At 53.2% G+C, this 52,712-nt stretch carries 74 protein-coding genes and 1 other annotated feature (1 of these 75 cut by a window edge); of the genes, 16 read left to right on the forward strand and 58 right to left on the reverse strand.

The annotated features are described in order from the left end of the window. Positions 1-127: 127 nt before the first annotated feature. Positions 128-673, reverse strand: a sequence feature (16S ribosomal RNA rRNA prediction is too short). A 479-nt stretch (positions 674-1,152) separates the two neighbouring features. Next, entirely contained in the window at positions 1,153-1,707 is a 555-nt protein-coding gene (locus L362_RS06665) for a gamma carbonic anhydrase family protein (RefSeq protein WP_008503472.1), read from the forward strand. On the opposite strand, the gene L362_RS06660 is transcribed toward L362_RS06665, so the two are convergent. The 6 genes from L362_RS06660 to dprA are packed head-to-tail and all read right to left on the reverse strand — an operon-like array spanning position 1,683 to position 5,466. Continuing rightward, a complete protein-coding gene (locus L362_RS06660; RefSeq protein WP_023345007.1) occupies positions 1,683-1,931 on the reverse strand; it encodes a DUF1488 family protein in 249 nt (82 codons plus the stop codon). The two genes, L362_RS06665 and L362_RS06660, sit on opposite strands and share 25 nt — an antisense overlap. Beyond that, positions 1,928-2,746 carry a shikimate dehydrogenase gene (gene aroE, locus L362_RS06655; protein WP_023345008.1) on the reverse strand — a complete coding sequence of 273 codons (819 nt, stop codon included), beginning with the start codon at positions 2,744-2,746 and terminating at the stop codon, positions 1,928-1,930. Before aroE ends, L362_RS06660 begins: the two co-directional genes overlap by 4 nt. A 4-nt stretch (positions 2,747-2,750) precedes the next feature. Next, positions 2,751-3,323, reverse strand: a complete 573-nt coding sequence (tsaC, locus tag L362_RS06650) for an L-threonylcarbamoyladenylate synthase type 1 TsaC (RefSeq protein WP_008503475.1) — start codon at positions 3,321-3,323, stop codon at positions 2,751-2,753. Further along, a complete protein-coding gene (locus L362_RS06645; RefSeq protein ID WP_023345009.1) occupies positions 3,316-3,870 on the reverse strand; it encodes a DNA topoisomerase family protein in 555 nt (184 codons plus the stop codon). Before L362_RS06645 ends, tsaC begins: the two co-directional genes overlap by 8 nt. Before the next feature lie 26 nt (positions 3,871-3,896). Then, positions 3,897-4,370: a DUF494 family protein Smg gene (gene smg / locus L362_RS06640; RefSeq protein WP_008503477.1), complete on the reverse strand. Its 474-nt coding sequence runs from the start codon at positions 4,368-4,370 to the stop codon at positions 3,897-3,899. Then, complete coding sequence (gene dprA, locus L362_RS06635) at positions 4,342-5,466, reverse strand: DNA-protecting protein DprA (protein WP_032638043.1); 1,125 nt, start codon at positions 5,464-5,466, stop codon at positions 4,342-4,344. The genes smg and dprA overlap by 29 nt, the downstream gene beginning before the upstream one ends. Before the next feature lie 127 nt (positions 5,467-5,593). Between dprA and def the strand changes: the two genes are divergently transcribed. From def to mscL, 5 genes are all read left to right on the forward strand, one after another. Continuing rightward, positions 5,594-6,103: a peptide deformylase gene (def, locus tag L362_RS06630; RefSeq protein WP_008503479.1), complete on the forward strand. Its 510-nt coding sequence runs from the start codon at positions 5,594-5,596 to the stop codon at positions 6,101-6,103. A gap of 25 nt (positions 6,104-6,128) precedes the next feature. Then, entirely contained in the window at positions 6,129-7,076 is a 948-nt protein-coding gene (fmt, locus tag L362_RS06625; RefSeq protein ID WP_008503480.1) for a methionyl-tRNA formyltransferase, read from the forward strand. A 52-nt stretch (positions 7,077-7,128) separates the two neighbouring features. Beyond that, complete coding sequence (rsmB, locus tag L362_RS06620; RefSeq protein WP_032638044.1) at positions 7,129-8,415, forward strand: 16S rRNA (cytosine(967)-C(5))-methyltransferase RsmB; 1,287 nt, start codon at positions 7,129-7,131, stop codon at positions 8,413-8,415. A gap of 22 nt (positions 8,416-8,437) precedes the next feature. After that, entirely contained in the window at positions 8,438-9,814 is a 1,377-nt protein-coding gene (gene trkA / locus L362_RS06615; RefSeq protein ID WP_008503482.1) for a Trk system potassium transporter TrkA, read from the forward strand. Between the two features lie 146 nt (positions 9,815-9,960). Further along, complete coding sequence (mscL, locus tag L362_RS06610; protein ID WP_008503483.1) at positions 9,961-10,371, forward strand: large-conductance mechanosensitive channel protein MscL; 411 nt, start codon at positions 9,961-9,963, stop codon at positions 10,369-10,371. On the opposite strand, the gene L362_RS06605 is transcribed toward mscL, so the two are convergent. The 31 genes from L362_RS06605 to rpsJ form a co-directional block, all read right to left on the reverse strand. Further along, a complete protein-coding gene (locus L362_RS06605; protein ID WP_023345012.1) occupies positions 10,372-10,587 on the reverse strand; it encodes an alternative ribosome-rescue factor A in 216 nt (71 codons plus the stop codon). Positions 10,588-10,644: 57 nt separating this feature from the next. Continuing rightward, entirely contained in the window at positions 10,645-11,070 is a 426-nt protein-coding gene (zntR, locus tag L362_RS06600; protein ID WP_021242972.1) for a Zn(2+)-responsive transcriptional regulator, read from the reverse strand. Between the two features lie 2 nt (positions 11,071-11,072). Next, positions 11,073-11,441, reverse strand: a complete 369-nt coding sequence (locus L362_RS06595; protein WP_021242971.1) for a DnaJ family domain-containing protein — start codon at positions 11,439-11,441, stop codon at positions 11,073-11,075. 107 nt (positions 11,442-11,548) lie between these two features. After that, the gene (gene rplQ / locus L362_RS06590) at positions 11,549-11,932 is read right to left on the reverse strand and encodes a 50S ribosomal protein L17 (RefSeq protein WP_001216368.1); all 384 of its coding nucleotides are present in this window, start codon (positions 11,930-11,932) and stop codon (positions 11,549-11,551) included. Between the two features lie 40 nt (positions 11,933-11,972). After that, positions 11,973-12,962 (reverse strand): DNA-directed RNA polymerase subunit alpha, encoded by a 990-nt coding sequence (gene rpoA / locus L362_RS06585; RefSeq protein WP_002919219.1) that lies wholly within the window; start codon positions 12,960-12,962, stop codon positions 11,973-11,975. Positions 12,963-12,987: 25 nt separating this feature from the next. Beyond that, the gene (gene rpsD / locus L362_RS06580; protein ID WP_004868345.1) at positions 12,988-13,608 is read right to left on the reverse strand and encodes a 30S ribosomal protein S4; all 621 of its coding nucleotides are present in this window, start codon (positions 13,606-13,608) and stop codon (positions 12,988-12,990) included. Positions 13,609-13,640: 32 nt separating this feature from the next. After that, on the reverse strand, positions 13,641-14,030 hold the full coding sequence (rpsK, locus tag L362_RS0123140; RefSeq protein ID WP_003863312.1) for a 30S ribosomal protein S11: 390 nt from the start codon (positions 14,028-14,030) through the stop codon (positions 13,641-13,643). Positions 14,031-14,046: 16 nt separating this feature from the next. Then, the gene (rpsM, locus tag L362_RS06575; protein WP_008503488.1) at positions 14,047-14,403 is read right to left on the reverse strand and encodes a 30S ribosomal protein S13; all 357 of its coding nucleotides are present in this window, start codon (positions 14,401-14,403) and stop codon (positions 14,047-14,049) included. 146 nt (positions 14,404-14,549) lie between these two features. Further along, on the reverse strand, positions 14,550-14,666 hold the full coding sequence (rpmJ, locus tag L362_RS0123145; RefSeq protein WP_000868187.1) for a 50S ribosomal protein L36: 117 nt from the start codon (positions 14,664-14,666) through the stop codon (positions 14,550-14,552). A 31-nt stretch (positions 14,667-14,697) separates the two neighbouring features. After that, positions 14,698-16,029: a preprotein translocase subunit SecY gene (gene secY / locus L362_RS06570; protein ID WP_003863305.1), complete on the reverse strand. Its 1,332-nt coding sequence runs from the start codon at positions 16,027-16,029 to the stop codon at positions 14,698-14,700. A gap of 7 nt (positions 16,030-16,036) precedes the next feature. Beyond that, positions 16,037-16,471 (reverse strand): 50S ribosomal protein L15, encoded by a 435-nt coding sequence (gene rplO, locus L362_RS06565; protein ID WP_003863304.1) that lies wholly within the window; start codon positions 16,469-16,471, stop codon positions 16,037-16,039. Positions 16,472-16,474: 3 nt separating this feature from the next. Continuing rightward, positions 16,475-16,654, reverse strand: coding sequence for a 50S ribosomal protein L30 (rpmD, locus tag L362_RS06560; protein ID WP_003863301.1), 180 nt, complete (start codon positions 16,652-16,654; stop codon positions 16,475-16,477). Positions 16,655-16,660: 6 nt separating this feature from the next. Then, the gene (rpsE, locus tag L362_RS06555) at positions 16,661-17,161 is read right to left on the reverse strand and encodes a 30S ribosomal protein S5 (RefSeq protein WP_003863299.1); all 501 of its coding nucleotides are present in this window, start codon (positions 17,159-17,161) and stop codon (positions 16,661-16,663) included. Positions 17,162-17,175: 14 nt separating this feature from the next. Next, the gene (gene rplR / locus L362_RS06550; protein ID WP_003863297.1) at positions 17,176-17,529 is read right to left on the reverse strand and encodes a 50S ribosomal protein L18; all 354 of its coding nucleotides are present in this window, start codon (positions 17,527-17,529) and stop codon (positions 17,176-17,178) included. A gap of 9 nt (positions 17,530-17,538) precedes the next feature. Continuing rightward, complete coding sequence (gene rplF, locus L362_RS06545; protein ID WP_003863296.1) at positions 17,539-18,072, reverse strand: 50S ribosomal protein L6; 534 nt, start codon at positions 18,070-18,072, stop codon at positions 17,539-17,541. 12 nt (positions 18,073-18,084) lie between these two features. Continuing rightward, positions 18,085-18,477 (reverse strand): 30S ribosomal protein S8, encoded by a 393-nt coding sequence (gene rpsH / locus L362_RS06540; RefSeq protein ID WP_006178918.1) that lies wholly within the window; start codon positions 18,475-18,477, stop codon positions 18,085-18,087. Between the two features lie 30 nt (positions 18,478-18,507). After that, the gene (gene rpsN / locus L362_RS06535; RefSeq protein WP_003863291.1) at positions 18,508-18,813 is read right to left on the reverse strand and encodes a 30S ribosomal protein S14; all 306 of its coding nucleotides are present in this window, start codon (positions 18,811-18,813) and stop codon (positions 18,508-18,510) included. Positions 18,814-18,827: 14 nt separating this feature from the next. Then, positions 18,828-19,367 (reverse strand): 50S ribosomal protein L5, encoded by a 540-nt coding sequence (gene rplE / locus L362_RS06530; protein ID WP_001096202.1) that lies wholly within the window; start codon positions 19,365-19,367, stop codon positions 18,828-18,830. A gap of 14 nt (positions 19,368-19,381) precedes the next feature. Continuing rightward, positions 19,382-19,696, reverse strand: coding sequence for a 50S ribosomal protein L24 (rplX, locus tag L362_RS06525; RefSeq protein WP_003863287.1), 315 nt, complete (start codon positions 19,694-19,696; stop codon positions 19,382-19,384). Positions 19,697-19,706: 10 nt separating this feature from the next. Next, a complete protein-coding gene (gene rplN / locus L362_RS06520) occupies positions 19,707-20,078 on the reverse strand; it encodes a 50S ribosomal protein L14 (protein WP_002919748.1) in 372 nt (123 codons plus the stop codon). Positions 20,079-20,244: 166 nt separating this feature from the next. After that, positions 20,245-20,499, reverse strand: coding sequence for a 30S ribosomal protein S17 (gene rpsQ / locus L362_RS06515; protein ID WP_008503489.1), 255 nt, complete (start codon positions 20,497-20,499; stop codon positions 20,245-20,247). Beyond that, the gene (gene rpmC / locus L362_RS06510) at positions 20,499-20,690 is read right to left on the reverse strand and encodes a 50S ribosomal protein L29 (RefSeq protein ID WP_003863282.1); all 192 of its coding nucleotides are present in this window, start codon (positions 20,688-20,690) and stop codon (positions 20,499-20,501) included. The genes rpsQ and rpmC overlap by 1 nt, the downstream gene beginning before the upstream one ends. Then, positions 20,690-21,100, reverse strand: a complete 411-nt coding sequence (rplP, locus tag L362_RS06505; RefSeq protein ID WP_002919759.1) for a 50S ribosomal protein L16 — start codon at positions 21,098-21,100, stop codon at positions 20,690-20,692. The genes rpmC and rplP overlap by 1 nt, the downstream gene beginning before the upstream one ends. 12 nt (positions 21,101-21,112) lie before the next feature. Beyond that, complete coding sequence (gene rpsC / locus L362_RS06500; RefSeq protein WP_000529945.1) at positions 21,113-21,814, reverse strand: 30S ribosomal protein S3; 702 nt, start codon at positions 21,812-21,814, stop codon at positions 21,113-21,115. A 17-nt stretch (positions 21,815-21,831) separates the two neighbouring features. Beyond that, positions 21,832-22,164 carry a 50S ribosomal protein L22 gene (rplV, locus tag L362_RS06495; RefSeq protein WP_002919773.1) on the reverse strand — a complete coding sequence of 111 codons (333 nt, stop codon included), beginning with the start codon at positions 22,162-22,164 and terminating at the stop codon, positions 21,832-21,834. Between the two features lie 14 nt (positions 22,165-22,178). Next, positions 22,179-22,457: a 30S ribosomal protein S19 gene (gene rpsS / locus L362_RS06490; RefSeq protein ID WP_001138117.1), complete on the reverse strand. Its 279-nt coding sequence runs from the start codon at positions 22,455-22,457 to the stop codon at positions 22,179-22,181. Positions 22,458-22,473: 16 nt separating this feature from the next. Next, complete coding sequence (gene rplB / locus L362_RS06485; RefSeq protein WP_008457150.1) at positions 22,474-23,295, reverse strand: 50S ribosomal protein L2; 822 nt, start codon at positions 23,293-23,295, stop codon at positions 22,474-22,476. A gap of 17 nt (positions 23,296-23,312) precedes the next feature. Next, a complete protein-coding gene (rplW, locus tag L362_RS06480) occupies positions 23,313-23,615 on the reverse strand; it encodes a 50S ribosomal protein L23 (protein WP_000617546.1) in 303 nt (100 codons plus the stop codon). After that, complete coding sequence (gene rplD, locus L362_RS06475; RefSeq protein WP_000424395.1) at positions 23,612-24,217, reverse strand: 50S ribosomal protein L4; 606 nt, start codon at positions 24,215-24,217, stop codon at positions 23,612-23,614. Before rplD ends, rplW begins: the two co-directional genes overlap by 4 nt. 10 nt (positions 24,218-24,227) lie before the next feature. Further along, the gene (gene rplC / locus L362_RS06470; RefSeq protein WP_003863274.1) at positions 24,228-24,857 is read right to left on the reverse strand and encodes a 50S ribosomal protein L3; all 630 of its coding nucleotides are present in this window, start codon (positions 24,855-24,857) and stop codon (positions 24,228-24,230) included. A 32-nt stretch (positions 24,858-24,889) separates the two neighbouring features. Then, a complete protein-coding gene (rpsJ, locus tag L362_RS06465; protein ID WP_001181005.1) occupies positions 24,890-25,201 on the reverse strand; it encodes a 30S ribosomal protein S10 in 312 nt (103 codons plus the stop codon). 380 nt (positions 25,202-25,581) lie between these two features. On the opposite strand from rpsJ, the gene L362_RS06460 reads away from it, so the two are divergent. Further along, positions 25,582-26,055, forward strand: a complete 474-nt coding sequence (locus L362_RS06460) for a prepilin peptidase (protein ID WP_021242968.1) — start codon at positions 25,582-25,584, stop codon at positions 26,053-26,055. Here L362_RS06460 and bfr read toward each other — a convergent pair. From bfr to fkpA, 11 genes are all read right to left on the reverse strand, one after another. Then, positions 26,039-26,515, reverse strand: coding sequence for a bacterioferritin (gene bfr, locus L362_RS06455; protein WP_008503492.1), 477 nt, complete (start codon positions 26,513-26,515; stop codon positions 26,039-26,041). The genes L362_RS06460 and bfr overlap by 17 nt on opposite strands. Positions 26,516-26,587: 72 nt before the next feature. Beyond that, positions 26,588-26,782, reverse strand: coding sequence for a bacterioferritin-associated ferredoxin (gene bfd / locus L362_RS06450; protein WP_008503493.1), 195 nt, complete (start codon positions 26,780-26,782; stop codon positions 26,588-26,590). Between the two features lie 179 nt (positions 26,783-26,961). After that, positions 26,962-28,146 carry an elongation factor Tu gene (gene tuf / locus L362_RS06445; protein ID WP_014068448.1) on the reverse strand — a complete coding sequence of 395 codons (1,185 nt, stop codon included), beginning with the start codon at positions 28,144-28,146 and terminating at the stop codon, positions 26,962-26,964. A gap of 69 nt (positions 28,147-28,215) precedes the next feature. Beyond that, complete coding sequence (gene fusA, locus L362_RS06440; protein WP_008503004.1) at positions 28,216-30,330, reverse strand: elongation factor G; 2,115 nt, start codon at positions 30,328-30,330, stop codon at positions 28,216-28,218. 96 nt (positions 30,331-30,426) lie between these two features. Then, a complete protein-coding gene (rpsG, locus tag L362_RS06435; RefSeq protein WP_004106370.1) occupies positions 30,427-30,897 on the reverse strand; it encodes a 30S ribosomal protein S7 in 471 nt (156 codons plus the stop codon). A gap of 96 nt (positions 30,898-30,993) precedes the next feature. Then, the gene (rpsL, locus tag L362_RS06430; protein ID WP_000246815.1) at positions 30,994-31,368 is read right to left on the reverse strand and encodes a 30S ribosomal protein S12; all 375 of its coding nucleotides are present in this window, start codon (positions 31,366-31,368) and stop codon (positions 30,994-30,996) included. Between the two features lie 124 nt (positions 31,369-31,492). Further along, on the reverse strand, positions 31,493-31,780 hold the full coding sequence (gene tusB, locus L362_RS06425) for a sulfurtransferase complex subunit TusB (protein WP_023345013.1): 288 nt from the start codon (positions 31,778-31,780) through the stop codon (positions 31,493-31,495). A 7-nt stretch (positions 31,781-31,787) separates the two neighbouring features. Beyond that, positions 31,788-32,147, reverse strand: coding sequence for a sulfurtransferase complex subunit TusC (tusC, locus tag L362_RS06420; RefSeq protein ID WP_008503006.1), 360 nt, complete (start codon positions 32,145-32,147; stop codon positions 31,788-31,790). After that, positions 32,147-32,533 carry a sulfurtransferase complex subunit TusD gene (tusD, locus tag L362_RS06415; protein WP_023345014.1) on the reverse strand — a complete coding sequence of 129 codons (387 nt, stop codon included), beginning with the start codon at positions 32,531-32,533 and terminating at the stop codon, positions 32,147-32,149. The genes tusC and tusD overlap by 1 nt, the downstream gene beginning before the upstream one ends. Next, positions 32,533-33,255 (reverse strand): helix-turn-helix transcriptional regulator, encoded by a 723-nt coding sequence (locus tag L362_RS06410; RefSeq protein WP_003861697.1) that lies wholly within the window; start codon positions 33,253-33,255, stop codon positions 32,533-32,535. Before L362_RS06410 ends, tusD begins: the two co-directional genes overlap by 1 nt. Positions 33,256-33,421: 166 nt before the next feature. Next, complete coding sequence (gene fkpA / locus L362_RS06405; RefSeq protein ID WP_008503008.1) at positions 33,422-34,240, reverse strand: FKBP-type peptidyl-prolyl cis-trans isomerase; 819 nt, start codon at positions 34,238-34,240, stop codon at positions 33,422-33,424. A gap of 238 nt (positions 34,241-34,478) precedes the next feature. On the opposite strand from fkpA, the gene L362_RS06400 reads away from it, so the two are divergent. After that, on the forward strand, positions 34,479-34,697 hold the full coding sequence (locus L362_RS06400) for a protein SlyX (protein WP_008503009.1): 219 nt from the start codon (positions 34,479-34,481) through the stop codon (positions 34,695-34,697). A 51-nt stretch (positions 34,698-34,748) separates the two neighbouring features. On the opposite strand, the gene slyD is transcribed toward L362_RS06400, so the two are convergent. The 4 genes from slyD to kefG all read right to left on the reverse strand — a co-directional run bounded on the left by slyD (position 34,749) and on the right by kefG (position 38,007). Beyond that, positions 34,749-35,339: a peptidylprolyl isomerase gene (gene slyD / locus L362_RS06395; protein WP_008503010.1), complete on the reverse strand. Its 591-nt coding sequence runs from the start codon at positions 35,337-35,339 to the stop codon at positions 34,749-34,751. A gap of 94 nt (positions 35,340-35,433) precedes the next feature. Further along, complete coding sequence (locus tag L362_RS06390; RefSeq protein WP_008503011.1) at positions 35,434-35,634, reverse strand: YheV family putative zinc ribbon protein; 201 nt, start codon at positions 35,632-35,634, stop codon at positions 35,434-35,436. Between the two features lie 13 nt (positions 35,635-35,647). After that, positions 35,648-37,453, reverse strand: a complete 1,806-nt coding sequence (kefB, locus tag L362_RS06385) for a glutathione-regulated potassium-efflux system protein KefB (protein ID WP_023345015.1) — start codon at positions 37,451-37,453, stop codon at positions 35,648-35,650. Then, on the reverse strand, positions 37,453-38,007 hold the full coding sequence (gene kefG, locus L362_RS06380; RefSeq protein WP_065365756.1) for a glutathione-regulated potassium-efflux system ancillary protein KefG: 555 nt from the start codon (positions 38,005-38,007) through the stop codon (positions 37,453-37,455). Before kefG ends, kefB begins: the two co-directional genes overlap by 1 nt. A 135-nt stretch (positions 38,008-38,142) precedes the next feature. Between kefG and L362_RS06375 the strand changes: the two genes are divergently transcribed. From L362_RS06375 to L362_RS06360, 4 genes are all read left to right on the forward strand, one after another. Continuing rightward, positions 38,143-40,047, forward strand: a complete 1,905-nt coding sequence (locus tag L362_RS06375) for an ABC transporter ATP-binding protein (RefSeq protein WP_023345017.1) — start codon at positions 38,143-38,145, stop codon at positions 40,045-40,047. A gap of 97 nt (positions 40,048-40,144) precedes the next feature. Further along, entirely contained in the window at positions 40,145-41,167 is a 1,023-nt protein-coding gene (locus L362_RS06370) for a hydrolase (RefSeq protein ID WP_023345018.1), read from the forward strand. After that, positions 41,164-41,382: a YheU family protein gene (locus tag L362_RS06365; RefSeq protein WP_008503016.1), complete on the forward strand. Its 219-nt coding sequence runs from the start codon at positions 41,164-41,166 to the stop codon at positions 41,380-41,382. The genes L362_RS06370 and L362_RS06365 overlap by 4 nt, the downstream gene beginning before the upstream one ends. A 30-nt stretch (positions 41,383-41,412) precedes the next feature. Beyond that, positions 41,413-42,282 (forward strand): phosphoribulokinase, encoded by an 870-nt coding sequence (locus tag L362_RS06360; RefSeq protein ID WP_008503017.1) that lies wholly within the window; start codon positions 41,413-41,415, stop codon positions 42,280-42,282. An 84-nt stretch (positions 42,283-42,366) separates the two neighbouring features. On the opposite strand, the gene L362_RS06355 is transcribed toward L362_RS06360, so the two are convergent. After that, positions 42,367-42,771 carry an OsmC family protein gene (locus tag L362_RS06355; protein WP_023345019.1) on the reverse strand — a complete coding sequence of 135 codons (405 nt, stop codon included), beginning with the start codon at positions 42,769-42,771 and terminating at the stop codon, positions 42,367-42,369. Between the two features lie 311 nt (positions 42,772-43,082). Here L362_RS06355 and crp point away from each other — a divergent pair, with 311 nt between their 5' ends. Then, positions 43,083-43,715: a cAMP-activated global transcriptional regulator CRP gene (gene crp, locus L362_RS06350; protein WP_000242758.1), complete on the forward strand. Its 633-nt coding sequence runs from the start codon at positions 43,083-43,085 to the stop codon at positions 43,713-43,715. Positions 43,716-43,772: 57 nt separating this feature from the next. Continuing rightward, positions 43,773-45,860, forward strand: coding sequence for a YccS/YhfK family putative transporter (locus L362_RS06345; protein WP_023345020.1), 2,088 nt, complete (start codon positions 43,773-43,775; stop codon positions 45,858-45,860). Here the strand turns inward: L362_RS06345 and L362_RS06340 are convergent. The 4 genes from L362_RS06340 to ppiA all read right to left on the reverse strand — a co-directional run bounded on the left by L362_RS06340 (position 45,857) and on the right by ppiA (position 49,019). Beyond that, complete coding sequence (locus L362_RS06340) at positions 45,857-47,077, reverse strand: bifunctional acetylornithine/succinyldiaminopimelate transaminase (RefSeq protein WP_023345021.1); 1,221 nt, start codon at positions 47,075-47,077, stop codon at positions 45,857-45,859. The genes L362_RS06345 and L362_RS06340 overlap by 4 nt on opposite strands. 85 nt (positions 47,078-47,162) lie before the next feature. Continuing rightward, the gene (pabA, locus tag L362_RS06335; protein ID WP_008503021.1) at positions 47,163-47,726 is read right to left on the reverse strand and encodes an aminodeoxychorismate synthase component 2; all 564 of its coding nucleotides are present in this window, start codon (positions 47,724-47,726) and stop codon (positions 47,163-47,165) included. A gap of 30 nt (positions 47,727-47,756) precedes the next feature. Next, positions 47,757-48,341 carry a putative adenosine monophosphate-protein transferase Fic gene (locus L362_RS06330; RefSeq protein WP_023345022.1) on the reverse strand — a complete coding sequence of 195 codons (585 nt, stop codon included), beginning with the start codon at positions 48,339-48,341 and terminating at the stop codon, positions 47,757-47,759. A gap of 105 nt (positions 48,342-48,446) precedes the next feature. Beyond that, positions 48,447-49,019, reverse strand: coding sequence for a peptidylprolyl isomerase A (ppiA, locus tag L362_RS06325; protein WP_014885514.1), 573 nt, complete (start codon positions 49,017-49,019; stop codon positions 48,447-48,449). Positions 49,020-49,297: 278 nt separating this feature from the next. Here ppiA and tsgA point away from each other — a divergent pair, with 278 nt between their 5' ends. Beyond that, positions 49,298-50,482: an MFS transporter TsgA gene (tsgA, locus tag L362_RS06320; RefSeq protein WP_023345023.1), complete on the forward strand. Its 1,185-nt coding sequence runs from the start codon at positions 49,298-49,300 to the stop codon at positions 50,480-50,482. Positions 50,483-50,500: 18 nt separating this feature from the next. Here the strand turns inward: tsgA and L362_RS06315 are convergent, their stop codons facing one another. Continuing rightward, positions 50,501-51,802 carry a cytosine deaminase gene (locus L362_RS06315; RefSeq protein ID WP_023345024.1) on the reverse strand — a complete coding sequence of 434 codons (1,302 nt, stop codon included), beginning with the start codon at positions 51,800-51,802 and terminating at the stop codon, positions 50,501-50,503. A gap of 239 nt (positions 51,803-52,041) precedes the next feature. Here L362_RS06315 and nirB point away from each other — a divergent pair, with 239 nt between their 5' ends. Further along, positions 52,042-52,712, forward strand: the 5' end (the start) of a protein-coding gene (gene nirB / locus L362_RS06310) for a nitrite reductase large subunit NirB (protein ID WP_023345025.1). Its footprint extends 1,873 nt past the window's final position; only the first 671 of its 2,544 coding nucleotides appear in the window; its start codon is at positions 52,042-52,044; the stop codon falls past the right edge of the window.

Below are 52,712 nucleotides of genomic sequence, written 5' to 3' on the forward strand. Positions count from 1 at the left end.
CCTGGAATTCTACCCCCCTCTACAAGACTCTAGCCTGCCAGTTTCGAATGCAGTTCCCAGGTTGAGCCCGGGGATTTCACATCCGACTTGACAGACCGCCTGCGTGCGCTTTACGCCCAGTAATTCCGATTAACGCTTGCACCCTCCGTATTACCGCGGCTGCTGGCACGGAGTTAGCCGGTGCTTCTTCTGCGGGTAACGTCAATCGCTGAGGTTATTAACCTCAGCGCCTTCCTCCCCGCTGAAAGTACTTTACAACCCGAAGGCCTTCTTCATACACGCGGCATGGCTGCATCAGGCTTGCGCCCATTGTGCAATATTCCCCACTGCTGCCTCCCGTAGGAGTCTGGACCGTGTCTCAGTTCCAGTGTGGCTGGTCATCCTCTCAGACCAGCTAGGGATCGTCGCCTAGGTGAGCCGTTACCCCACCTACTAGCTAATCCCATCTGGGCACATCTGATGGCAAGAGGCCCGAAGGTCCCCCTCTTTGGTCTTGCGACGTTATGCGGTATTAGCTACCGTTTCCAGTAGTTATCCCCCTCCATCAGGCAGTTTCCCAGACATTACTCACCCGTCCGCCGCTCGTCACCCAGGAGCAAGCTCCCTGTGTTACCGCTCGACTTGCATGTGTTAGGCCTGCCGCCAGCGTTCAATCTGAGCCATGATCAAACTCTTCAATTTAAGTTTGATGCTCGTGAATTAAACTTCGTAATGAATTACGTATGTTCACTCAGAGACTTGGTATTCATTTTTCGTCCGAGGACGTTAAGAATCCATGTCACTTTGAGTGCCCACACAGATTGTCTGATAAATTGTTAAAGAGCAGTGCAACGCGGCTTTCGCTCACCGTTGCGAGGTGGCGTATATTACGCCTTCCTCTTTCAGAGTCAACCCGTTATTTCAGGATTTTTTCTCTTCAACCGACCGTGTTGTCTGTGAAGTGATTCACATCCGCCGTGTCGATGGAGGCGCATTATAGGGATCCCAATTTTTAGCACAAGTATTTTTTAGATCTTTTTTTCCGACTGCTGATTTTCCGCGCTTTTCGCTGAAATCCCGCCCGATCTGCTTAAATATTGACGTATTTTGCCTTGCCTCGATCGACGAATACGATCAAAGTCTTCTGTATAGCGCTCATTCTCAGAGGTAGTTATGTCTGCAGTATTACGTCCTTATAAAGATCTGTTCCCCAAACAAGGCGATCGCGTGATGATCGACGCCAGTAGTGTGGTCATTGGTGATGTCCGACTGGCCGATGACGTTAGTATCTGGCCACTCGTTGCCATCAGGGGAGACGTTAACTATGTGTCTATTGGCGCGCGAACCAATATTCAGGACGGTAGCGTTCTGCACGTCACGCACAAATCGTCCTATAACCCGGAAGGCAATCCCCTCATTATTGGAGAAGATGTTACCGTCGGCCATAAAGTCATGCTTCACGGCTGCACTGTCGGAAATCGCGTACTTGTTGGCATGGGGTCGATTTTACTGGATGGCGTCATAGTAGAAGATGACGTGATGATTGGCGCCGGTAGCCTGGTCCCGCAGAACAAACGGCTGGAGAGCGGCTATCTCTATCTGGGAAGCCCGGTAAAACAGATCCGCCCCCTTAAGGAGGCAGAGATCGAAGGATTAAAATACTCGGCGAACAACTACGTAAAATGGAAGAATGACTATTTGGATCAGGATAGCCAAACCCAGCCCTGATCGTCTTCCTGCTGTTCGCGGATTAAATCGCTGGCTTCCTCTTCCAGATCCCAGCGATTTTCGCAAAATACCGCTAGCGGGTCTGTGCCGCCAAAACGATGCAACAGCGTTTCTCCATGGATGGCACAGGTAAGCTGCATACCCTGCACCAGCACAGGAAAACAGACCGCTTGCTTATGCTCATCCCAGCTCTCTCTGTCCGGGAAATGAATAGCCTGATTCACGCCGAAAGCTCCTGCTTTAGCTTTTCAATGACCGGCTCGACAGCAGGCAACACTCCGTGCCAGAGCAGTACCGCATGCGCAGCCTGCCCCACCAGCATTCCCAGCCCATCGGCTAACTGTTTCGCGCCGTGTTGTTCACACCAATTCAGGAAAGGCGTCTTACCTTTCTGATAGAACATGTCATAGAAGTACATATGCGCACTGACCAGCGAAGCGGGGATCGCCGGGATCTCGCCACTGATGCCGCTGGATGTGGCATTAATGACAAGATCGAACTCACGTTCAGCAAGATCGTCAAGCGCTACCGCGCTCACGCTGCCGGTATGCGCAAACAACGCCGCCAGCGCTTCTGCCCGGGAAAAGGTTCTGTTAGTAATGGTCACTGAACAGTCCAGGGAAAGCAGAGGCAACAGAACGCCCCTCGATGCACCACCCGCGCCAATCAGCAGAACCCGGAATCCGGGTTTGATAAAGGAGAGTCTTTCCAGATCGCTGAGTAGACCAATCCCGTCGGTGTTGTCACCCAGAAGGCGTCCATCCTCAAGCCGTTTTAGAGTATTGACTGCACCTGCAAGTGAAGCGCGCTCGGTCAGCTCATCTGCACGTTCGAATGCTTCTTCTTTAAACGGGACCGTCACATTCGCGCCTTTGCCCCCCGCTGCGAAAAAGGCCTCCAGCGTTGGGATAAAGGCATCCACTGGCGCCAGTACGCGCCCATAGGGATGATCTATCTGCAGCTGCTCCGCGAATTGCTGATGAATCCACGGTGACTTGCTGTGTGCAATCGGATTACCAAAAACAGCATAGGTTTCCATGAGATTACCCCTGGCGAAAACGTTCGCCGGTCAAAGCGTCGCGAATCTCAGACGGATTCAGGCGCCCTCCCGTTTCACCGACAGCGACAGGAAAGTCATTCCCGAACTGCGCCAGCACTTCTTCAGTTGTCCGACAAGGCGGCTGCCCGGTCAGGTTGGCGCTGGTTGAGACCAGTGGTTTACCAAATGCCAGGCACAGCTCCACCACCAGCGGATGGTCAGTGACGCGAACGGCAAGGGAGTCAAAGCGTCCGGTTAACCAGCGCGGCGTTGTAGGCTGAGCCGGGAAGACGAAGGTTACTGGTCCAGGCCATGCGGAGAAGATTGTCTCGCGCTGTGCTGGGGTTAGCATAGAGTCATCAATATAGGGCTTAAGCTGCTCGTAATTCGCAGCGATCAAAATAAGCCCTTTCTCGACGGGTCTTTGTTTCAGAGTAAGCAGACGGCTCACAGCCGTTTCGCTGTCAGGATCGCAACCGACCCCAAAAACAGCTTCAGTTGGATAGGCGATGACTTCTTCATTTTTCAGTACGTCCACTGCATGCGCAATGGAGCCTGATGGCAGGTTATTATTCACTATTTTGATCCGCCGTAACCGGCTTTCCACATTGTTTACTGGCGCAGAAGCGTTTCATGCCTTGCGCGGTTTTCTTCTCTATCAGTAGCGGATAATTGCAATGAGGGCAGATTCCCGCTACCGGCTTAAAATTGATAACGAACTGGCAGTCAGGGTAGCGATCGCACGAATGGAAGGTCTTACCATAACGGGAACGGCGCTGTACCAGCTGACCGCGCTGACACTGAGGACACGCAATCGCCGTTTCATCTGGCTTATCAATTTGTTCCGTATGTTCACATTCCGGGTAGCGGCTACATCCAATAAACATGCCGAAACGCCCCTGGCGTAGCGCGAGTTCGCCACCGCAAAGAGGACAAAGCTGTCCCTCCAGAATTTTAACGATATGTCCATCCGCCTGGCTTTTCAGAGGACGAACATAATCGCATTCCGGATAGTGAGAACAACCGAGAAACGGGCCGTGTTTCCCGGACCGAATAACAAGTTCAGCCCCGCAATGCGGGCAGGGCTCGTTTTTATGCACCGTGAATAGTGCTGATTTGGCCATAACAACTCTTGGTGCTGCACATTGAATTAGTGCAGCATACCTTCATTCACTTCAAAGAGTAATTCTTCCATTTGCTGATAGGCATTTTCACAGCCCGGGATATTAAACAGAACCATCAGGATCACCCATTTGAGATCTTCCAGTTCAAATTCTGCGGTATCCAGCGCCATGACGCGCTCTATCACCATTTCTCTCGTTTCGAGGTTTAGCACCTGAATCTGCTCAAGGAATAAAATGAATCCCCGGCAGCTGGCGTCCAGCCGTTCACACTCTTCAGCGGTATAAATGCGTACTGACAATGGGTCAGAAGCAAGCTGCATCGGTTCGGCAAGGCCTTCCTGATAATCAGCCAGTTTTTCCAGCCACATCAACGCATTGTAGATATCTTCCCGCTCAAATCCCGCATCGGTAAGATCCTGTGTCAACTTGTCCTGATCCACTCGCATTTCTGCTTCGTTATGGATGTAAGTCTCAAACAAATACATCAGTACGTCGAACATGGCATGCCCTCCTTAATCGGACATAGCCGCCGGGTACAGCTGCGATCCACCCTGCTAACTCCAGTTCGAGTAGCTGTGCTACCGTTACTGGCACAGGTTGGCCGGCACGTTCAGCGACAACGTCAACAGGTGTTACCTCATCTCCTACGTTAGCCAGGAGCTTGGGAAATGGCAATGCCACCTTTCCCTGATCTGATGAATATTGTCGCTTTTCGGGATCTTCCTGCAGCCATTGCAGCCCATATTGCAAATTTTCAAGAATGTCCGCGACTTCCGTTACCGGTGTTGCCCCCTGCTTAATCAGCCAGTGCGGTCCCTCGCATCCGGGATTACCTATCGGGCCTGGCAAGGCGAAGACTTCTCGCCCCTGTTCGAGCGCGCACCGTGCCGTGACCAGCGAACCGCTTCGCCGCGCGGCTTCAACGACCAGCACGCCTTTGCTAAGGCCGCTGATGATGCGATTACGACGCGGAAAGTTTGCCGGTCGGGGCTGCGCGGAAAGCGGAAACTCAGACACTATCGCGCCGTCAGACTCAATAAGCCGCATCGCCAATGCCTGATGCCGACGTGGATAAATACTAAAAAGACCGTTTCCCAGCACCGTGACACTTCGTCCTTTTACTGACAGCGCCGCGCTGTGGGCAACGCCATCAATACCACAGGCCAGCCCGCTGGTGATCGTGAAACCACTTTGTGAAAGTTGTTCGCACAGGATTTTCCCCCACCGCTCGCCGTACCATGACGGCGCACGACTGCCTACCACCGCCAGCTGAACGGTATTAAGCGTCTCAGGGTTACCTTTTATGAATAATGCTCCGGGATAATCAGGGATCGTGCGGAGCAAAGGGGGATAAAGGGGATGGTTAGCCGTTAATAAATGATGACCCGGCTGCTCAAGCCATATCAGGCTACGTTCCAGCTCACTCTCATTGAGCGCAACGAACCGTTCAGCCTGCTTTGCTGTCAGCCCAGCATTTCGTAAGACAAGCGTGTCGATGCCTTCCTGCCTCTGCAGTCGTGCAGCCGCTTCCACCATGACATCACCACACAAAGAACCTGTGTGCATGAGCCGTAGCCAAATCTCGGTAGATGTCATCCTTTCCCCTGCCATAAGCGGTCTCCGCAATCATTGCGATTGGTCACTGATGCTGTCAATCGATGGGGGATTTGTCTAGAATAGAGGGAGTATTCTTATCAACTCCTGAACACGACTCTGGAAATTTATGGCAGTTTTGCAAGTATTACATATTCCGGACGAGCGCCTTCGCATCGTCGCTGAACCGGTTAAAGAAGTGAATGCAGAAATCCAGCGTATCGTTGATGATATGTTCGATACCATGTACGCCGAAGAAGGCATTGGCCTGGCGGCAACGCAGGTGGACATTCACAAGCGTATTATCGTGATCGACGTTTCTGAGAATCGCGATGGCCGTCTGGTGCTGATCAACCCAGAGCTGCTTGAAAAGAGTGGCGAAACCGGTATTGAGGAAGGCTGTCTGTCTATTCCAGAACAGCGTGCGTTAGTGCCGCGTGCTGAGAAAGTGAAAATTCGCGCTCTGGATCGTGACGGTAATCCGTTCGAACTGGAGGCAGACGATCTGCTGGCGATTTGTATTCAGCATGAGATGGATCACCTGGTCGGTAAACTGTTTATCGATTATCTCTCGCCGCTGAAACAGCAGCGTATTCGTCAGAAAGTAGAGAAACTGGATCGTTTGCGTTCTCGCGCATAACGTCCCACCGGATACAAGGATCATCGTGTCTAAATCACTACGTATTATCTTCGCGGGAACCCCTGATTTTGCAGCGCGTCATCTTGACGCGCTGTTATCGTCTGGTCACCAGGTTGTTGGCGTCTTTACCCAGCCGGATCGTCCTGCTGGTCGCGGCAAAAAACTGATGCCGAGCCCGGTCAAGGTGCTGGCAGAAGAGCATGGGCTTCCTGTTTTTCAGCCCGCATCGCTGCGCCCGCAGGAAAATCAGCAGCTGGTTGCTGACCTGAATGCCGACGTAATGGTGGTGGTGGCTTACGGTTTAATTCTGCCAAAAGCCGTGCTTGATATGCCGCGTCTGGGTTGCATCAACGTGCATGGGTCCCTGCTCCCACGCTGGCGTGGTGCAGCACCTATCCAGCGCGCGCTGTGGGCGGGTGATGCCGAAACGGGCGTTACCATCATGAAGATGGACGTAGGTTTAGACACCGGCGACATGCTCTATAAACTGGCCTGCCCCATTACGTCAGACGATACCAGCGCCACGCTGTATGACAAACTGGCAGAGCTTGGCCCACAAGGGCTCATCGAGACGCTTCAGCAGCTTGCTGACAATACGGCAAAACCAGAAGTTCAGGACGACGCGCTGGTAACCTACGCCGAAAAGCTGAGCAAAGAAGAAGCGCGGATCGACTGGTCCCTGTCAGCCGCTCAACTTGAACGTTGCATTCGCGCTTTTAATCCGTGGCCGATGAGCTGGTTGGAAATTGATGAGCAGCCAGTAAAAGTCTGGAAAGCCTCCGTCATTAGCGGTGCGACTACGGCGGAACCCGGTACGATTATTGATGCCAGCAAGAACGGCATCCAGGTGGCGACTGCGCAAGGGATTTTGAATCTTGAATCGCTCCAACCGGCCGGTAAAAAAGCCATGAGTGCTCAGGATCTACTAAATTCCCGTCGTGAATGGTTTATCCCTGGCAATCGCCTTGCCTGAGCAAATTTATTCTTAAGGCCCGGTGTTTCCGGGCATTTTTATTTTTACGGTTATGAAAAAACAAAATCTACGCAGCATGGCGGCCCAGGCCGTCGAGCAGGTTATCGAGCAGGGCCAGTCACTGAGCAACGTCCTGCCTCCCCTGCAGCAAAAAGTCTCTGATAAAGATAAAGCCCTGCTTCAGGAGCTCTGCTTTGGCGTCCTGCGCACACTCTCTCAGCTTGAGTGGTTGATTAACAAGCTGATGTCCCGCCCAATGACGGGCAAGCAGCGCACCGTACATTATTTAATTATGGTGGGTTTTTATCAGCTTCTTCATACCCGCATCCCACCTCATGCCGCGCTGGCAGAGACGGTGGAAGGTGCCGTTGCGATTAAACGTCCTCAGCTGAAAGGGCTGATCAACGGCGTATTGCGTCAGTTCCAGCGACAGCAGGATGAGCTTCTGGCTGAATTTGCCCAAAACGAAGCGCGCTTCCTGCATCCGGACTGGCTGTTGAAGCGCCTGAAAAAAGCTTATCCGCAGCAGTGGCAAGACGTTGCCGATGCCAACAACCAGCGTCCGCCAATGTGGTTACGCGTGAATCGTAATCACCACACCCGTGACGCATGGCTGGCATTACTCGAAGAAGCTGGAATGAGCGGCTTCACCCATGACGCATACCCTGATGCCGTGCGCTTAGCATCGCCTGCACCGGTACATGCATTACCCGGCTTTGAAGAGGGTTGGGTAACGGTACAGGATGCTTCTGCTCAGGGTTGCATGACCTGGCTTGAACCCCAAAACGGTGAGCAGATCCTCGATCTCTGCGCCGCACCAGGAGGCAAAACGACGCATATTCTTGAAGTGGCTCCACAGGCCAGCGTGATGGCAGTGGACGTTGATGAGCAGCGTCTTTCACGCGTCTACGACAACCTCAAGCGCCTGGGCATGAAGGCACAGGTTAAGCAAGGCGATGGACGCAAACCCGCAGAATGGTGTGGCGAAGCACAATTCGATCGCATTTTGCTGGATGCCCCCTGCTCTGCAACTGGCGTGATTCGTCGTCATCCGGATATCAAGTGGCTGCGTCGCGATCGTGATATTAGTGAGCTTGCCCAACTGCAATCCGACATCCTTGACGCCATCTGGCCGCATCTCAAACCCGGCGGCACGCTGGTCTATGCAACCTGTTCAGTACTGCCGGAAGAAAACAGTCAGCAAATCGCGGCCTTCCTTAAACGAACCCCGGACGCGGCGCTGCACGATACGGGAACGCCTGAATGCCCGGGTGAGCAGAATCTGCCGGGTGCAGAAGAGGGTGATGGCTTCTTTTACGCTAAGCTAATCAAAGAGTGATGTTGAGAACAGGTCACGAGAGATGAAGATTATCATTCTGGGCGCAGGACAGGTTGGTGGAACCCTGGCGGAAAATCTGGTTGGCGAAAACAACGATATCACCATAGTGGATACAAACGGCGATCGCCTGCGTGTTTTACAGGACAAATTTGACCTGCGCGTTGTGCAGGGTCATGGTTCGCACCCCCGCGTCCTTCGTGAGGCGGGCGCTGACGATGCCGACATGCTGGTTGCGGTGACCAGTTCTGACGAAACCAATATGGTGGCCTGCCAGGTGGCCTACTCGCTTTTTAACACGCCAAACCGAATCGCGCGCATCCGCTCTCCGGACTATGTCCGCGATGCTGAGAAACTGTTTAATTCAGAAGCAGTTCCTATTGACCATCTTATCGCGCCAGAACAGCTGGTGATCGACAATATCTACCGTCTGATCGAATATCCGGGCGCCCTGCAGGTGGTGAACTTTGCCGAAGGTAAAGTGAGCCTGGCCGTCGTTAAGGCCTATTACGGCGGCCCGTTGATTGGCAACGCGTTGTCCACCATGCGCGAGCATATGCCGCATATTGATACGCGCGTCGCGGCTATTTTCCGCCACGACAGACCTATCCGCCCGCAGGGCTCTACGATTGTCGAAGCCGGGGACGAAGTCTTCTTTATTGCGGCTTCACAGCATATTCGTGCGGTGATGAGTGAACTTCAGCGTCTCGAAAAACCCTATAAACGCATTATGCTGGTCGGCGGCGGCAATATTGGTGCCGGTCTGGCACACCGGCTTGAAAAAGATTACAGCGTAAAATTGATCGAACGCGATCAGCAGCGAGCGGCTGAACTGGCGGAAAAACTGCAAAATACGATCGTATTTTATGGCGATGCGTCAGATCAGGAGTTGCTGGCTGAAGAGCATATTGATCAAGTTGATCTTTTTATTGCCGTCACCAACGACGACGAAGCGAATATAATGTCCGCCATGCTCGCGAAACGTATGGGGGCAAAGAAGGTCATGGTGCTTATCCAGCGCAAGGCCTATGTTGATCTGGTTCAGGGCAGCGTCATTGATATTGCCATTTCGCCGCAGCAGGCGACAATTTCCGCGTTACTGAGCCATGTGCGTAAAGCGGATATTGTTGGGGTATCATCGCTTCGTCGCGGGGTAGCGGAAGCCATTGAAGCCGTAGCGCACGGAGATGAAACTACATCACGCGTCGTGGGCCGTTCGATAGACGAAATTAAGCTGCCACCGGGCACCATTATTGGTGCTGTCGTGCGCGGGAATGATGTCATGATTGCCAATGATAATTTGCGCATTGAGCAAGGCGATCACGTTATTATGTTCCTTACCGATAAAAAGTTTATTACCGACGTCGAACGTTTATTCCAGCCAAGCCCATTCTTCCTTTAATTTGTCGGGTGCTCTCAATGGGGTACCCGCTCTTTATCCTTCTCATTTCTGTGCCTTTTATTTTGCATAACGTTTAATTATCACGAATGGCAATTAGCTAATCATTTGTTAAACTTATAGTCGTCAGCTGGCACAAGGAGAACAAAATGAGTTTTATTAAAGAATTTCGCGAATTTGCGATGCGCGGAAACGTGGTGGATTTGGCAGTGGGTGTCATTATTGGTGCAGCATTCGGCAAGATTGTTTCATCATTAGTGGCCGACATTATCATGCCACCTTTAGGGTTGCTGATCGGGGGCATTGATTTCAAACAGTTCGCTTTCACGCTGCGTGAAGCACAGGGTGATGTGCCGGCAGTCGTGATGCACTACGGTGTATTTATTCAGAACGTATTTGATTTCGTGATTGTAGCGTTTGCCATTTTTATGGCTATCAAGCTGATCAATAAACTCAACCGTAAAAAAGAAGAGCCGGCAGCAGCGCCTGCACCGACAAAAGAAGAAGTGCTGCTGAGTGAGATTCGCGATCTGTTAAAAGAGCAGAACAAGCGCGTTTAATCAGAAGCTGAAAGCAGGAAGGCCAGTGGTAAATAAGCGATTCGCTTGTTTGCCACTGGCCTCCAAGTTACCCCGTTTTGCATGCTTGTCTTTACGCAGATAACTTCCTTTCCCCTTTTTTTTCTTCTCAACGCGCTGTCTGAATAGCGGGTCATGAAGTAGTGCCTCAATGGCATTGTCTTTAATCTGTCCTTTCGTGTGCTGATAGCGGCTCATAAATTCTCCTGAGCATGGTTTATGTCGACGGGAGTCTAGACCCGGTTGGACTAAAAATCAACAGTCCTCGGTTTCCCCACTGGCCCCCTGTTCAAGGGCTTCCAGAATAGAACAATAAATACTGCTGTGGGCCGTGCCACAACAAGCATCATTCAGCCTTTGCAGAGAGCGCTGCATGGTTTGCAATTCCTGAATGCGTGCTTCAACTTCATCCAACCGGGCCTGCACAATGCTTTTCGACTCCTGACAGGTGTGATGTGCCGGATCGATGCGGATCGATAATAACTCGCGGATCGAGTCTAATGTGAAACCAAGCTGACGCGCATAACGAATAAACCGCAGGCGCTGCAGATCGTTATCGGTATAAAGTCGAAAACCACCTTCAGTACGAACTTCATGATCGATCATCTGCTGCTTTTCGTAATATCGGATGGTATCCGGTGTGACGTTCGCGAGCTTCGCAAGTTCACCGATACGGTACATAACTACTCCTCGTTTATTTTCCGCAACAAGCGTTCACCGTATTCACCGTGCAGAAAATCAGTGTTCATTCCTGCCTGACGCAGTTTAAGTTCAAGCACGGCGAGACGGCGGCTAAGTTCAGAATGTCGCGGATCGTCCTGACGGATCCCTTTTAGCAGATCGACAAGTTCAACAGCCTCTCTGCGCTGTTCGAGCTCAGGAGGGAGACAGCCTGCATTCTTTAGTAAACGGTATCCCGCGCGTAATTCAGGCGCAATATGCGAGTCATCGTCAAGCATAAGGGGTTCGCCGCGTCCCGGAAGATCGTCGAATTCACCTTTTTTTTGGGCATCACGAATATGGCGTTCTGCCCACTGGTCAAGCAGCCACATTACCCGCTCCAGAGGATGAACAGAATTGATACAGATATTGTAGAGAAGTGGGGATATCGCGGATATAAAAAAACCCGCCGGAGCGGGTTTTTTTACGTTACTGCAGATTACTCTGCAGCAGCTTCTGCTTTCTCTGAACGATCAACCAGCTCGATGTAAGCCATCGGCGCGTTGTCGCCTGCACGGAAGCCACACTTCAGAATGCGAGTGTAACCACCGGCACGGCTCGCGAAACGCGGGCCCAGTTCGTTAAACAGTTTTGCCACGATCTCGTTATCACGAGTACGGGCGAATGCCAGACGACGATTAGCAACGCTGTCAGTCTTGGCAAGAGTAATCAGCGGCTCAACTACGCGACGCAGCTCTTTCGCTTTAGGCAGGGTCGTCTTGATGATCTCATGACGAACCAGTGAACCTGCCATGTTGCGGAACATAGCCTGGCGATGGCTGCTGTTGCGGTTCAGTTGACGACCACTCTTACGATGGCGCATGACCTTATCCTTCTCAGTAAAACCTTAACCTGTGATCCGGTTACTCGTCAGCAATGCTTGCCGGTGGCCAGTTTTCCAGGCGCATGCCCAGAGACAGACCACGTGAAGCCAGCACGTCTTTAATCTCGGTAAGAGATTTTTTACCCAGGTTCGGCGTTTTCAGCAACTCAACCTCGGTACGCTGTACCAGATCACCGATATAGTGGATAGCTTCTGCCTTGAGGCAGTTAGCAGAGCGGACAGTCAATTCGAGATCGTCAACAGGGCGCAGCAGGATCGGATCGAATTCTGGTTTCTCTTCTTTCACTTCCGGCTGACGAACATCACGTAAGTCAACGAAAGCTTCCAGTTGTTCTGCCAGGATGGTTGCCGCACGACGAATCGCCTCTTCAGGATCGATTGTGCCGTTGGTTTCCATTTCGATGACCAGCTTGTCCAGGTCGGTACGCTGTTCTACACGCGCTGCTTCAACATTGTAGGCAATACGCTCTACAGGGCTGTAGCATGCGTCGACCAGCAGACGGCCGATTGGGCGCTCATCTTCTTCCGAATGAATTCGGGCAGAAGCCGGCACATAACCACGACCGCGCTGAACTTTGATACGCATGCTAATAGCTGCGTTCTCATCGGTCAGGTGGCAGATCACGTGCTGCGGCTTGACGATTTCAACATCACCGTCGTGGGTGATGTCGGCTGCAGTCACAGGGCCAATGCCAGATTTATTCAGAGTAAGAATAACTTCATCTTTACCCTGAACTCTCACCGCCAGCCCTTTCAGGTTGAGCAGGATTTCAAGGATATCTTCCTGAACGCCTTCTTTGGTGCTGTACTCATGAAGTACACCATCAATCTCAACCTCGGTCACCGCGCAACCCGGCATCGATGAGAGCAGAATACGGCGCAGTGCGTTACCCAGAGTATGGCCAAAGCCACGCTCTAAAGGCTCAAGGGTCACCTTGGCGTGCGTCGAACTCACTTGCTCGATATCTACCAGGCGCGGTTTTAGAAACTCTGTCACAGAACCCTGCATTGTGTCCTCTCTTTGGTACTAAGCTTTACTTGGAGTAAAGCTCGACGATCAGGTGTTCGTTAATGTCCGCAGACAGATCAGAACGTTCTGGCTGACGCTTGAACGTACCTTCCATCTTGCCAGCATCAACTTCCAGCCAGGTTGGCTTTTCACGCTGCTCAGCCAGCTCCAGAGCGGCCTTCACGCGAGATTGCTTTTTCGCTTTCTCACGAATGCTAACAACGTCATTCGCTTTAACCTGATAAGAAGCGATGTTAACAACACGACCGTTTACCATGATTGCTTTGTGGCTAACCAGCTGACGTGATTCAGCACGAGTAGCGCCGAAGCCCATACGGTATACAACGTTGTCCAGACGACCTTCCAGCAGAGCCAGCAGGTTTTCACCTGTGTTGCCTTTCAGACGTGCTGCTTCTTTATAGTAGTTACGGAACTGACGCTCCAGCACACCGTACATACGGCGAACTTTTTGCTTTTCACGCAACTGCACACCATAGTCAGACAGACGCGGTTTACGCGCACCGTGCTGGCCAGGAGCTTGTTCAATTTTACACTTGGTATCGATCGCGCGAACGCCAGACTTAAGGAATAAGTCGGTGCCCTCACGACGGCTCAGCTTGAGCTTAGGACCCAAATATCTTGCCATTTTCTATCTCCAACTAACCTAAAAAACGAGCGTTATACGCGACGTTTTTTCGGCGGACGACAACCGTTATGAGGGATCGGAGTCACATCAGTAATATTAGTGATGCGGAAACCAGCGGCGTTCAGAGCGCGAACAGTAGATTCACGACCCGGACCCGGACCTTTAACCATAACTTCCAGATTCTTGATGCCGTATTCTTTTACGGCTTCAGCGCAACGCTCTGCTGCAACCTGAGCTGCGAACGGAGTGGATTTGCGAGAACCACGGAAACCGGAACCACCGGCTGTTGCCCAACCCAATGCGTTACCCTGACGATCAGTAATAGTAACGATGGTGTTGTTGAAAGAAGCATGGATATGAGCCACGCCGTCAGAGACTTGTTTTCTTACACGTTTACGTGCACGAACTGGTGCCTTTGCCATTATTCAATCACCCCGATTATTTCTTGATCGGTTTGCGCGGACCCTTACGGGTACGTGCGTTGGTCTTAGTACGCTGACCGCGCACTGGCAGACCACGACGATGACGCAAACCGCGATAGCAACCAAGATCCATCAGGCGCTTGATGCTCATGCTGATTTCACGGCGCAGATCACCTTCAACGACAAATTTGGCAACTTCGTCACGCAGCGTGTCGATTTGTTCTTCAGACAGCTCACTGATCTTAACATCTTCAGCGATACCCGCTGCAGCCAGAATGGCTTTAGAACGGGTCTTGCCGATGCCGTAGATCGAAGTTAATGCGATCACAGCATGTTTCTGATCAGGAATGTTAATGCCTGCTATACGGGCCACTATGCACTCCTACTATTTAATATGTACGCACCATGCTGAAAAGCCCGTTTTCAGGATACTCAAATGGAAACGTACAGACATACAAAAGATTGGCTGGCTAATCTAGCCAGCTCAACCCAACTTTGCAAGAAAAATATGCGAAATAATCAGCCTTGGCGCTGTTTATGCTTCGGCTCGGCACTGCAAATCACACGGATGACACCATCACGCTTAACGATTTTGCAGTTACGGCATAATTTCTTGACGGAAGCACGAACTTTCATTTTTACTCTCCGTAACTTCTCAGGCGACCAATTAGCGGCCGTAGCCTTTCAGGTTCGCCTTCTTCAATGCAGACTCATACTGACTGGACATCATCAGAGTTTGCACTTGAGCCATAAAGTCCATAATCACGACAACAACGATAAGCAGTGAGGTCCCACCGAAGTAGAACGGTACTTTCATTGCATCACGCATGAACTCCGGGATCAGGCAGATAAAAGTAATATAGAGCGCACCAACCAAAGTCAGGCGGGTCATTACTTTATCGATATACTTCGCCGTTTGCTCTCCCGGACGAATTCCTGGTACAAATGCACCGGACTTCTTCAGGTTATCTGCTGTTTCACGCGGGTTGAAGACCAACGCCGTGTAGAAGAAACAGAAGAAGATGATCGCAGACGCATAGAGTAACACATAAAGTGGTTGCCCAGGCTGCAAATACAGCGAAATTGTTGTCAGCCAGTTCCAACCAGTACCGCCCCCGAACCATGACGCGATGGTTGCCGGGAACAGAATAATACTGGAAGCGAAGATAGCCGGGATAACCCCCGCCATGTTCACTTTCAGCGGTAAATGTGTGCTCTGTGCAGCATAGACACGACGACCTTGCTGACGCTTAGCGTAGTTCACCACAATGCGGCGTTGACCACGTTCAACGAAGACAACAAAGAACGTCACTGCAAATACTAATACTGCAACCAACAGCAACAGGAGGAAGTGCAGGTCGCCTTGACGCGCTTGCTCGATAGTGTGGGCGATGGCTGGCGGGAGGCCCGCAACAATACCGGCGAAGATAATGATTGAGATACCGTTACCGATACCACGCTCAGTAATCTGTTCGCCGAGCCACATCAGGAACATTGTCCCTGTGACCAGACTTACAACAGCGGTGAAGTAGAATGCAAAGCCCGGGTTTAACACCAGGCCCTGCATACCAGGCATATTCGGAAGACCGGTAGCAATACCGATCGACTGGAATATTGCCAGCACCAGAGTACCGTAACGGGTGTACTGACTAATCTTACGACGTCCAGACTCCCCTTCTTTCTTCAACTCTGCCAGGGCCGGATGAACGACCGTCAGCAGCTGGATAATAATCGATGCCGAAATGTACGGCATAATACCCAGTGCGAAGATAGAAGCACGGCTGAGAGCACCACCAGAGAACATGTTGAACATTTCAATGATGGTGCCTCGCTGTTGCTCAAGCAGTTTGGCAAGTACAGCGGCATCGATACCAGGGATCGGAATAAAAGAGCCAATACGGAACACAATCAGCGCGCCGATAACAAACAGCAGTCTGCGTTTCAGCTCGCCAAATCCACCTTTGGCACTTTGAAAATCTAATCCCGGTTGCTTAGCCATCTGCTACTTATTCCTCAATTTTACCGCCAGCAGCTTCGATAGCAGCACGAGCACCTTTAGTAACACGCAGGCCACGAACAGTTACCGGAGTAGAAACTTCACCAGCCAGGATCACTTTCGCGAACTCGATCTGGATACCGATAATGTTTGCTGCTTTCAGCGTGTTCAGGTCTACAACGCCGCCTTCAACTTTCGCCAGGTCAGACAGACGGATTTCCGCCGTGATCGCTGCTTTGCGAGAGGTGAAGCCGAACTTCGGCAGACGACGGTACAGTGGCATCTGGCCACCCTCGAAACCGCGACGTACGCCACCGCCAGAACGAGAGTTCTGACCTTTGTGACCACGACCACCGGTTTTGCCGAGGCCAGAACCGATACCACGACCCAGGCGTTTACCCGCCTTTTTAGAGCCTTCGGCCGGAGACAGAGTATTTAAACGCATCTCTTACTCCTCAACTTTAACCATGAAGTAAACCGCGTTGACCATACCACGAACAGCAGGAGTATCCTCGCGCTCAACGGTATGACCAATACGACGCAGACCCAGGCCAAGCAGCGTTGCCTTGTGTTTCGGCAGACGACCGATTGCACTGCGGGTTTGAGTGATTTTAATAGTCTTTGCCATGGTCAATTACCCCAGAATTTCTTCAACGGATTTACCACGCTTGGCAGCGACCATTTCTGGAGAATTCATATTTTCCAGGCCATCAATAGTTGCACGAACCACGTTGATCGGGTTGGTGGAACCATATGCTTTAGCCAGAACGTTATGAACCCCAGCAACTTCCAGAACGGCGCGCATTGCACCACCGGCGATGATACCGGTACCTTCTGAAGCTGGCTGCATGAATACACGAGAACCCGTGTGAACACCTTTAACTGGGTGCTGCAGGGTGCCGTTGTTCAGCGCGACGTTAATCATGTTGCGACGGGCTTTTTCCATCGCTTTCTGGATCGCTGCTGGAACTTCACGCGCTTTACCGTAACCAAAACCAACGCGACCGTTACCATCGCCTACTACAGTCAGAGCTGTGAAGGAGAAAATACGACCACCTTTAACGGTTTTAGATACGCGGTTTACCGCGATCAGCTTTTCCTGCAGTTCGCCAGCCTGTTTTTCGATGTGAGCCATCTTACACCTCTACCTTAGAACTGAAGGCCAGCTTCACGGGCAGCATCTGCCAGTGCCTGGACACGACCATGATATTGGAACCCGGAACGGTCAAAGGAAACATTGCTGATGCCTTTTTCCAGAGCGCGTTCAGCAACAGCTTTACCTACAGCTGCAGCGGCGTCTTTGTTACCGGTGTACTTCAATTGTTCTGAGATAGCTTTTTCTACAGTAGAAGCAGCTACCAGAACTTCAGAACCGTTCGGTGCAATTACCTGTGCGTAAATATGACGCGGGGTACGATGTACCACCAGGCGAGTTGCACCCAGCTCTTTGAGCTTGCGGCGTGCGCGGGTCGCACGACGGATACGAGCAGATTTCTTATCCATAGTGTTACCTTACTTCTTCTTAGCCTCTTTGGTACGCACGACTTCGTCGGCGTAACGAACACCCTTGCCTTTGTAAGGCTCAGGACGACGGTAGGCGCGCAGATCTGCTGCAACCTGACCGATCAGCTGTTTATCAGCGCCTTTCAGCACGATTTCAGTCTGAGTCGGGCATTCTGCAGTGATACCGGCCGGCAGCGGATGCTCAACAGGGTGTGAGAAGCCCAGAGACAGGCCTACTGCATTCCCTTTGATAGCTGCACGATAACCTACACCAACCAGCTGAAGCTTTTTAGTGAAGCCTTCGGTAACACCAACAACCATTGAGTTCAGCAGGGCACGCGCGGTACCAGCCTGAGCCCAACCATCCACGAAACCATCACGTGGACCGAAGGTCAGAGCGTTATCTGCATGTTTAACTTCAACAGCTTTGTTGAGGGTACGAGTCAGCTCGCCGTTTTTACCTTTGATCGTAATAACCTGACCGTCGATTTTTACATCAACGCCGGCAGGAATAACGACCGGTGCTTTAGCAACACGAGACATTCTTTCCTCCGATTAGGCTACGTAGCAGATAATTTCGCCACCAAGACCAGCCTGGCGCGCTGCACGATCAGTCATAACACCTTTAGAGGTAGAAACAACTGCGATACCAAGACCAGCCATAACTTTTGGCAGCTCATCTTTTTTCTTATAGATGCGCAGGCCTGGGCGGCTGACACGCTGAATGCTTTCTACAACAGCTTTACCCTGGAAATACTTGAGAGTAAGTTCCAGTTCCGGCTTGGTGTCGCCTTCAACTTTAAAATCTTCGATAAAACCTTCTTCCTTCAGCACGTTGGCAATTGCCACTTTCAGCTTGGCGGAAGGCATGGTGACCGCAACTTTGTTCGCGGCCTGACCGTTACGGATACGGGTCAGCATATCCGCGATCGGATCTTGCATGCTCATCTGTCTTTACTCCCGTGATTCAATTGGTAATTACCAGCTAGCCTTTTTCAAGCCTGGCACTTCACCGCGCATGGCGGCTTCACGCAGTTTGATACGGCTCAACCCAAACTTGCCCACATAACCATGTGGACGACCTGTTTGACGACAGCGGTTACGCTGACGAGACGGGCTGGAATCACGCGGCAGAGACTGCAGCTTGAGAACCGCATTCCAACGATCTTCGTCGGAAGCGTTCACATCAGAAATGATCGCTTTCAGTTCAGCGCGTTTAGCGAAGAATTTATCAGCTAAAGCTACGCGCTTTACTTCGCGTGCTTTCATTGATTGCTTAGCCATTCAGTAACCCTACCTTACTTGCGGAACGGGAAGTCAAAGGCAGCCAGCAGAGCACGGCCTTCTTCGTCAGATTTCGCAGTAGTGGTAATGGTAATATCCAAACCACGCACGCGGTCGACTTTATCGTAGTCGATTTCTGGGAAGATGATCTGCTCACGGACACCCATGCTGTAGTTACCACGACCGTCGAAAGACTTAGCGGACAAGCCACGGAAGTCACGGATACGTGGAACAGCAATAGTGATCAGGCGCTCAAAGAACTCCCACATGCGTTCGCCACGCAGAGTTACTTTACAGCCGATCGGATAGCCCTGACGGATTTTGAAGCCTGCAACAGATTTGCGTGCTTTGGTGATCAGCGGTTTTTGACCGGAGATTGCTGTCAGGTCAGCTGCTGCGTTATCCAGCAGTTTCTTGTCAGCGATCGCTTCACCAACACCCATGTTCAGGGTGATCTTCTCGACCCGAGGGACTTGCATGACAGAATTGTAGTTAAACTCGGTCATGAGTTTCTTAACTACTTCGTCTTTGTAGTAATCATGCAGTTTCGCCATCGTACTACTCCAAATTACTTGATAGTTTCGCTGTTAGACTTGAAGAAACGGACTTTTTTACCGTCTTCGAATCTAAAGCCTACACGGTCAGCCTTGCCGGTAGCCGCATTGAAGATTGCAACGTTAGAAACCTGAATAGCAGCTTCTTTTTCAACGATGCCACCTGGTTGGTTCAGGGCCGGAACCGGCTTCTGATGTTTCTTAACCAGGTTGATACCTTCAACGACAAGTTTGCCGGAAGACAGAACATTTTTTACTTTACCGCGTTTACCTTTATCTTTACCGGTTAACACGATAACTTCGTCATCACGACGGATTTTCGCTGCCATGATTCGCTCCTTAGAGTACTTCTGGTGCCAGAGAGATAATTTTCATGAACTTCTCAGTACGAAGTTCACGAGTTACCGGCCCAAAGATACGCGTGCCGATAGGCTGCTCGCTGTTATTGTTTAAAATAACGCATGCATTACCATCGAAGCGAATGACAGAACCGTCAGGGCGACGAACACCCTTCTTGGTGCGCACCACTACCGCCTTCAGCACATCACCTTTTTTGACCTTACCACGTGGAATTGCTTCTTTGATGGTGATCTTGATGATGTCGCCTACGCCTGCGTAGCGACGGTGCGAGCCACCCAGAACCTTGATACACATTACGCGACGTGCACCGGAGTTGTCGGCGACGTTCAGCATAGTCTGTTCTTGGATCATTTTAGTGCTCCGCTAATGTCAACTACTACCTGAGACTCTAAAATCAGAGCCGTTAAAAAGCCCCATATCGAGGGCGCGGCATTATAACACCGCTTCTGCAATATGGGTAGAAAAAATAAACGGCTCATCGCTGAGCCGTTTATTCGTATTGAGAAGGCGTACTGTATTACAGAACCGCTTTCTCTACAACGCGAACCAGCGTCCAGGACTTAGTCTTGGACAGTGGACGGCATTCACGGATTTCAACCTTGTCGCCGATACCACATTCGTTGTTCTCGTCATGTACGTGCAGTTTGGTCGTACGCTTGATGAATTTACCGTAGATCGGGTGTTTCACAATACGTTCGATAGCTACAACAATGGATTTCTCCATTTTGTCGCTAACAACACGACCTTGCAGAGTACGGATTTTATCGGTCATTACGCACCCGCCTTCTGAGTCAGTAAAGTCTTAACGCGTGCAACATTGCGACGCACTTGCTTCAGCAGGTGAGTCTGTTGCAGCTGGCCACTTGCAGCCTGCATACGCAGGTTGAACTGCTCACGCAGCAGGTTCAGCAGCTCAGCGTTCAGCTCTTCAACGCTTTTTTCACGCAGCTCTTTTGCTTTCATTACATCACCGTCTTAGTTACAAAGGTGGTTTTGATAGGCAGTTTCGCTGCTGCCAGGCCGAAGGCTTCACGGGCCAGCTCTTCCGGAACACCGTCCATTTCATACAGGACTTTGCCCGGTTGGATCAAGGCAACCCAGTACTCCACGTTACCTTTACCTTTACCCATACGAACTTCCAGCGGCTTCTCGGTGATCGGTTTGTCCGGGAATACACGGATCCAGATCTTACCTTGACGCTTAACTGCACGGGTCATTGCACGACGTGCTGCTTCGATCTGACGTGCAGTCAGACGACCACGGCCAACAGCTTTCAGACCGAAAGTGCCGAAGCTAACATCCGTACCCTGCGCCAGACCACGGTTGCGGCCTTTGTGCACTTTACGGAATTTTGTACGCTTTGGTTGTAACATCAGCGACGCTCCTTATTTACGGCCTTTACGCTGCTGCTTTTTAGGTTGAGCAGCCGGTTTTTCCGGTTGTTCAACAGCAGCCATACCACCCAGGATCTCACCTTTGAAGATCCATACCTTAACGCCGATTACACCGTAAGTGGTGTGCGCTTCAGAGGTGTTGTAGTCGATGTCAGCACGCAGAGTGTGCAGCGGTACGCGACCTTCACGGTACCATTCGGTACGTGCGATTTCCGCGCCGCCCAGACGGCCGCTAACTTCAACTTTGATACCTTTAGCGCCCAGACGCATTGCGTTCTGTACAGCACGCTTCATAGCACGACGGAACATAACACGACGTTCCAGCTGTGAAGTGATGCTGTCAGCAACCAATTTAGCGTCCAGTTCAGGCTTACGAACTTCAGCGATATTGATCTGTGCAGGAACGCCAGCGATATCCGCTACGACCTTGCGCAGTTTTTCTACGTCTTCGCCTTTCTTACCGATAACGATGCCAGGACGAGCAGTGTGAATAGTCACACGGATGCTCTTCGCTGGACGCTCGATAACGATACGAGATACAGACGCTTTAGCCAGTTCCTTAGTCAGGTACTGACGTACTTTAAAATCGCTGTCCAGGTTGTCAGCGAATTCTTTGGTGTTCGCAAACCAGGTAGAGTTCCATGGTTTTACAATACCCAGGCGAATACCATTAGGATGTACTTTCTGACCCATTGCTAGTCTCCAGAGTCTCAGCGATCGGACACAACCACAGTAATGTGGCTGGTGCGCTTCAGGATGCGATCTGCACGACCTTTCGCACGCGGCATAATGCGCTTCATGCTTGGGCCTTCATCTACGAAAATTTTCGCGACTTTCAGATCGTCGATGTCAGCGCCATCGTTGTGTTCAGCGTTAGCAATGGCAGATTCCAGTACTTTCTTGACCAATACCGCAGCTTTCTTGTTGGTATAGGTCAGGATGTCCAGGGCCTGCGACACTTTCTTACCGCGAATCAGGTCAGCAACAAGGCGAACCTTCTGTGCAGAAGAACGAGCATGGCGATGTTGAGCTAAAGTTTCCATCTCTTCCTCCTACCTTATTTCTTCTTCGCTTTTTTATCAGCAGCGTGGCCGCGATAAGTACGAGTCGGTGCGAATTCACCCAGTTTGTGACCAACCATTTCGTCGGTAACAAAGACTGGAACGTGCTGACGACCATTATGGACAGCGATGGTCAAACCGATCATGTTAGGAAAGATCGTTGAACGACGGGACCAAGTGCGCAGGGGCTTCTTGTCTCCGCTTTCCACCGCTTTCTCTACCTTCTTCAGCAAGTGCAGGTCAATAAAAGGACCTTTCTTGAGAGAACGTGGCATGGCTTATCCTCTAAAATTATTTGCTACGGCGACGTACGATAAATTTATCAGTACGCTTGTTGCTGCGGGTCTTCTTACCTTTGGTCTGAACGCCCCACGGAGATACCGGGTGCTTACCAAAGTTACGACCTTCACCACCACCATGTGGGTGGTCGACTGGGTTCATCGCAGTACCGCGAACGGTAGGACGAACACCACGCCAGCGTGCAGCACCTGCTTTACCCAGAACGCGCAGCATATGCTCAGCATTGCCAACTTCGCCCAGAGTAGCGCGGCAGTCTGCTTCGACTTTACGCATTTCACCAGAACGCAGACGCAGGGTGACATAAGCACCATCACGCGCAACGATCTGAACGTAAGTACCCGCGGAACGCGCCAGCTGACCGCCTTTACCTGGTTTCATTTCTACGTTATGAACGGTAGAGCCAACCGGGATATTGCGCATCGGCAGGGTGTTGCCTGCTTTGATTGCAGCATCAACGCCAGACTGAATCTGGTCGCCAGCTTTCAGGCCTTTAGGGGCCAGGATGTAACGGCGTTCGCCGTCTTTGTACAGAACCAGCGCGATGTTCGCGGAACGGTTCGGATCGTACTCAAGACGTTCAACAACTGCTGGGATACCGTCTTTGTTGCGTTTGAAGTCAACAATACGATAAGCCTGCTTGTGGCCACCACCGATGTGACGAGTGGTGATACGGCCATTGTTGTTACGACCACCGGATTTGCTGTTTTTTTCCAGCAACGGAGCAAAAGGTTTGCCCTTGTGCAGCTCAGGGTTAACCACTTTAACTACGTGGCGACGACCCGGAGATGTCGGTTTACATTTAACAACTGCCATTGTATTACTCCTCCGACTTACTCAGCGCCGCCAACGAAGTCCAGATTCTGGCCTTCTTTCAGGGTGACGTAAGCTTTTTTCCAGTCGCTACGACGACCGATACGCTGTCCGTGACGTTTAACTTTCCCTTTAACTACCAGGGTGTTAACGACTTCGACTTCGACTTCAAACAGTTTCTGCACAGCAGCTTTGATCTCTGCTTTGGTCGCGTCTTTAGCAACTTTGAGAACGATGGTGTTTGTTTTTTCCATCGCAGTAGACGCTTTTTCAGAAACGTGCGGTGCGCGAAGCACCTTCAGCAGACGTTCTTCACGAATCATGCCAGCATCTCCTCAACTTGCTTAACAGCATCAGCAGTCATTACGACTTTGTCGAAGGCGATCAGGCTAACCGGGTCGATACCAGTCGCATCGCGTACGTCAACCTTGTGCAGGTTACGTGCGGCCAGGAACAGGTTCTCGTCCAGCTCACCGGTGATGATCAGCACATCTTCCAGAGCCATGTCTTTCAGTTTCTGTGCCAGCAGCTTAGTTTTAGGCGCTTCAACAGAGAACTTCTCGACAACGATCAGACGATCCTGACGTACCAGTTCGGACAGGATGCTTTTCAGCGCGCCGCGGTACATCTTTTTGTTAACTTTTTGACTGTGGTCCTGTGGACGCGCAGCGAAGGTCACGCCACCTGAACGCCAGATCGGGCTCTTGATAGAACCTGAACGCGCACGGCCGGTACCTTTCTGGCGCCATGGCTTTTTGCCAGAACCAGTTACTTCAGCACGAGTCTTCTGAGCACGAGTACCCTGACGAGCACCAGCTGCATAAGCAACAACAACCTGGTGAACCAGCGCTTCGTTGAAATCACGACCGAAGGTAGTTTCGGAAACAGTCAGCGCGCTCTGCGCGTCTTTCAATACTAATTCCATTGCTATCCCCTTACGCCTTCACAGCTGGTTTAACGATCAGGTCGCTACCGGTTGCACCCGGGACCGCACCTTTAACCAGCAGCAGGTTGCGCTCAGCGTCAACACGTACTACGTCCAGGCTCTGAACGGTTACACGTTCGTTACCCAGCTGACCTGCCATTTTCTTGCCTTTGAACACTTTGCCCGGAGTCTGGTTCTGACCGATAGAACCCGGAACGCGGTGAGACAAGGAGTTACCGTGAGTAGCGTCCTGGGTACGGAAGTTCCAGCGCTTAACGGTACCAGCAAAACCTTTACCTTTAGAGGTACCGGTTACGTCAACTTTTTTAACGTCAGCAAACAGCTCAACGCTAATGTCCTGACCTACGGTGAACTCTTCGCCTTCAGCAAGGCGGAATTCCCACAGACCACGGCCAGCTTCTACGCCAGCTTTAGCGAAGTGACCCGCTTCTGGTTTGGTTACACGGTTAGCTTTTTTAGCACCAGTGGTAACCTGAATAGCGCGGTAGCCATCGTTAGCCAGATCTTTAACCTGAGTAACGCGGTTTGCTTCAACTTCGATTACGGTTACTGGGATAGAAACGCCATCTTCAGTGAAGATGCGGGTCATACCCACTTTTTTACCGACTAAACCAATCATTGTTTCAACCTCTCAATCGCTCGATGACCTGATTAACCCAGGCTGATCTGCACGTCTACACCGGCAGCCAGATCCAGACGCATCAGAGCATCAACGGTTTTCTCAGTTGGCTCAACGATGTCAACCAGACGCTTGTGAGTGCGGATTTCGTACTGATCGCGCGCGTCTTTGTTAACGTGCGGAGAGATCAGAACGGTGAAGCGCTCTTTGCGGGTCGGCAGCGGGATCGGACCACGGACTTGCGCACCAGTGCGCTTAGCAGTCTCGACGATTTCCGCGGTTGATTGATCGATCAGACGATGATCAAACGCTTTAAGGCGGATACGGATTCTTTGGTTCTGCATGAGACCAGAGCTCCAATTATTTTATAAACGAAAATGATTACTCCTCAAACCCATTACGATTGATGGGAGAGTGTAACCGTTCTTACGTAGCTCCCCAATTGGGAGCATTGTTGAGTAACAAAATGAGCTACTCTGGTTCTGATTGAACCCGCCGTCAATTACGACAAGCCCGCGCATTATACGTAAATCTGGGCAAGACGCAAGTGCCGTTTAGAAATTAAGCGCCAATGTCGCAGGGTGTGTAAGAGCGCGCAACGTTTTATGCAATGTATTCTGCGGCGATGCTTTGTTTCGAGCCGCTACGCATCTCCGTTTTTTGTGCATTGCCGGACAGGCCGATTATAGCGACTATGCGTTCAAACCCGTTTGAGGCCCCTTAAATGCTGACCACCCTCCCCTTTCTGCTGATCTATCTTTCACTGACAGCATTACTGGTAAATGCCGATATTCGCTACGGTCTACTTCCCGATAAATTTCTCTGTCCGCTGCTATGGGCAGGACTGCTCTTTCAGCTCTGTATCCAACCTGATTTTCTGCCGAGTGCGGTGGCGGGTGCGATGGCCGGATATATTGCCTTTGCCGTTATTTACTGGGGCTATTGGTTTATCTGCCGGCGTGAAGGGATGGGATATGGTGATGTGAAGTACCTGGCGGCACTGGGTGCATGGCATGGCTGGTGCGTACTGCCTGCGCTGGCGTTGCTCGCGGCGCTGATGGCGCTTCTTTGTATTCTTGTTTTTTCGGTAATCCGCCCTGATAAGAAGGCAATAAAAAACCCGCTGCCTTTTGGGCCATTTCTGGCAGCAGCGGGTTTATGCGTAGGCTGGAAGACGTTGGTTATTCTTCCACTTTAATCTGTGACTGAAGATAGTTTTGCAGGCCGATTTTAGCAATGAGATCCAGCTCTGTTTCCAGCCAGTCAATATGCCCTTCTTCATCGGCCAGGATCTGAATCATCATATCTCGGCTGACGTAGTCATGTACGCTGTCAGCATAAGCAATGGCTTCACGGAGATCTTTGGCACCTTCAAGTTCTAGCCTGAGGTCGGAACGCAGCATCTCTTCGACATCTTCTCCGATGCCCAGCTTGCCGAGATCCTGCAGGTTTGGAATGCCTTCAAGGAATAAAATACGCTCGATATATTTATCAGCGTGTTTCATCTCATCGATAGATTCATGGTACTCAACGTCGTTTAAACGTTTGAGTCCCCAGTTTTTGAACATTCTCGCGTGAAGAAAATACTGGTTGATTGCGACAAGCTCATTTCCCAATAATTTATTGAGATAACTTATGATTTTAACATCACCTTTCATTATATAGTCCCTCCGCTTCCACTCATTGAAGCGTAGATCGGGCTACAGGGATGTCAAAGAAAAGATGGGCGCTTACGCGATCTCTTTGTATTCCGGGATCTGCATCAGCTCGTCCTGCATGATCTCTCGCGCAGCACGTACGCATTTACCGCATTGATTTCCCACCGGAACAAATTTGCGAAGCTGCTGGAATGACTGGGGCTGAAACTGGCGAACGGCCTGACGTATTTTTTTGTCGCTTACACCATTACATAAACAAACGTACATAGAAACTCCCGTTCAAATTATGCGCAAAGTGTAAGTGAGAATGGTTATGATTACAATAGCACAAACGCCAGAATGCGGGGCGGGAGCAGGCAAAAAATGCGAAATTTTGTGACGACGCCTGAGCGGTAGAAAACAAAAAAGGACGCCGAAGCGTCCTTTTTTAATTCAGGGATAATTAATTAGCCCAGAACTTTAGCAACAACGCCCGCGCCAACGGTACGGCCGCCTTCACGGATTGCGAAACGCAGACCGTCGTCCATCGCGATTGGGTGGATCAGCGTCACAACCATCTTGATGTTGTCGCCTGGCATTACCATCTCAACGCCTTCTGGCAGTTCGATGGTACCGGTCACGTCAGTAGTACGGAAGTAGAACTGTGGACGGTAGCCTTTGAAGAACGGAGTATGACGGCCGCCTTCGTCTTTGGACAGGATGTACACTTCAGATTCGAACTTGGTGTGTGGCTTGATTGAGCCTGGCTTCGCCAGAACCTGACCACGTTCGATTTCTTCACGTTTGATACCACGCAGCAGAACACCAACGTTCTCACCAGCACGGCCTTCGTCCAGCAGTTTGCGGAACATTTCAACGCCAGTACAGGTAGACTTCGCAGTCTCTTTGATACCAACGATTTCAACTTCTTCACCAACTTTGATGATACCGCGCTCTACACGACCGGTAACAACGGTACCACGACCGGAGATGGAGAATACGTCTTCGATTGGCAGCAGGAATGGCTTGTCAATCGCACGCTCTGGTTCTGGGATGTAAGAATCCAGGAAGCCAGCCAGTTCGATGATTTTCGCTTCCCACTCAGCTTCGCCTTCCAGCGCTTTCAGAGCAGAACCACGAACGATTGGAGTATCGTCGCCTGGGAAATCGTACTGAGACAGCAGTTCACGAACTTCCATCTCTACCAGTTCCAGCAGCTCTTCGTCATCAACCATGTCGCATTTGTTCAGGAACACGATGATGAAAGGAACGCCTACCTGACGACCCAGCAGGATGTGCTCACGAGTCTGAGGCATTGGGCCGTCAGTCGCAGCAACAACCAGGATCGCGCCGTCCATCTGCGCAGCACCGGTGATCATGTTTTTAACATAGTCGGCGTGGCCTGGGCAGTCTACGTGTGCGTAGTGGCGAGTCGGGGTGTCGTATTCAACGTGGGAAGTGTTGATGGTGATACCACGAGCTTTTTCTTCTGGTGCGTTATCGATCTGGTCGAATGCACGAGCAGAACCACCGTAGGTTTTAGCCAGAACGGTAGTGATTGCAGCAGTCAGGGTAGTTTTACCATGGTCAACGTGGCCGATAGTACCAACGTTGACGTGCGGTTTTGTACGTTCAAATTTTTCTTTAGACACGGCTATATTCCTTACTATAGTGCTCTCCCCTCTGGAGAGAGCACGGGACTTAGGTTTTAATCCTGTGGATTACTTACCACGGGCTTCAATAACGGCCTGAGCAACGTTGTTAGGCGCATCATCATACTTCAGGAATTCCATGGTGTATGATGCACGACCTTTGGTCAGAGAACGCAGCTGAGTTGCATATCCGAACATTTCAGACAGCGGAACTTCAGCGTGGATCTTAACGCCAGTTACTTCGGATTCCTGACCACGCAGCATACCGCGACGACGGCTCAAGTCACCGATAACGTCACCGGTGTTCTCTTCAGGAGTTTCTACTTCAACCTTCATGATTGGCTCAAGCAGAACTGGTTTTGCTTTCTTAAAGCCTTCTTTAAAGGCAATAGACGCAGCCAGTTTAAACGCCAGTTCAGAGGAGTCAACGTCGTGGTAAGAACCGAAGTGCAGACGAACACCCATGTCAACAACCGGATAGCCAGCCAGAGGGCCCGCTTTCAGCTGTTCCTGGATGCCTTTATCAACGGCTGGGATGTATTCGCCAGGAATTACACCACCTTTGATGTCGTTGATGAACTCGTAACCTTTCGGGTTAGAGCCCGGCTCCAGTGGGTACATGTCGATCACAACGTGACCGTACTGACCGCGACCACCAGACTGCTTAGCGTGTTTACCTTCAATGTCGGTAACTTTCGCGCGAATCGCTTCGCGGTAAGCAACCTGAGGTTTACCCACGTTCGCTTCAACGTTGAATTCACGCTTCATACGGTCAACGATGATGTCCAGGTGCAGTTCACCCATACCAGCGATGATGGTCTGGTTAGATTCTTCATCAGTCCATACGCGGAATGATGGGTCTTCTTTCGCCAGACGGCCCAGAGCCAGACCCATTTTTTCCTGGTCAGCTTTGGTTTTTGGTTCAACTGCGATGGAGATTACCGGCTCTGGGAATTCCATACGCTCCAGAATGATCGGGTGATCCGGGTCACACAGGGTGTCACCAGTGGTCACGTCTTTCAGACCGATAGCTGCAGCGATGTCGCCCGCACGAACTTCTTTGATCTCTTCACGTTTGTTAGCGTGCATCTGTACGATACGGCCAAAACGCTCACGCGCCGCTTTCACGGAGTTCAGGATGGTGTCACCGGAGTTAACCACACCAGAGTAAACGCGGAAGAAGGTCAGGTTACCCACGAATGGGTCGGTAGCAATTTTGAACGCCAGTGCAGAGAATGGCTCTTCGTCGCTTGCGTGACGCTCAGCCGGGGTATCTTTACCGTCGTCCAGGATGCCGTTGATCGCAGGAACGTCAACTGGGGATGGCAGGTAGTCAACTACCGCATCCAGCATCGCCTGAACACCTTTGTTCTTGAACGCAGAACCACAGGTTACCAGGATGATTTCGTTGTTCAGAACGCGCTGACGCAGAGCTTTTTTGATCTCTTCTTCAGTCAGTTCTTCACCACCCAGGTATTTCTCCATCAGCTCTTCAGAAGCTTCAGCAGCGGATTCGATCAGGTTCTGGTGCCATTCGTCAGCCAGGTCCTGCATTGCAGCTGGGATATCTTCGTATTCGAAGGTAACGCCCTGGTCTGCATCGTTCCAGTTGATGGCTTTCATTTTCACCAGGTCGATAACGCCGGTGAAGCCTTCTTCAGCACCAATTGCCAGCTGCAGCGGAACAGGGTTCGCGCCCAGACGGGTTTTGATCTGACCAACAACTTTCAGGAAGTTAGCACCCATACGGTCCATTTTGTTAACGAACGCGATGCGTGGAACTTTATATTTGTTCGCCTGACGCCATACGGTTTCAGACTGTGGCTGAACACCACCAACTGCGCAATAAACCATTACCGCGCCGTCAAGAACACGCATGGAACGTTCTACTTCGATGGTGAAGTCAACGTGCCCTGGGGTGTCGATGATGTTTACGCGATGCGGTTCGTACTGCTTAGCCATACCTGACCAGAATGCAGTAGTCGCTGCGGAGGTGATAGTGATACCACGCTCCTGCTCCTGTTCCATCCAGTCCATGGTGGCTGCGCCGTCATGAACTTCACCGATTTTGTGGTTTACACCGGTGTAGAACAGAATACGTTCGGTAGTAGTGGTTTTACCGGCGTCGATGTGCGCACTGATACCGATGTTACGGTAGCGTGCGATGGGTGTTGTACGAGCCATTTGATTCCTCGTTTATATCTTTAGGCGTTCAGTTAAGTTACCCAGAGCGGGCGGCTTCTCTGAAGCGCCCGCCTGGTGACTAAGACTCCGAAGGGATTACCAACGGTAGTGTGCGAACGCCTTGTTGGCTTCTGCCATACGGTGAACGTCTTCACGTTTCTTAACTGCAGTACCTTTGTTGTCTGCAGCATCAGAAAGTTCGTTCGCCAGACGCAGAGCCATGGATTTATCACCGCGTTTACGAGCAGCTTCAACGATCCAACGCATTGCCAGGGCATTACGACGAACCGGACGAACTTCAACTGGAACCTGATAAGTAGAACCACCAACGCGGCGGGACTTAACTTCTACAGTTGGGCGAACGTTGTCGAGAGCGACTTCGAAAGCTTCCAGTTCATTTTTACCAGAACGCTGAGCCAGGGTCTCCAGCGCGCTGTATACGATTGCTTCTGCAGTAGATTTTTTACCATCTACCATCAGGATATTTACAAATTTTGCCAGCAGTTCTGATCCGAATTTCGGATCTGGAAGAATTTTACGCTGACCAATGACGCGACGACGTGGCATGGGAATACTCCGTTGTTAATTCAGGATTGTCCAAAACTCAAAGAGTTTAGTATGACATTAAGATAAATCAGTTTGGCCTTACTTAACGGAGAACCATTAAGCCTTAGGACGCTTCACGCCGTACTTGGAGCGAGCCTGCTTACGGTCTTTAACACCTGAGCAGTCCAGCGCACCACGAACGGTGTGGTAACGAACACCCGGAAGGTCTTTAACACGACCGCCACGGATCAGGATCACGGAGTGCTCCTGCAGGTTGTGACCTTCACCACCGATGTAGGAAGTCACTTCGAAACCGTTAGTCAAACGCACACGGCATACTTTACGCAGTGCGGAGTTTGGTTTTTTAGGAGTGGTGGTATATACACGAGTACATACACCACGTTTCTGCGGGCAGGCTTCCAGCGCAGGCACGTTGCTTTTCGCAACTTTGCGTGCACGTGGTTTGCGTACCAGCTGGTTAACTGTTGCCATTAAATAGCTCCTGGTTTTAGCTTTTGCTTCGTAAACACGTAATAAAACGACCTCATACAATATGAGGACGCGAAATTTTAGGGCTACGTCGAAAAGGTGTCAAGAAATATACAGCGATCTCAAATCACCAGTTCATTTGACTGGCGTGCGTCACAGTAAGATTGACGAAATCAGTATAGCCAACCACGTCAATTTTGGCTGAAATTTGACAAGAAAGACCCCGCGCATCCAGATCGTCTTTCAGCGCAGAAACTGTTATGGGGGCATTCGTGAGCATTTCAACGAAACGGCTGCCTTCAAGTGCAGCAAGCACGCCGTCCTGAATTAGCAGCAGGTCATCACCGTCGCGCAGCATACTCAGTAACGCGTCGATATCACATTGCCATGGTGAATGGCTCAGAGTATGGAGCATGGCAGCCTCAGAAGGTCAAAACGGTGTCGTAGTGGGAAAGGTGTTCGCGCAATGCCGCAGAAGAGACGACGGTCACATCCAGCACGAAAGGCGTCTTCTCATCCAAACCGCGAGCGGCCAGCGAGTCGGCGCAGACATACAGGGTTTCAATGTCATACAGCGGCAGCACTTTAAACGTAGCGATGTAATCCCGCGCCAGAATGGCCTGTGGCTGCTGACCCGCCAGAAGCTGAAACACACCGTCCCCTAAAAAGAAGACGCCGATATCTTCGGTCAGCGCGGACGTCGCAAGTAACGCATCCAGTCCTTCGCGGCCAGAAGCGCTCCCGTGCGGCGCAGACGCAAAAACAAATGCCACGCGCTTCATCAGAATTGCACCACTCTATCGCAGGTGAGCGCCGCCTGTGCCAGCGCGCCCAGACCGCTTAACGAAAAACCGGGCTGCAGGTTAGAACCCGACAAACCAAGACGGGCGGCTTCGGTTGCATCGGTCACGCCGCGGCGCAGTGCCGCCGCCACGCAGATGTGCAGTTCTACGCCCTGCTTTTCGTTTAATGCCTGCCAGCCGCGCACCACATCAAACTCATCGCTCGCCGGCGACGTAAACTGGTTCGCGTTATACACCCCTTCCCGATAGAAGAAGACGCTCGCCAGCTCATGTCCGGCTGCCAGCAGCGCATGCGCAAACTGCAGCGCGCTGCTGGCCTGCTGAGTCCCGTACGCCGGGCCTGTCACCATTAACGCATAACGCATTACTTGTCTTGTCCCAGGAAATCACCGCTTTTGAACTGGCGAATATAGAGGTAGACCGTGTGCTTGGAGATGTTGAGACGATCGGCCACCTGGTTGATGGCGTCTTTAATATCAAAAATCCCTTTTTCATAGAGATTGAGCACGATCTGGCGATTCTTGGCGTTGTTCGAGACGTTGCGGTCGGCATTCACCTCTTCAATGGTGAACTCAAGCGTCTGCGTGACGAGATCTTCGACGGAAGAGGCAAAGTTAACAGAAGAGCCAACATCCGGCGTTTCGGGTGGAATAAAGGTGCTCATGATCTGCGAGAAAGGCACATCAAGGTTCATGTTGATGCACAGCAGCCCAATAACACGATGCTCGCGGTTTCGAATCGCGATGGTTTCTGATTTCATCAGCACGCCGCTTTTGGCGCGGGTGAAATAGCATTTGGAGACGCTGCTGTCCGCGCCGGTCATGTCATGCAACATACGCAATGCAAGGTCGGTAATTGGCGAGCCAATTTTACGGCCAGTATGCTCACCATTCGCAATGCGGATGGCGGAACACTTCAGATCTTGCAGGGAGTGCAATACGATTTCGCAGTGGGAGCCAATGAGCATCGCTAACCCGTCCACTACCGCTTCATAGGATTTCAGAATATCGAAGTCGGTCTGGTCAAAAGGACGTTGATCCAGCAAATCAAGTTCACTGGTTTCGTTGGTTAAAAGCGACCTGGACATGAAAAAAACACTCCTTTTCAGGAGCCTGTCGTTAGGTTTTCAGGGCAGGCTCATTATCTACACGGACAACTAAATTAATACAGCGTGCCTAACGCTTTCCAGTGTTAATTATATCTGCCCCACAATAAAAAACCGCCGCCTTAAAGGCGGCGGTTTTTTTTCAGCATTACTTCTTAGCAGCAGCGGCTTTATCGTCAGCCGGTGCGTCTGCCTTGGCATCCGCTTTCGGTGCCGGTTTGATGTCCAGCAGCTCTACGTCAAAGACCAGCGTAGAGTTGGCAGGGATCCCCGGAACGCCGGTTTTGCCATAGGCCAGATCCGGTGGGATGACCATCTTGATCTTGCCGCCTTTCTTGATGTTTTTCAGGCCTTCAGTCCAGCCAGGGATCACACCATCCAGACGGAAGGAGAGCGGCTCACCACGGGTGTAAGAGTTATCAAACTCTTTACCGTCGATCAGCGTACCTTTGTAGTTCACGACAACCGTGTCGCTGTCTTTAGGCGCATCGCCGGTGCCTTCTTTCTCAACTTTGTATACCAGGCCAGTCGAAGAGGTTTTCACACCCTTCTCTTTAGCGAAGGCATCGCGGTAGGCTTTGCCTTTCGCTTCGTTGTCTTTAGCGTCCGCGTCCATCTTAGTCTGCGCGGCGCCCTTCACACGCGCTTCGAACGCCTGCAGAGTCTGTTCAATTTCCTGGTCAGACAGCTTGCTCTTATCGGCAAATGCGTCCTGAACGCCTGCGATCAGCTGAGCTTTATCCAGTTTGATGCCCAGTTTCTCTTGTTCTTTCAGAGAGTTTTCCATGTAACGACCCAGAGATGCGCCCAGTGCGTAGGCGGATTTCTGGTCGTCATTTTTGAACGCTGCTTTGCTGTCTGCAGTGGCAGCAGGCTTCGCAGCAGTATCAGCAGCGAATGACAGCGGCGCGTTCAGCGCAACAGCCATCGTCGTCGCCAGCAGCGTTACTTTAAACAGTGATTTCATCCATATCTCCAGGGCCTGGGGACTCTCACCCCAGCGTTAAACGTAAATGAGTGACGTACTATAAAACGTTGCAGAAGAAATCTACAGACAGACACGTCCAATTCTCGCCACTTTTCAGACTATTTTTGTTTAAATAAGTTTCTTGCCAGAGGGATGCGAACTGTACTTAAGGATAAACTCAGTTAAACTGCGCCGCCGCTGGGCCATTATGGCGAATCTGAAATAAACGAGGTGAATGATGAAGGATACAACGATAGAAGCGAGAATGGCTGAGCTGGAAAGCCGCCTGGCTTTTCAGGACATCACCATCGAAGAGCTAAACCAGACCGTGACCGCACATGAGCTCGAAATGGCGAAACTGCGGGATCATATGCGCCTGCTGACGGAAAAGCTGAAGGCTACGCAGCCGTCGAACATCGCCTCTCAGTCAGAAGAGACGCCACCTCCTCATTATTGAGGCGTAAAAAAAGCGGGATAATCCCGCTTTTTTATTTTCCGCATGACGGAATTAGTGGCAGCCGCAGCCGCCGTTACCGCAACCACCTTTACCGTGGCCGTGGTCATGACCATGGTCGTGGCCGTGACCACCGCAGCAGCCGTCGTGGCCGTGATCGTGGTCATGGTCGTGACCGTGCGCACCGTGAACGTGGCCATGAGCCAGCTCTTCTTCGGTCGCTTCGCGGATCGCAACAACTTCTACGTTGAACTTCAGGTTCTGGCCAGCCAGCATGTGGTTGCCGTCAACCACGACGTGGTCATCTTCCACTTCGGTGATTTCAACTGGAACCGGGCCCTGGTCGGTTTCCGCCAGGAAGCGCATGCCAACCTGCAGTTCGTCAACGCCCATGAACACGTCTTTAGGAACGCGCTGAACCAGGTTGTCGTCATACTGACCGTAAGCGTCGTTCGCGCCTACAGCAACGTCAAATTTGTCGCCAACTTCATGACCTTCCAGCGCGTTTTCCAGGCCGGAAATCAGGGAACCGTGACCATGCAGGTAGTCAAGCGGCGCACTCACCGGAGACTCATCAACCAACACACCGTCTTCTGTACGTACCTGATAGGCCAGGCTGACAACCAGGTCTTTTGCTACTTTCATGATATCTCCTGAGCGTGGGAAAATTGCTGGCGCAGATTGTAGCGGAAATCTGCACCTGTGTACCCTTTAGCTTAAAAAAACTCAGGGCATATCGCTAGTCCGGATGAAAAATCCCGATAACTTGCTCTTCTTTGCGAACGTGCTCGCGCGCCTCTTTGTCGGCCTCACGCATCTGGTGACCGCACTTAACACACTCAACAACATCAATATTATTTTCCCGCCACATCGCCAGGGTGTCTTGCGCCTGGCAGGTCGGGCATTTTGCACCCGCGATAAAGCGTTTACGTACAGCCATCTTTCGTTACCCTTTATTCAAATTCATCCCAGCCATCGAGCTGGCGTCGTTCCTGCTGCATCTCGCGCTGGAAGATCTCCTCCAGCTCGCGACGGGCTTCCCGCACGCGGGAGATCTGCGCCGTATCGGTATGGACCGGCATCAGCTCGCGCAGCATCCGCATATCCAGCCGGCGGAAATGCATCTGGGCGCGCTGCGCCTGATGCGGATGCATGCCAAGCGAGATCAGCGCCTTGCGCCCCAGCTCCAGCGCACTGGAGAACGTCTCACGGGAGAAGTGTTTCACACCCGCCTGCAATAATTCGTGAGCTTCAACACGTCCCCGCGCACGCGCCAGAATATGCAGATGCGGGAAATGCTGCTGGCAGAGATCCACCAGCTTCATCGTGTCTTCCGGGTCGTTACAGGTAATGACGATGGACTCTGCCGCCTCTGCCCCCGCCGAGCGCAGTAGCTCAAGCTGGGTCGCGTCGCCGTAGTAAACCTTGTAGCCATATTTGCGCATCAGGTTGACCGCGCTGATATCCCGCTCCAGCACCGTAATGCGCATTTTGTTCGCCATCAGCAAACGGCCGATTACCTGTCCAAAGCGGCCAAAGCCCACCACGATCACCTGGGGCTTATCGTCTTCCACCCACGGCGCTTCGTCTTCATCGTCTGTCGGGTTCAGGCGGCGCGACAGCAGTCTATCCACCATCTTCATCAGCAGCGGCGTGGTCATCATGGACAGCGTGACCGTTACCAGCAAAAGCGCCATCTGATCGTCTTTAAACAGCTTCTGGGACGAGGCGGTAGAGAACAGCACAAACGCGAACTCGCCTCCCTGGCTCAACACGCTCGCAAACTGCATGCGCTCCGAACTGCGCAGGCCGTAAATGCGCGCCATAACGTACAGCACCAGCGTTTTCACCGCCACCAGGATAGCGACGCTCACCACAACCCACAGGAGATGGGTATAGAGCACGCCAAGGTTGAGCGCCATCCCCACCGAAATAAAGAACAACCCCAACAGCAACCCTTTGAAGGGATCGATGGCAATTTCCAGCTCGTGGCGGTATTCACTTTCCGCCAGCAGTACCCCGGCGATAAAGGTCCCGAGCGCCATCGACAGCCCCAGCGCGTCCATAAACAATGCCGACCCCAGCACCAGCAGCAGCGTCGCGGCGGTAAACACCTCGCGCACGCCGGACGCGGCAATAAAGCGGAATACGGGACGTAACAGGAAACGTCCGCCAATCAGCATCCCCGCGAAGGCCAGCACCTTCATGGCGATTTTCGCCCAGTCAAAGTGGTCGTCGCCGGAGCCCGCCAGCAGCGGCACCAGCGCCAGCGCCGGGATGACCGCCAAATCCTGGAACAGCAGCACCGAAAAACCCAGCTGACCGGCTTCGTTACGGTTCATCCCCTTGTCGCGCATCAGCTGCAGGGCCATCGCCGTCGACGACATCGCAAGGCCTATTCCGCCGATCACCGCCGCCTGCCAGGAGAAATTCGTCAGCATTAACAGGCCACCCAGAATCGCGGCGCTGAGCAACACCTGCGCGGCACCTACGCCAAAGATGGAGCGTCGGAGCTGCCACAATTTTGAAGGGTTCAGCTCAAGGCCAATGATGAACATCAGGAACACCACGCCCAGCTCGGAGAAGTGGAGTATTTCATCCACATCGCTGATGAATCCCAGTCCCCAGGGGCCAATGGCGATCCCCGCCAGCAGATACCCCAGTACCGCACCGATACCAATACGCGCTGCAAGCGGCACCGCGACGACGGCCGCAAATAAAAACAGCACCCCGGCGAGGAGCAAATTCGATCCTTCCATTAACGCCCTCCTGCCGGAATCGGTGACGCCAGCCATTCACCGTAGGCTCTGGCGTGGCTGGCCAGCTCTTTCGGATCCTGACGACGGGCCCAGTAGACAATAATCGGGTTCATCCAGTGCATACGGCACATGGCCGCCGTCAGCTCGAAAGGCCGCAGAATGTCGCTCATCGGATAACGGTTCAGCCCGTCGTGGCGGTAGGCGCTTTCGGGTTCACCGGTCGTAATCACACTACGCCAGTACTTTCCCGCCAGCTGGTTGCCCCCCACCCCGCTGGAGAAGCCCCGACTCAGCACGCGGTCCAGCCACTCTTTGAGCAGCGCCGGACAGCTGTAGGTATAAAGCGGATGCTGGAACACAATCACGTCATGCTGACGCAGCAGTTCCTGCTCATAAGGAATATCAATAAAGAAATCAGGATAGTGCGCGTAGAGATCGTGCACCGTCACGTTGCTGAGCTGAGTAGCCGGCTTAAGCAGCACCCGGTTTGCCACCGAGTCCTGAGATTCCGGATGGGCATACAGCAGCAGCACTTTTGCTGTCTGAGACATCATTCCCCTCCCGGTCTTGTTTCTGTTTTTGTGTATCGTCGCTGTTTTGGGCTACCATGACGGCCCGGTGCGGAAAATGGCCCACACCTTACATTATCATAATGACAAATTAACATAGTCGGAACATACGGCGCTTCTATGATTGTTTTCTCCTCGTTACAAATTCGTCGCGGCGTGCGCGTCCTGCTGGATAACGCCACTGCTACCATCAACCCGGGCCAGAAAGTGGGTCTGGTCGGCAAAAACGGCTGTGGTAAATCCACCCTGCTGGCGCTGCTGAAAAACGAGATTAGCGCGGATGGCGGTAACTTCACCTTCCCGGGGAACTGGCAGCTCGCCTGGGTAAACCAGGAGACGCCCGCGCTGAGCGAACCGGCACTCGACTATGTTATCGACGGCGACCGCGAATACCGCAGGCTCGAAGCGGAGCTCAATGCCGCCAACGAGCGCAACGACGGTCACGCCATCGCCACCGTTCACGGCAAGCTGGACGCCATCGACGCGTGGACCATTCGCTCCCGCGCCTCCAGCCTGCTGCACGGCCTGGGCTTCAGCAATGAGCAGCTGGAACGCCCGGTCAGCGACTTCTCCGGCGGCTGGCGTATGCGCCTCAACCTGGCGCAGGCGCTGATCTGCCGCTCTGACCTGCTGCTGCTCGATGAACCGACTAACCACCTCGATCTCGATGCGGTTATTTGGCTGGAGAAGTGGCTCAAGAGCTATCAGGGCACTCTGATTCTGATCTCCCATGACCGCGACTTCCTCGACCCGGTGGTGGATAAAATCATTCATATCGAACAGCAAACGATGTTCGAGTACACCGGCAACTACAGCTCCTTCGAGCGCCAGCGCGCGACGCGTCTTGCCCAGCAGCAGTCCATGTACGAAAGCCAGCAGCAGCGCGTGGCGCACCTGCAAAGCTTTGTGGATCGCTTCAAGGCCAAGGCGTCAAAGGCGAAGCAGGCCCAGAGTCGCATCAAGATGCTGGAGCGCATGGAGATGATCGCCCCGGCGCACGTCGACAACCCGTTCCACTTCAGCTTCCGGGTCCCGGAAAGCCTGCCAAATCCCCTGCTGAAAATGGAAAAGGTCAGCGCGGGTTATGCCGACCGCATTATTCTCGACTCCATCAAGCTCAACCTGGTGCCGGGTTCACGTATTGGTCTGCTCGGGCGCAACGGTGCCGGTAAATCCACGCTGATCAAACTGCTGGCGGGCGAGCTTAATCCGGTCAACGGTGAAATCGGCCTGGCGAAGGGCATCAAGCTGGGTTACTTCGCCCAGCATCAGCTGGAATTTTTACGCGCGGATGAATCCCCGATTCAGCACCTCGCGCGTCTGGCGCCGCAGGAGATGGAGCAGAAGCTGCGCGACTATCTCGGCGGCTTCGGCTTCCAGGGCGATAAGGTCACCGAAAACACCGAGCGCTTCTCCGGCGGCGAAAAGGCCCGTCTGGTGCTGGCGCTGATCGTCTGGCAGCGCCCGAACCTGCTGCTGCTCGATGAACCGACCAACCACCTGGATCTCGACATGCGTCAGGCGCTGACCGAAGCGCTGATTGAATTCGAAGGGGCGCTGGTTGTCGTTTCGCACGATCGTCACCTGATCCGCTCCACCACGGACGATCTCTACTTAGTGCACGACGGCAAAGTCGAACCGTTCGACGGCGATCTGGAAGACTACCAGCAGTGGCTGACGGACGTGCAGAAGCAGGAGAACCAGCCGGAAGAATCAGCGAAAGACAACGCCAACAGCGCGCAGGCACGTAAAGACCAGAAGCGCCGTGAAGCGGAGCTGCGCACCCAGACGCAGCCGCTGCGTAAAGAGATTGCCCGTCTCGAAAAAGAGATGGAAAAGCTCAACGCCACGCTTGCTACCGTTGAAGAGAAGCTGGGCGACAGCGGTCTGTATGACCAGAGCCGTAAAGCGGAACTGACGGACTGCCTGCAAACGCAGGCGAAGACCAAATCCAGCCTTGAAGAGTGTGAGATGGCGTGGCTGGATGCGCAGGAACAGCTGGAAACAATGCTGCAGGCTGACTGAATTCATTGCTCCGTTTAGCCTGGTTCGGAAATCCAGGCTAAACGGAGTACAATTCGGAAAGTATCGTAAATTTCCGACAAGAATCAGCATCGCGCCTATGACCCAAATCATTCCATCAGGCTTCGACATTGCCGCCGAAGACAGCACTGAGTTCGTGCCTATGCGCGGCGTCGCCAATCGCCATTTGCAGACCATGCTGCCGCGACTGATCCGCCGCAAGGTTCAGTTCACCCCACACTGGCAGCGGCTAGATCTGCCAGACGGTGACTTTCTGGATCTCGCCTGGAGCGAAGCGCCGGAGCAGGCTCGCCATAAGCCGCGGCTGGTGGTTTTTCACGGTCTGGAAGGCAGCCTGCACAGCCCGTATGCACACGGGCTCATTGAGGCAGCCAAAGCGCGCGGCTGGCTCGGCGTGGTGATGCATTTTCGCGGCTGCAGCGGCGAGCCGAACCGGCAGAAGCGTATCTATCACTCGGGTGAAACCGAAGACGGCACGTGGTTTTTACACTGGCTGCGGGACAACTTTGGCACCGTGCCCACCGCGGCCGTAGGCTACTCGCTGGGCGGAAATATGCTGGCCTGCCTGTTAGCTAAAGAAGGGGAAAGCGTCCCGCTGGATGCCGCCGTCATCGTCTCCGCCCCGTTCATGCTGGAGCAGTGCAGCTACCACATGGACAAAGGCTTTTCCCGCGTCTATCAGCGCTACCTGCTCAACCTGCTGAAGGCCAATGCCGCGCGTAAACTGAAAGCCTACCCGGATACTCTCCCGGTCAGCCTGCGCCAGCTGAAAAAAGTGCGCCGCATACGCGAATTCGACGATCTGATCACCGCGAAAATTCACGGCTTCGCCGATGCAATTGACTATTATCGTCAATGCAGCGCCATGCCGCTGCTCAGCAAGATCACGCAGCCAACGCTGATCATTCACGCCAAAGATGACCCTTTTATGGATCATCACTCGATTCCCGCTCAGGAATTCCTGCCCGACAACGTTCACTATCAGTTGACCGAGCACGGCGGCCACGTCGGGTTTATCGGCGGCACGCTGCGCCGCCCGAAAATGTGGCTTGAGACGCGTATTCCTGACTGGCTAACCCCTTATCTGGACGGTGCAACATGATTATTCCCTGGCAGGATCTGGCTCCCGAAACGCTCGATAATCTGATTGAAAGCTTTGTATTACGCGAAGGCACCGATTATGGTGAACAGGAACGCTCGCTTGAGCAAAAGGTCAACGATGTAAAGCGCCAGCTGAAAAGCGGCGACGTGGTGCTGGTGTGGTCAGAACTGCATGAGACGGTCAATATCATGCCCCGCAACGCGTTTCACGGCTGATCTTCCACCCTTTTCAGTCAGGGAGTTGCTATGTCTGCCAGACATCCGGTTATTGCCGTTACGGGGTCGAGTGGTGCGGGAACCACCACCACCAGCCTCGCATTTCGCAAGATTTTCGCCCAGCTGAATCTCCGTGCGGCGGAGGTCGAAGGCGACAGCTTTCACCGCTACACGCGCCCGGAGATGGACATGGCCATCCGTAAGGCGCGCGATCTGGGTAAACACATCAGCTACTTCGGTCCGGAAGCCAATGACTTCGGCCTGCTGGAACAAACCTTTATTGAGTACGGCCAGAGCGGTAAAGGGCAGTCCCGCAAGTATCTGCATACCTATGATGAAGCCGTTCCCTGGAATCAGGTGCCTGGCACCTTTACCCCCTGGCAGCCCCTGCCGGAACCTACCGACGTGCTGTTCTACGAAGGATTACACGGCGGCGTGGTCACGCCGCAGCACGACGTGGCGCGCCACGTGGATCTGCTGGTTGGCGTGGTGCCTATCGTTAACCTGGAGTGGATCCAGAAGCTGACGCGTGACATGAGCGAGCGCGGCCACTCGCGCGAAGCAGTGATGGATTCGGTGGTGCGCTCCATGGAAGACTACATCAACTTCCTGACGCCGCAGTTTTCCCGCACCCATATCAACTTCCAGCGCGTGCCGACGGTGGACACCTCCAACCCGTTCGCGGCCAAAAGTATCCCATCCCTGGATGAGAGCTTTGTGGTGATCCATTTCCGCAATCTCGAAGGCATTGACTACCCCTGGCTGCTGGCGATGCTGCAGGGCTCGTTTATTTCTCACATGAATACATTAGTCGTACCGGGCGGAAAAATGGGGCTGGCGATGGAGCTCATCATGACGCCGCTGGTGGAGCGACTGATGGAAGGGAAACAGATCGCGTGAGTTTTTTGCCCGGGGCGCTGCGCTTACCGGGCCAACGGTCGTGCTTTTGTAGGGCGGGTCAGCGAAGCGCCACCCGCCAAAACATTAAGCCTCGATCACTTCATACGAATGGGTGATGTTTACCGCTTTCTCCAGCATTAACGCCACAGAGCAGTACTTCTCCGCAGACAGGTCCACCGCACGTGAAACCGCCGCGTCTTTCAGTTCTTTACCGGTGACCACAAAGTGCAGATTGATGTGGGTGAACAGGCGTGGCGCCTCTTCGCGGCGTTCTGACGTGAGTTTGACCTCACAATCCGTCACGTCATGACGGCCTTTTTGCAGAATCGACACCACGTCAATGGCACTGCATCCCCCTGCCGCCATCAGCACCATTTCCATTGGGCTGGGCGCTTTATCGCCGGAGTTACCATCCATCAAAATCTGATGTCCTGACGCGGACTCGCCCAGGAACGTTAAACCTTCAACCCACTTCACGCGCGCTTGCATATTCTTAAACTCCAACGTTGCATTTTTGGTGACAGATTACGCGTGCGTTACATTTCTCGCAATGGAAGGCGACCTGCATCATGCTGAAGCGAGACACCAGGAGACACGCGGCGAAAGCTATGCTAAAACACTCAGGATGCTACAGTAATACATTGACGTTACACATGTATGCAGAGGACATCAAACTTTACTGGCTGCGAAACGTTACGGTAGCCGACTTCCCAGGGTATGGGTAAGAATTCGATTGCAACCCCAGAGTCCGGATGCATCTGATGACTCTGGTGACAGCTTATAACAGAGGATAACAGCGCATGGTGCTTGGCAAACCGCAAACAGACCCGACTCTCGAATGGTTCTTGTCTCATTGCCACATTCATAAGTACCCATCAAAGAGCACGCTGATTCACCAGGGTGAAAAAGCGGAAACGTTGTATTACATCGTTAAAGGCTCGGTGGCAGTGCTGATCAAAGATGAAGAAGGGAAAGAGATGATCCTTTCTTATCTGAACCAGGGCGATTTCATCGGTGAACTGGGCCTGTTTGAAGAGGGCCAGGAACGTAGCGCCTGGGTTCGTGCAAAGACAGCATGTGAAGTGGCTGAAATTTCTTACAAGAAGTTCCGTCAGCTGATTCAGGTTAACCCTGACATTCTGATGCGTCTCTCTTCCCAGATGGCGCGCCGTCTGCAGGTCACCTCAGAGAAAGTGGGCAACCTCGCCTTCCTGGACGTGACGGGCCGCATCGCACAAACTCTGCTGAACCTGGCGAAACAGCCGGACGCCATGACCCATCCGGACGGCATGCAAATTAAAATTACCCGTCAGGAAATTGGTCAGATCGTCGGTTGCTCCCGTGAAACAGTGGGCCGTATCCTGAAAATGCTGGAAGATCAAAACCTGATCTCCGCCCACGGTAAAACCATCGTGGTTTACGGAACGCGTTAATTCCGCTTAAACGGCGTGCCATCGCAAGGTGTCACGCCGTTTTTGTCTCTACTCCTCATGTGGCGCAGGCTGATCTATCACCCGGAAGTTAACTACGCACTGCGACAAACGCTGGTGTTGTGTCTACCCGTGGCCATCGGCCTGATCCTCGGACACCTTCAGCAAGGCCTGCTCTTTTCCCTCGTGCCCGCCTGCTGCAACATTGCTGGCCTGGACACACCGCATAAGCGCTTTTTCAAACGTCTGATCGTGGGCGGCTGCCTGTTTGCTGGCTGTAGCCTTGCCGTACAGCTTTTACTGGCCCGGGATATCCCGCTGCCGCTGATCCTGACGGTGCTGGCGATGACGCTCGGCGTCACGGCGGAAATCAGCTCGCTGCACGCCCGCCTGCTACCCGCCTCGCTGATTGCGGCCATCTTCACGCTGAGCCTCGCCGGGAATATGCCGGTGTGGGAGCCGCTGCTGATCTACGCGCTGGGGACACTGTGGTACGGGCTGTTTAACTGGTTCTGGTTCTGGCTGTGGCGGGAACAGCCGCTGCGCGAATCCCTGAGCCTGCTCTATGTGCAGTTGGCGGAATACTGCGAAGCCAAATACACCCTGCTCACCCAGCATACCGATCCGGAAAAAGCCTTACCGCCGCTGCTGACGCGCCAGCAGAAGGTGGTGGATCTGATAAGCCAGTGCTATCAGCAGCTGCATATGCTCGCCGCCAACAAGAACCACGAATACAAACGGCTGCTGCGCACCTTCCAGGTAGGCCTGGATCTGCAGGAGCATATCTCCGTTAGCCTGCACCACCCGCAGGAGGTGCAAAAGCTGGTTGAGCGCAGCCACGCCGAAGCGGTGATCCGCTGGAACGCGCAGACCGTCTCGGCACGCCTGCGCGTGCTGGCTGACGATATTCTCTACCACCGCTATCCCACGCGCTTTAATATGGAAAAACAGCTCGGCGCGCTGGAGAAAATCGCCCGTCAGCATCCGGATAACCCGGTCGGCCAGTTTGCCGCCTGGCACTTCAGCCGCATCGCCCGCGTGCTGCGCACCCAGCGCCCGCTTTATTCCCGCGACCTGATGGCGGATAAACAAAAACGGCTTCCCCTGTTGCCCGCGCTCAAAAGCTATCTGTCTCTCAAATCGTCCGCCCTGCGCAATGCCGCACGAATTAGCGTGATGCTCAGTATCGCCAGCCTGATGGGCATGGCGCTGCATCTGCCGAAGCCCTACTGGATCTTAATGACCGTGCTGTTCGTCACCCAGAACGGCTACGGCGCCACGCGGGTGCGTATTCTGCACCGGGCGGGCGGCACCATGGCCGGGCTGATCATTGCAGGCGTAACGCTGCACTTCCACGTGCCGGAAGGCTATACCCTGGCAGGCATGCTGGCGATCACGCTGGTGAGCTACCTGATTATCCGCAAAAATTACGGCTGGGCGATGGTGGGCTTTACGGTGACGGCGGTATACACCCTGCAGCTGCTTACGCTGAACGGCGAACAGTTTATTGTCGCCAGGCTGATTGATACCCTGATCGGCTGCCTGATTGCCTTCGGCGGCATGGTCTGGCTGTGGCCGCAGTGGCAGAGCGGGCTGCTCAGGCAGAACGCCCACGACGCGCTGGAGGCCGACCAGCAGGCCATTCGCCTCATCCTGAGCGACGACCCGCAGCCCTCCCCGCTGGCGTATCAGCGCATGAAGGTCAACCAGGCGCACAACGCTCTGTTCAACTCGCTCAACCAGGCGATGCAGGAGCCGGGCTTTAACTCACATTATCTGGCCGATATGAAGCTGTGGGTAACGCACAGTCAGTTTATCGTTGAGCACATTAACGCCATGACGACGCTGGCGCGCGAGCATACGATGCTGACGCCGGATCTGGCGCAGCGCTATTTGCAGTCGTGTGAAATTGCGCTGCAGCGCTGCCAGCAGCGTCTGGAGTATGACTCGCCGGGCGAGTCGGGGGATTTAAATATTCTGGAAGCGCCGGAGACGTTAACCCACGGGCCAATGAGCACCCTGGAGCAACACTTGCAGCGCGTGCTGGGGCATCTGAACACCATGCACACCATTTCGTCGGTGGCATGGCGTCAGCGTCCGCATCATGGGGTTTGGTTAACGCGCCGGTTGAAACGAACCGAATATTAGCCTTTAACGATCTTTGCAACCGCCGCGGCAAAGCGGGTTAAGCCGTCTTCGATGTCTTTGTCTTCCACCACCAGCGACGGCGCAAAGCGCATCACGTCCGGCCCGGCGTTGAGCACCATCACCCCTTCGCGAGCGGCGGCGTGCAGGAAGTCGCGCGCGCGGCCCTTGTACTGCGGCTTCAGCTCGGCGCCAATCAGCAGCCCCATCCCGCGGATCTCGCTGAACACGTCGTACTGCTCGTCAATCTGCTTCAGGTGCTTCACAAACAGCTCGCGCTTCGCGCTAACGCCGTTTAGCACCTCTGGCGTGTTGATGATGTCGAACGCGGCCCCCGCTACGGCGCTCGCCAGCGGGTTACCGCCGTAGGTAGAGCCATGAGAACCGACGTGGAACGCGGAGGCGATCTCCTGCGTCGTCAGAACCGCACTTACCGGGAAACCGCCGCCGAGCGCTTTCGCGCTGGTCAGAATATCCGGCGTCACGCCGTAGTGCATATAGGCAAACAGGTCCCCGGTACGCCCCATCCCGCACTGCACTTCATCAAACACCAGCAGCGCCTGATGCTCGTCGCACAGCGCGCGCAGCCCTTTCAGGAATTCCGGGGTTGCCGCGGTCACGCCGCCTTCCCCCTGAATAGGCTCGACCACCACCGCGCTGGTGTGGTCGTCCATCACCGCTTTCACCGCGTGCAGATCGTTAAACGGCACGTGGATGATGTCGGCCGGTTTCGGACCAAACCCGTCGGAATACTTCGGCTGGCCGCCAACGGAGACGGTAAAGAAGGAGCGTCCGTGGAAGGCATTGTGGAAGGCGATGATTTTGGTTTTGTACGGGCTGTGGCGCGTGGTCGCGTAGTAGCGCGCCAGCTTAAAGGCGGTTTCGTTGGCTTCGGTGCCGGAGTTCATAAACAGCACGCGCTCGGCAAACGTGGCATCAATGATCTTACGGCCCAGGCGCAGCGCCGGTTCGTTGGTGAACACGTTGCTGGTGTGCCACAGGGTTTCACCCTGGGTTTTCAGCGCCTCCACCAGCGCGGGATGGCAATGACCCAGCGCCGTGACCGCAATACCGCCCGCGAAATCCACATACTCCTTGCCCTGCTGATCCCAGACGCGGCTGCCTTTCCCCCTCACCGGGATAAATTCAGCCGGTGCATAAATCGGCAGAATCACTTCATCGAATGTCGCGCGGGTAATTGCTGGTTGTTCAGTTGCCATGTCATGCCCATCCATTTATGTCACATTGATTGTGAAAATATAATCACAAAATATGCATAAAAAATCACAGCAAGGCAACAGATATTCAGCGATGGAGGAAATTTGCCAGCAGCGCGTGCCCCTGCTCGCTGAGGATGCTTTCCGGATGGAACTGCACGCCTTCGAGATCCCATTCGCGATGTCGAATCCCCATGATCTCCTGCGTATCGCTCCAGGCGGTCACCTCAAAGCCGTCGGGCAGCGTCGACGGGTCAATGACCAGGGAATGGTAGCGCGTCACGGTTAACGGATTATTGAGCCCCGTGAACACTCCGGTGCCCGTGTGGGTGACCGGCGAGGTTTTGCCGTGCATGACTTTGGCGGCGCGCACGATGGTGGCACCAAAGGCCTGAGCAATCGCCTGATGGCCCAGACAAACGCCGAGGATCGGCAGCTTGCCGGCATAGTGCTGGATAACCTCCAGCGAAATACCTGATTCCGACGGCGTGCAGGGGCCGGGTGAAATCACGATTTTCTGCGGAGCCAGCGTCTCGATATCGGCCAGGCCAATCTCGTCGTTACGTCGGACAACCACCTCTGCACCCAGTTCGCAAAAATACTGGTAAAGGTTCCAGGTGAAGGAATCGTAGTTATCAATCAGCAGAATCATGGCGGCTCCCGAAAAAAATGCCGCCCTATTCTACTCAGATTCCCGCGCTTCGCTCACTACTTTGGCAAAGATCGCGTTTAGCGCGGTTAAATCCCCCGTTGCGCCGCTGCGGTTAGCGGACACCCACTCCTCGGGATCGATATCGCGCCAGTCCAGTGAATAGCCCGCATGGAGCGCCAGCTGCTCAAAGAAAACGCGCTGAGCAATACCGTTACCACTCGAAAAAGGATGCAGCATGTTGATTTCACAATAATAATGGCTAATTTTTTCAATGAACGCCGCTTTCTCAAGGCCAGCCAGATACTTTTCGCTTTCCAGTGCCGCCATCAGTTCATTACCCATCTTCTCGATGTATTCGAAATGGCAGAAGGGAATATCACCTTTGAAAATATCGTCGGTCCGGAACTCACCTGCCCGCTTCATCTCTCTGCGGTAGAGATGGCGGTGAATAAGGCACAGATGGGGTAACCCGGGCGCGGAAGGCCCAAGCGCCAGGCTCTCAATGTCGGGATCCGATGGACCATTACCTTTCTCAAGGAGACAACTGGCCTGAAAGTTGACGCTACGCTGCTGCTCCCAAAGACGGGATTTTTGCTTGTCGGTGAGTTTTTTCACTTAACGCCTCCCTGAATAGTCCGTTTGCCACAAGTATAAGCAGCAAAACGCGCTTTCGCAGGGAGGGGTCACAACACGGGCGAGCCTCGCCCGCGTCGAAGAACGTTACGGCAGAACTTTTGCGGAGAGGATCACGACAGGTTTGGACGGCACATTCTGATACGGACCGACGTCATGGGTAGGCACCTGAGAAATCTTATCGGCCACGTCCATCCCTTTCACGATTTTACCGAACACCGCATAGCCGAAGTCGCGCTGGCCGTGGTCGAGGAAGGCGTTATCCGCCACGTTGAGGAAGAACTGGCTGGTCGCGCTATCTTTGTCTGCGGTACGCGCCATAGAGATCGTGCCGCGTTTGTTCAGCAGGCCGTTGTCCGCTTCGTTTTTGATTGGCGGGTTCGGCTGTTTCTGCTGCATCTGCTCGTTGAAGCCGCCACCCTGAATCATGAAGCCCGGGATCACGCGGTGGAAGGTGGTGTTGTTATAGAAACCACTGTTCACATAGTCGAGGAAGTTTTTCACAGAAACCGGAGCTTTCTGGCTATTCAGTTCCAGCTCAATATTCCCGGCGGAGGTGGTCAGCAGAACGTGAGGGTCCCCTTTTGCTGCCAGCGCAGCAGGGGAAACGGCAGAAAGAGCAAACACAGCTGCGACAGCCGCCAGTGTTGATTTGAGCATGAGAATTCCTTAACAAAGCGCAGTATAAAAAGCGAATGGCTTGATTCTAAAGAGCAGTATGAACGTAGACCAGCCTTTTACCTAATTTTACGAAATTGAAACAATTATTACTGCGCAAACGATTGGTTAGACCGCCACTTAATGTGATTTAGATCACATTAAAACCTGCAATGACATAATCATTACCCTTAAAAGATAGGAATGGATCACTTTAGCGACTAAAATCTGCCCGCTCTCAGCGCCCCTTCGGCGCTTTTCTTTTTTTGAACAGGCCAGACATGACTAACAGCAATCGCATCAAGCTCACATGGATCAGCTTCTTCTCCTACGCCCTGACCGGCGCGTTGGTGATCGTCACCGGGATGGTGATGGGGAATATCGCAGACTACTTCCAGCTGCCCGTTTCCAGCATGAGCAACACCTTCACCTTCCTCAACGCAGGGATCCTGATCTCTATCTTCCTGAATGCCTGGCTGATGGAAATCGTGCCGCTGAAAACCCAGCTTCGCTTCGGCTTCGTGCTGATGGTCTCCGCCGTGGCGGGTCTGATGCTCAGCCACAGCATCGCCCTGTTCTCAGCCGCCATGTTCGTGCTCGGCCTGGTCAGCGGGATCACCATGTCGATCGGGACGTTCCTGATTACCCATATGTATGAAGGCCGCCAGCGCGGCGCGCGCCTGCTGTTTACCGACTCCTTCTTCAGCATGGCCGGAATGATCTTCCCGATGGTCGCTGCCGTTCTGCTGGCGCGCAGCATTGAGTGGTACTGGGTCTACGCCTGCATCGGTCTGGTCTACGTTGCAATTTTCATTCTGACCTTCGGCTGCGACTTCCCGGTTCTGGGTAAAAAAGCGCAAACCACGGCAGAGCCTGTGGCGAAAGAGAAATGGGGTATCGGCGTGCTGTTCCTCTCCATCGCCGCCCTGTGCTACATCCTGGGCCAGCTGGGCTTTATCTCCTGGGTACCGGAATACGCCAAAGGTCTGGGCATGAGCCTGAACGACGCGGGCAAACTGGTGAGCGATTTCTGGATGTCCTACATGTTCGGCATGTGGGCGTTTAGCTTCATCCTGCGCTTCTTCGACCTGCAGCGCATTCTGACCGTGCTGGCGGGCCTGGCGACCGTGCTGATGTATCTGTTCATCAACGGTTCGCCGGAGCATATGCCGTGGTTCATTCTGACCCTGGGCTTCTTCTCCAGCGCCATTTATACCTCGATCATCACCCTGGGCTCTCTGCAGACCAAAGTGGCCTCGCCGAAGCTGGTTAACTTCGTTCTGACCTGCGGCACCATCGGCACCATGCTGACCTTCGTGGTGACGGGCCCGATCGTTGCCCACAGCGGCCCGCTGGCCGCGCTGCACACTGCGAACGGTCTGTACGCCGTGGTGTTCATCATGTGCTTCATCCTGGGCTTTGTGACCCGCCACCGCCAGCACAACGCGGCAGCGGCATCGCACTAAACCCTGCGCCCCTTTGCATTACGCAGAGGGGCTGTTTCTGGCGAAACTGACCTCTTCTCCTCCGGTATCCATCTGGATCCAGGTCTGCGCCAGCTGCGTAGTGGCAATAATCCGCCCCTGACGAATCGACCAGCGCACCGGCACCTGACAGCGCACCGCTTCAAACCCACTCTCCGCAGGCAGAATAATCAGGTTTGCCGGATTTCCCGTTTCAATACCGTAATCGCTCAGGCCGAAGGTGCGGGCGCTGTTATGGGTAATCAGGTTCAGGCCGCTGTCGATTTGCGGATAGCCCATCATCTGGCAGACATGTAGCCCCATATGCAGCACCTGCAGCATGTTGCCGGTGCCGAGCGGGTACCACGGGTCGAAGACGTCGTCATGACCAAAGCAGACGTTAATACCTGCCTCCTGCAGCTCTTTCACCCGGGTTATACCGCGACGCTTCGGATAGTCATCAAAGCGCCCCTGCAGGTGGATGTTGACCAGCGGGTTCGCAACGAAGTTAATCCCCGACATCTTCAGCAGACGGAAAAGCCGCGAGGTGTAAGCGCCGTTGTAGGCGTGCATGGCGGTGGTGTGGCTGGCCGTCACGCGCGGGCCGATGCCGGCCTCATACGCCAGCGTGGCCACCGTCTCGACAAACCGCGACTGTTCGTCGTCAATTTCATCGCAGTGGATATCCAGCGGGCGGTCATACTTCTTCGCCAGCTCAAAAGCGATGTGCAGCGACTGGACGCCATATTCCCGGGTAAATTCGAAGTGCGGGATCGCCCCCACCACGTCGGCTCCCAGTTTTAACGCCTCTTCAAGCAGCGCCGCGCCGTTCGGGTAAGAGAGAATACCTTCCTGCGGAAACGCGACGATTTGCAGCGTTACCCACGGCGCCACCTCCTGCTTCACCTCCAGCATCGCCTTCAGGGCGGTGAGCGTCGGGTCAGAGACATCCACATGGGTGCGGACAAACTGAATGCCGTTAGCGATTTGCCACTTCAGCGTTTTCCAGGCGCGTGCTTTCACATCCTCATGGCTGAGCAGCGCCTTGCGCTCCGCCCAGCGTTCAATGCCTTCGAACAGCGTGCCGGACTGGTTCCAGTTCGGCTCACCCGCCGTCTGGGTGGTATCAAGATGAATATGCGGCTCGATGAACGGGGGAATAGCCAGCCCACCGCGCGCGTTCAGTACCTCATAACTTTCGGCGTGGGTGTCGTCCATGGGGGTGATGTCACCAAATCGCCCGTTCTCGATGGCAAGTTGCCACAGCCCATCCCGACCCGGTAAACGCACATTCTGAACAAGCCATAACGGTGATGTAGACATAACTTTCCCCTCATAAACGCAGCTGATATTCAGGCGTATCGATTTTTGCAAAACCGCCCCTGATTTGTACACAAATTCAACGAACACGAAAAGCCTGCGATTTCCGCCACTTATAAAAATCCTGACAAATCAGTCATATACCACCTAAGGAGTAGGCGAAGGCGTATTTGATTTGCATCAATAAGCGCCCCTGCTGAATCGTTAAGGTAGGCAATAATAGAAAAGAAATCGAGGCAATAATGAGCAAAGTCAGACTCGCTATCATCGGTAACGGCATGGTCGGCCACCGCTTTATTGAGGATCTTCTCGATAAAGCCGATGCTGAGCAGTTCGATATTACCGTGTTCTGTGAAGAACCCCGCAAGGCATACGACCGTGTGCACCTGTCTTCCTACTTCTCCCATCATACCGCCGAAGAGCTCTCTCTGGTGCGTGAAGGTTTCTACGAGAAGCATGGCGTAAAAGTGCTGGTGGGCGAACGCGCTATCACCATCAACCGTCAGGAAAAAGTGATCCACTCCAGCGCCGGCCGTACGGTTTTTTACGATAAGCTGATCATGGCGACGGGCTCGTATCCGTGGATCCCGCCGATTAAAGGCTCGGAAACGCAGGATTGCTTCGTTTACCGTACCATTGAAGACCTCAACGCCATTGAATCCTGTGCGCGTCGAAGCAAACGCGGCGCGGTTGTTGGCGGTGGCCTGCTGGGCCTGGAAGCCGCGGGCGCGCTGAAAAACCTCGGCGTTGAAACCCACGTCATCGAATTTGCGCCGATGCTGATGGCCGAACAGCTGGACCACATGGGTGGTGACCAGCTGCGTCGTAAGGTCGAAAGCATGGGCGTGAAGGTTCACACCAGCAAAAACACCAAAGAGATCGTTCAGGAAGGGACTGAAGCACGCAAAACCAT

Source organism: Enterobacter sp. MGH 16 (assembly GCF_000493175.1).
Lineage (GTDB): Bacteria > Pseudomonadota > Gammaproteobacteria > Enterobacterales > Enterobacteriaceae > Enterobacter > Enterobacter roggenkampii.

What these genes read in the sequence shown, in the direction of transcription:
- L362_RS06665 (WP_008503472.1), top strand. Translation starts at nt 1,153, where the DNA reads ATGTCTGCAGTATTACGTCCTTATAAAGATCTGTTCCCCAAACAAGGC.
- aroE (WP_023345008.1), bottom strand. Translation starts at nt 2,746, where the DNA reads ATGGAAACCTATGCTGTTTTTGGTAATCCGATTGCACACAGCAAGTCA.
- L362_RS06645 (WP_023345009.1), bottom strand. Translation starts at nt 3,870, where the DNA reads ATGGCCAAATCAGCACTATTCACGGTGCATAAAAACGAGCCCTGCCCG.
- smg (WP_008503477.1), bottom strand. Translation starts at nt 4,370, where the DNA reads ATGTTCGACGTACTGATGTATTTGTTTGAGACTTACATCCATAACGAA.
- dprA (WP_032638043.1), bottom strand. Translation starts at nt 5,466, where the DNA reads ATGACATCTACCGAGATTTGGCTACGGCTCATGCACACAGGTTCTTTG.
- def (WP_008503479.1), top strand. Translation starts at nt 5,594, where the DNA reads ATGGCAGTTTTGCAAGTATTACATATTCCGGACGAGCGCCTTCGCATC.
- rsmB (WP_032638044.1), top strand. Translation starts at nt 7,129, where the DNA reads ATGAAAAAACAAAATCTACGCAGCATGGCGGCCCAGGCCGTCGAGCAG.
- trkA (WP_008503482.1), top strand. Translation starts at nt 8,438, where the DNA reads ATGAAGATTATCATTCTGGGCGCAGGACAGGTTGGTGGAACCCTGGCG.
- mscL (WP_008503483.1), top strand. Translation starts at nt 9,961, where the DNA reads ATGAGTTTTATTAAAGAATTTCGCGAATTTGCGATGCGCGGAAACGTG.
- L362_RS06605 (WP_023345012.1), bottom strand. Translation starts at nt 10,587, where the DNA reads ATGAGCCGCTATCAGCACACGAAAGGACAGATTAAAGACAATGCCATT.
- zntR (WP_021242972.1), bottom strand. Translation starts at nt 11,070, where the DNA reads ATGTACCGTATCGGTGAACTTGCGAAGCTCGCGAACGTCACACCGGAT.
- L362_RS06595 (WP_021242971.1), bottom strand. Translation starts at nt 11,441, where the DNA reads ATGTGGCTGCTTGACCAGTGGGCAGAACGCCATATTCGTGATGCCCAA.
- rplQ (WP_001216368.1), bottom strand. Translation starts at nt 11,932, where the DNA reads ATGCGCCATCGTAAGAGTGGTCGTCAACTGAACCGCAACAGCAGCCAT.
- rpoA (WP_002919219.1), bottom strand. Translation starts at nt 12,962, where the DNA reads ATGCAGGGTTCTGTGACAGAGTTTCTAAAACCGCGCCTGGTAGATATC.
- rpsD (WP_004868345.1), bottom strand. Translation starts at nt 13,608, where the DNA reads ATGGCAAGATATTTGGGTCCTAAGCTCAAGCTGAGCCGTCGTGAGGGC.
- rpsK (WP_003863312.1), bottom strand. Translation starts at nt 14,030, where the DNA reads ATGGCAAAGGCACCAGTTCGTGCACGTAAACGTGTAAGAAAACAAGTC.
- rpmJ (WP_000868187.1), bottom strand. Translation starts at nt 14,666, where the DNA reads ATGAAAGTTCGTGCTTCCGTCAAGAAATTATGCCGTAACTGCAAAATC.
- secY (WP_003863305.1), bottom strand. Translation starts at nt 16,029, where the DNA reads ATGGCTAAGCAACCGGGATTAGATTTTCAAAGTGCCAAAGGTGGATTT.
- rplO (WP_003863304.1), bottom strand. Translation starts at nt 16,471, where the DNA reads ATGCGTTTAAATACTCTGTCTCCGGCCGAAGGCTCTAAAAAGGCGGGT.
- rpmD (WP_003863301.1), bottom strand. Translation starts at nt 16,654, where the DNA reads ATGGCAAAGACTATTAAAATCACTCAAACCCGCAGTGCAATCGGTCGT.
- rpsE (WP_003863299.1), bottom strand. Translation starts at nt 17,161, where the DNA reads ATGGCTCACATCGAAAAACAGGCTGGCGAACTGCAGGAAAAGCTGATC.
- rplR (WP_003863297.1), bottom strand. Translation starts at nt 17,529, where the DNA reads ATGGATAAGAAATCTGCTCGTATCCGTCGTGCGACCCGCGCACGCCGC.
- rplF (WP_003863296.1), bottom strand. Translation starts at nt 18,072, where the DNA reads ATGTCTCGTGTTGCTAAAGCACCGGTCGTTATTCCTGCCGGCGTTGAT.
- rpsH (WP_006178918.1), bottom strand. Translation starts at nt 18,477, where the DNA reads ATGAGCATGCAAGATCCGATCGCGGATATGCTGACCCGTATCCGTAAC.
- rpsN (WP_003863291.1), bottom strand. Translation starts at nt 18,813, where the DNA reads ATGGCTAAGCAATCAATGAAAGCACGCGAAGTAAAGCGCGTAGCTTTA.
- rplE (WP_001096202.1), bottom strand. Translation starts at nt 19,367, where the DNA reads ATGGCGAAACTGCATGATTACTACAAAGACGAAGTAGTTAAGAAACTC.
- rplX (WP_003863287.1), bottom strand. Translation starts at nt 19,696, where the DNA reads ATGGCAGCGAAAATCCGTCGTGATGACGAAGTTATCGTGTTAACCGGT.
- rplN (WP_002919748.1), bottom strand. Translation starts at nt 20,078, where the DNA reads ATGATCCAAGAACAGACTATGCTGAACGTCGCCGACAACTCCGGTGCA.
- rpsQ (WP_008503489.1), bottom strand. Translation starts at nt 20,499, where the DNA reads ATGACCGATAAAATCCGTACTCTGCAAGGTCGTGTTGTTAGCGACAAA.
- rpmC (WP_003863282.1), bottom strand. Translation starts at nt 20,690, where the DNA reads ATGAAAGCAAAAGAGCTGCGTGAAAAAAGCGTTGAAGAGCTGAACGCT.
- rplP (WP_002919759.1), bottom strand. Translation starts at nt 21,100, where the DNA reads ATGTTACAACCAAAGCGTACAAAATTCCGTAAAGTGCACAAAGGCCGC.
- rpsC (WP_000529945.1), bottom strand. Translation starts at nt 21,814, where the DNA reads ATGGGTCAGAAAGTACATCCTAATGGTATTCGCCTGGGTATTGTAAAA.
- rplV (WP_002919773.1), bottom strand. Translation starts at nt 22,164, where the DNA reads ATGGAAACTTTAGCTCAACATCGCCATGCTCGTTCTTCTGCACAGAAG.
- rpsS (WP_001138117.1), bottom strand. Translation starts at nt 22,457, where the DNA reads ATGCCACGTTCTCTCAAGAAAGGTCCTTTTATTGACCTGCACTTGCTG.
- rplB (WP_008457150.1), bottom strand. Translation starts at nt 23,295, where the DNA reads ATGGCAGTTGTTAAATGTAAACCGACATCTCCGGGTCGTCGCCACGTA.
- rplW (WP_000617546.1), bottom strand. Translation starts at nt 23,615, where the DNA reads ATGATTCGTGAAGAACGTCTGCTGAAGGTGCTTCGCGCACCGCACGTT.
- rplD (WP_000424395.1), bottom strand. Translation starts at nt 24,217, where the DNA reads ATGGAATTAGTATTGAAAGACGCGCAGAGCGCGCTGACTGTTTCCGAA.
- rplC (WP_003863274.1), bottom strand. Translation starts at nt 24,857, where the DNA reads ATGATTGGTTTAGTCGGTAAAAAAGTGGGTATGACCCGCATCTTCACT.
- rpsJ (WP_001181005.1), bottom strand. Translation starts at nt 25,201, where the DNA reads ATGCAGAACCAAAGAATCCGTATCCGCCTTAAAGCGTTTGATCATCGT.
- L362_RS06460 (WP_021242968.1), top strand. Translation starts at nt 25,582, where the DNA reads ATGCTGACCACCCTCCCCTTTCTGCTGATCTATCTTTCACTGACAGCA.
- bfr (WP_008503492.1), bottom strand. Translation starts at nt 26,515, where the DNA reads ATGAAAGGTGATGTTAAAATCATAAGTTATCTCAATAAATTATTGGGA.
- bfd (WP_008503493.1), bottom strand. Translation starts at nt 26,782, where the DNA reads ATGTACGTTTGTTTATGTAATGGTGTAAGCGACAAAAAAATACGTCAG.
- fusA (WP_008503004.1), bottom strand. Translation starts at nt 30,330, where the DNA reads ATGGCTCGTACAACACCCATCGCACGCTACCGTAACATCGGTATCAGT.
- rpsG (WP_004106370.1), bottom strand. Translation starts at nt 30,897, where the DNA reads ATGCCACGTCGTCGCGTCATTGGTCAGCGTAAAATTCTTCCAGATCCG.
- rpsL (WP_000246815.1), bottom strand. Translation starts at nt 31,368, where the DNA reads ATGGCAACAGTTAACCAGCTGGTACGCAAACCACGTGCACGCAAAGTT.
- tusB (WP_023345013.1), bottom strand. Translation starts at nt 31,780, where the DNA reads ATGCTCCATACTCTGAGCCATTCACCATGGCAATGTGATATCGACGCG.
- tusC (WP_008503006.1), bottom strand. Translation starts at nt 32,147, where the DNA reads ATGAAGCGCGTGGCATTTGTTTTTGCGTCTGCGCCGCACGGGAGCGCT.
- tusD (WP_023345014.1), bottom strand. Translation starts at nt 32,533, where the DNA reads ATGCGTTATGCGTTAATGGTGACAGGCCCGGCGTACGGGACTCAGCAG.
- L362_RS06410 (WP_003861697.1), bottom strand. Translation starts at nt 33,255, where the DNA reads ATGTCCAGGTCGCTTTTAACCAACGAAACCAGTGAACTTGATTTGCTG.
- fkpA (WP_008503008.1), bottom strand. Translation starts at nt 34,240, where the DNA reads ATGAAATCACTGTTTAAAGTAACGCTGCTGGCGACGACGATGGCTGTT.
- L362_RS06400 (WP_008503009.1), top strand. Translation starts at nt 34,479, where the DNA reads ATGAAGGATACAACGATAGAAGCGAGAATGGCTGAGCTGGAAAGCCGC.
- slyD (WP_008503010.1), bottom strand. Translation starts at nt 35,339, where the DNA reads ATGAAAGTAGCAAAAGACCTGGTTGTCAGCCTGGCCTATCAGGTACGT.
- L362_RS06390 (WP_008503011.1), bottom strand. Translation starts at nt 35,634, where the DNA reads ATGGCTGTACGTAAACGCTTTATCGCGGGTGCAAAATGCCCGACCTGC.
- kefB (WP_023345015.1), bottom strand. Translation starts at nt 37,453, where the DNA reads ATGGAAGGATCGAATTTGCTCCTCGCCGGGGTGCTGTTTTTATTTGCG.
- kefG (WP_065365756.1), bottom strand. Translation starts at nt 38,007, where the DNA reads ATGATGTCTCAGACAGCAAAAGTGCTGCTGCTGTATGCCCATCCGGAA.
- L362_RS06375 (WP_023345017.1), top strand. Translation starts at nt 38,143, where the DNA reads ATGATTGTTTTCTCCTCGTTACAAATTCGTCGCGGCGTGCGCGTCCTG.
- L362_RS06370 (WP_023345018.1), top strand. Translation starts at nt 40,145, where the DNA reads ATGACCCAAATCATTCCATCAGGCTTCGACATTGCCGCCGAAGACAGC.
- L362_RS06365 (WP_008503016.1), top strand. Translation starts at nt 41,164, where the DNA reads ATGATTATTCCCTGGCAGGATCTGGCTCCCGAAACGCTCGATAATCTG.
- L362_RS06360 (WP_008503017.1), top strand. Translation starts at nt 41,413, where the DNA reads ATGTCTGCCAGACATCCGGTTATTGCCGTTACGGGGTCGAGTGGTGCG.
- L362_RS06355 (WP_023345019.1), bottom strand. Translation starts at nt 42,771, where the DNA reads ATGCAAGCGCGCGTGAAGTGGGTTGAAGGTTTAACGTTCCTGGGCGAG.
- crp (WP_000242758.1), top strand. Translation starts at nt 43,083, where the DNA reads ATGGTGCTTGGCAAACCGCAAACAGACCCGACTCTCGAATGGTTCTTG.
- L362_RS06345 (WP_023345020.1), top strand. Translation starts at nt 43,773, where the DNA reads ATGTGGCGCAGGCTGATCTATCACCCGGAAGTTAACTACGCACTGCGA.
- L362_RS06340 (WP_023345021.1), bottom strand. Translation starts at nt 47,077, where the DNA reads ATGGCAACTGAACAACCAGCAATTACCCGCGCGACATTCGATGAAGTG.
- pabA (WP_008503021.1), bottom strand. Translation starts at nt 47,726, where the DNA reads ATGATTCTGCTGATTGATAACTACGATTCCTTCACCTGGAACCTTTAC.
- ppiA (WP_014885514.1), bottom strand. Translation starts at nt 49,019, where the DNA reads ATGCTCAAATCAACACTGGCGGCTGTCGCAGCTGTGTTTGCTCTTTCT.
- tsgA (WP_023345023.1), top strand. Translation starts at nt 49,298, where the DNA reads ATGACTAACAGCAATCGCATCAAGCTCACATGGATCAGCTTCTTCTCC.
- L362_RS06315 (WP_023345024.1), bottom strand. Translation starts at nt 51,802, where the DNA reads ATGTCTACATCACCGTTATGGCTTGTTCAGAATGTGCGTTTACCGGGT.